Origin of the sequence: Polaromonas sp. (genome assembly GCF_012927485.1) — a bacterium.
Classification (GTDB): Bacteria; Pseudomonadota; Gammaproteobacteria; order Burkholderiales; family Burkholderiaceae_C; genus Polaromonas.
Genome location: NZ_JABBPC010000020.1, coordinates 1 through 57,259, shown reverse-complemented (window position 1 = coordinate 57,259; position 57,259 = coordinate 1). Strand labels below are relative to the sequence as shown.

The following is a 57,259-nucleotide window of genomic DNA, read 5'->3' as shown; positions in this document are numbered from 1 at the left end:
GCCAGGAGCACCAGATTGCCATGATTTGGCAGGCGATTGAAAAGTTGTCGGGTTGCCAAGCCACCGGCACGCCCGACTGCGTCCCCAAAGACGCTGCGTTGCTGGAAACCTTCGAGGCGGACAAGTTGAATCAGTGGGTGGGCAAGTAGCGAGCCGACTACCAAGACTGCGCGACTGGTTAAAGCGCAAAAAAGCAGTGAACGCCGCACAAGCGCGGCTTTATTCCGATCGGGTGTTCCGAATCGCATTTTTGGGTCGGAACGCCTTGCACACCGCTGGATCGGCCTCCAGGTAGGGACCGCCGATCAGGTCAATGCAGTAAGGCACGGCGGCAAAGATGCCGGGCATCAGTGATTCGCCGACGTCATTTTTCAAGCCTTCCAGTGTTTCCTGGATAGATTTTGGCTGACCGGGCAGGTTGAGGATCAGACTCTTGTCGCGAATCACCGCGCACTGTCGCGACAGGATGGCGGTCGGTACGAATTTAAGGCTGATCTGCCGCATCTGCTCACCAAAGCCGGGCATTTCCTTGTGGGCGACGGCCAGTGTGGCTTCTGGCGTGACGTCGCGCGGCGCGGGGCCGGTGCCGCCGGTGGTCAACACCAACGAGCAGCCGGCTTCCACAAGTTCAATCAGCGTGGCGCTTATGCGCGCCTGATCGTCAGGAATCAGGCGCTCTTCGAACGTGATGGGATTGCGCAACGCGCGTGTGAGCCAGTCCTTGAGGGTCGGTAGCCCCTTGTCGACGTAAACGCCGGTGGCAGCACGGTCGCTGACCGAGACAATGCCCACCCTGACCGCGTCGTAGGGTGCGGTCATTCTTCGGGCTCCTGGGTCAGGGCCTGCCTGACCAGCTGAAAAATCTCGCGATAGGGCTTGCCGTGGCGCGGTGCTTCGCCGGGTTTTTCGGGCACGGCGTCCTTGCGCGCCTGGCGAATCAACGCCCGCAACTGCTGCGAATCGGTATCCGGATGGGCCGTGAGCCAACTGCCCAGGGTATCGTCCGACGCGACCAGCTTGTCGCGCCATTGCTCTGCCAAGTGCAGGGTCAGCGTGAGCTGTGCCGAGCCATTGAGCTGCTCGTTGATCGCTTCACGAATGGGTTCGGAATCAAGCGGCCGCATCAGTTTTCCGATGAACTGCATTTGCCGCCGCTTGCCCTCGAAGTTGGTAATCCGTTTGGCCTGGGCCAGAGCATCCAGCAGCTTATCCGGGAGTTCCAGGCGTGCCATCAGGTCGGCACGCAGGGTCAGTAGTGCCTCCCCCAATGCCTGCTTTTCATCGGCCTCGGCTTTTAATTGGGTTTTACTCGGCGGCCCCACCTCTTCGGCGGCGATCTCTTCTGGTTTGACGAATCGGCCGTTGGACCAATAGCCCTTCGGGGCTTTGTTAGCCTTAATTGTCTTGTTGTTCATAGCAGTTAGTATCATAGCTACCCATATGACTCAAAAACCTTCTACCCGTTCACTCCCAAAAGCGTCCAGCCTCAAGACCAGCCAGCCTGAGGCCGGTTTCAGCTACCACCGCGACTTTTTCGAGGAACTGGTCGACACGGCGCTGGCCCATGCAAAAAAACTGGGGGCCAGCGATGCGGCCGCCGAAGCGTCGGAGGGCTGCGGCCTTTCGGTCAGCGTGCGCAAGGGGGAACTCGAAACCGTTGAGCGCAACCGCGACAAGTCGCTGGGGGTCACGGTCTACGTCGGCAAAAAACGCGGCAACGCGGCCACCAGCGATTTTTCAAAAGCCGCCATTGCGCAAACGGTGAAAGCGGCTTACGACATTGCACGCTTCACTGCAGAAGACGAGACTTCGGGTCTTCCCGAGGATCGCGACATTGCCCGAGACCCTCCGGCATTGGACCTGTTTCATCCTTGGGCGCTCACGTCGGAAGAGGCCGCTCAACTCGCCCTGCAATGCGAAGCTGCCGCCATGGGGACGAGCCGTCTGATCACCAATAGCGAAGGGGCGGGCGTGTCGGCCCAGCAAAGCCATTTTTTCAGTGCCCACAGCAAAGGCTTTCGCGGCGGTTATGCCAGCTCGCGTCACAGTATTTCGGTGGCACCCATTGCGGGCAAAGGCAACCAGATGCAGCGCGATGCCTGGTACAGCTCGATGCGAGATGCGAGCGACTTGGCCCCCCCCGAAGCGGTGGGCCGTTACGCCGCCGAACGCGCATTGGCGCGCTTAAAAAGTCGAAAAATTCCTACGACGCAGTGCCCGGTGCTATTCGAGTCGCCTCTTGCGGCTGGCCTGCTAGGCGGCTTTGTACAAGCCGTTAGTGGCGGCGCGCTGTACCGAAAAAGTACTTTTTTGCTCGACAGCCTGGGCAAACCCGCGTTCCCAAAGCACATTGATATCGCCGAGGATCCGCACCTTCTGAAAGGAAAGGGTAGCGCCCCGTTTGATGAGGAGGGTGTAAAAACCAGCGCCCGCAAAGTGGTCGATGCGGGGCGGGTGGAAGGCTACTTCCTGAGCACCTATTCAGCCCGCAAATTGGGTATGCGCACCACCGGTAACGCGGGCGGCTCGCACAACCTCACGCTCACCAGTCGCCGAACGCGCGCCGGGGACGATCTGGACGGGATGCTGCGCAAGCTAGGTCGGGGATTGTTTGTGACGGAGCTCATGGGACAAGGCGTTAACTACGTGACGGGCGACTACTCTCGTGGTGCGTCGGGCTTCTGGGTCGAAAACGGTCAGATCGCGTTTCCGGTTGAAGAGATCACCATCGCAGGCAACCTGAAGGACATGCTCATGGGTATTCAAGCCGTGGGGTCAGATGCCTATAACTACGGTGCCAAAACCGTTGGATCGATATTGATCAACCGGATGAAAGTGGCGGGATCTTGATTTCCCCCGGCTTTGCTAAAGACGCCCAATTCGTTTTTGACTTAACCGGCCAAGGCCGCTTTGACGGCCGCCGAAACCTGACCCATGTCGGCCTTGCCTGTGAGCTGGGCTTTGACGGCGCCCATGACCTTGCCCATGTCGGCGGGGCCGACCGGGCGACCAAGTTCGACACTTAGCCCAGAGACGATGGCTTTTACTGCCGTTGTAACCTCGTCGGCACTCAGTCGTGCAGGCAGATAAGCCTGAAGCACGATGAGTTCCGCGGCTTCTTTGTCCGCAAGATCGATACGGGCTGCCTTTTGAAATGCCTCAATCGAGTCCTTGCGCTGCTTCATCAGTTTGTCGACGATAGCCACCACGGCCACATCATCCACCACCACACGTTCATCGACCTCTTTTTGCTTGATGGCTGCCAGCAACAAACGGATGGTGCCCAAGCGCGCGCTGTCTTTTGCGCGCATTGCAGTTTTCATGTCTTCGGTGATTCGGTCTTTGAGTGACATTGCAGGCTCCTGAGGGAATGAGTTTATAAGCTGAAAAGTCAAAAAGCCCGCAGAGCGTCCTCTTGCGGGCTTTTGATTCGCCGAAAGACTGTACTGCTTAGTACAGTTTCTTGGGCAACTGCATGGACCGGATACGCTTGTAGTTGCGCTTGACGGCGGCTGCCTTCTTGCGCTTGCGCTCGGCCGTTGGTTTTTCATAGAACTCGCGCGCACGCAGGTCGGTCAACAGGCCGAGTTTTTCGATCGTGCGCTTGAAGCGACGAAGCGCAACGTCGAAGGGTTCGTTATCTTTTACGCGAATGGTCGTCATTGATGAGTTGATCCAAATGGAGGCACCTTAATTGATCTGATCAGGATCAGGCCAGGTGCGGGTTTGCTAGCAAAGCCTGAGATTATAGCAGTCGAAGAATGCCGTTGTAGCTGGGGTTGACTTCCCGGTCCCCGACCAGGCCGAACGTTTATTGAGCGCGCCGACGCCGACAAATCAAACGGGTTGTTCCGCGTGGCGTGCAGCGAGCGCCTCGGCGCAGGCAAAGCCCGATGCCCACGCCCACTGAAAATTGTAACCCCCCAGCCAGCCGGTGACATCCACAACTTCTCCAATGAAATATAAGCCCGGTTGCTTGGATTCCATGGTTTGCGAGGACAGGTCCCGGGTGTCCACGCCGCCCACGGTGACTTCCGCCTTTTTGTAGCCTTCCGAACCGGTGGGGGTGAGGACCCAGTCGGCCAAACGCTCCGCCACGGTCAGCAAGGCCTTGTCGGTGGCCTCACTGATGGGACGCTGCAGATTCAAGTCTTGACTGACCCAGGCGTCCGCGAGTCGGCCGGGCACCCAATTGGCTAACTCATTGGCAATCAGCCTTTTTGAACTGGCCTTCGCGCGCAACAGCGTCGCGGGAAGATCCATGCCGGGTGCCAGGTTGATGCGCAGGGTCTGGCCTTGGCGCCAGAAGCTGGACATTTGAAGCACTGCGGGGCCGCTCAGTCCGCGGTGGGTAAATAGCAGGTCTTCCGAAAACACCACCGCCTTTTTGCGCTGCTTTGGGCTGGTGTCCGTCGGTGTCGTTTCAATGAGCACGGGCAGCGCCAAGCCCGCCAATTGGGCATAAGGAGCCCAAGCTTCACCGTCAAAGGTCAGGGGAACCAGCGCGGGTTTCGGTTCCACCAGGCGCAGCCCGAACTGTTTGGCGATGCGGTAGCCGAAATCGGTGGCACCGATCTTAGGAATGGACAGGCCGCCTGTGGCGACCACCACCTGCAGCGCTTCAATAAGGCCGTGGTCGCTATCCATTGTGTAGACGCCGGTGCCGGTCTGCTCGGGACTGAGCAGGCTTTTGATGCCGCATGGCTGCCAGCGCGTCACGTGACCTGCCGCGCACTCGGCGAGCAACATGGTGATCACATCTTCGGCCGAGCGATCACAAAAGAGCTGTCCCTTGTGCTTCTCATGGAAGGCAATGTCGTAGCGCTGCAGCAGCGCTATGAAGTCTTGCGGCGTATAGCGCGACAGGGCCGAGCGGCAAAAGTGAGGGTTCTGGCTCAAAAAATTGGCCGGTCCGACCTCGCGGTTGGTGAAGTTGCACCGTCCGCCTCCGGAGATGCGGATTTTTTCGGCGACTTTTTCGCTGTGGTCCAGCAACAGCACCTTGACGCCACGCTGCCCCGCCAAGCCGGCACAGAAAAGGCCCGCAGCGCCCGCGCCGATCACGACAACATCAAATCTATGAATCAATTAAGTCTTTGGTTTGCGTGCAATGTGCACGATAAGCTATAAAAAGCAGGGCACCAGCGCTGAAGCCGAAGTCCGCGCCTTGTAGACCCCGGAAGTTTAGCGGCGTTGTCGGGCCGGCGCGACCGATACGTCTGCGGCGCAGAGGCGCGCTCGCTCGCCCCCATTTGTTGAGTCGTACGCTTTATCGCCTCGATCCCCAACGCCCTTATTGCGTCACGATCACCGGTTGAACCGTAAAGACATTTGCAGTCTTCGGGTCCACCGTCACGCGAACCCAGTGAATCATCGGGCTGCCAAAGGTTTGCAGGCGCGTAAGGTTGGACAGCAGCTTGCTGGGACTGTACAAGGGCTTGTCCAGCTTGAAGAAATGGGTGTCGCCGTGGACCAGCAAGACCTGGCCCGGGAACTGCTCTGTTTCAGCGATCACGTGGTTGATGAAATTACGGTAGCCGCTGAAACGCGGCCCTTGGCTTTCGTCGATGTCTTCGGTTTCTGGCAGGTCAAAACCGGGATCCGCCTGAAACACCAGCACCAGGCCCCGTGCCTTGCGGTCTTTGGCGGCTGCAAAGGCTTGCTGCATCCAATTCACATTGGCCGCATCGCGGGCCAAGTATTCCTCGTTGCTGGCATCGCACTGTGCGGCGGTCCGTGCACTTTTATAGGCGCAGTCTTTTTCGTCCAGAATTTTATTGTTGTTGCTGCCCGGCAAATTCAAGCTGACGAAGACAATGCCGCGGTGGCTGAAGCGCGTGTTTTCAAAATACTTTTCGCCGAACTTGCCCTGGTGCATTAGCGGCATCTGGCGTTGGCCCAGGCTGTCCGCAGTGGGGAACATCGTTTTACGCAGGTAGCCCAGACGTTCCAGCCCGTCGTAGCCGCCATTGTTCAGGCGATGGCAATCCGTCCATTCGTTGTCACCGGGCACATACACCACTGGTTTGACCAGTTGGCCAAACATAGCCAATGCCGATGCGTAAATGTCATCCGTGCAGCGGGAGCTGCCATCCTTGATGTCGCCGTCGTAAATTGAAAAAGCAATGTCAGACCGATTGATGCTTTTGAGCAGCGCCGGAATTTTCGGCGCGTCGCCCGCCTTCTGGTAAGGCATATCGCCCCAGAGTCCGAACGAAAAAGTTTGAGCCTGGGCGAAGGTGATGCTGAGTGCAAGCAGCACCCCAGTCAGAAGTCGTGTTGACATTTGATGACCTGATCAAAATGTGAAAGCTTAGCCGGCTTGCATGACAACTCTGTGATGCAGGACTGGGCGGTGTGCTGCTAGCGGGTCGCGGCGGCGCAAGCCGCGTTGAGAAAGGCTGAACTTTTCAGGCGGCGCGAATCACGCGGGGTTGCGCTGCTGCCAGCGCGACACCGCTGATGACGTCGCCGACAACGATGATGGACGGGCTGGCGATCCCGCCCTCATTGATCGCCGCTGCCAATGCGCCCAAGGTCGTAATAATGTGGCGCTGCGACGGCAAGGAAGCGTTCTGGATTACGGCAACCGGGGTTGCGGAAGGCAAGCCGGTCAGTAGCTCGCTCTGGATGCCTTCGGCACCGCTAACGCCCATGTAAATCACCAACGTAAGCCGGGCGCTGTGCGCGGTGGCCGCCAGTGCCCGCCAGTCGGCGCCAGAGTCTCCGGGCTGGGGGTGGCCGGTCACAAACACCACGCCGTGCGCGTGTTGGCGGTGCGTCAGCGGCACGCCCAACGACGTCACGGCGGCCAAGCCGGAGGTGATGCCATTGACGACTTCGACTTCAATGCCCGCTGCGCGCAGGTGCTCGGCTTCTTCCCCGCCACGGCCAAATATGAAGGGATCACCGCCTTTGAGCCGCACGACGTTTTCCCCTTCTTTCGCGGCGGTAATCATGAGCTTTTCAATAAAAGCCTGCGGTGTGGACTTGCAGCCGCCGCGCTTGCCGACATGCACGATACGGGCCTCCGGCTGCGCAAAAGCCGCAATTTCATCACTCACCAGGTCGTCGATGAAGAGTACCGAGGCGCGCTGAATAGCCTTGAGCGCTTTGAGAGTGAGCAGCTCCGGATCGCCAGGACCGGCGCCTACCAGGGTGCATTTTCCGTTTGCGACGTGTGGGATGCTGCGGCTGTTGTGCATAGTGTTGAGACCAATTGCAAAATAAGTTCTACCTGGCGGGCAATCGAGGCAGGCACTGGTTGATGGCCCGCCATAACCGATTGAATGTAAGTTGCCGTACTGGCCGCGTCAACCTCTTTGGGTAAGGCGGGCAATGCGGCAAGGGTTCCGGTCTGGGTTTCCTGCAGCAGAGAGCGCTCACCTTCGACAAAAGCCTCCATTTGCGGCATACGGCGCGCGTCGGCCACCACCTCTCCTTCTGTGCCGCGCAGCAGCAACGCATTCGCGCGAACCAGCTCAAAGGTGCGCGCCATAGAGACCGCGTATTCGGGATGGGTGTAACTGCTGACCACGAGGCTTTTGCCCCGGCAGGGGTTCATGATCTTGACCAGGCTGTGAGCTGGATTGCGCAGGCCCACCGCGCGCCGCACATCCAGCAGGCGCTTGAGAGCCGGGCAGAGCAACTCCGTGGGGATAAAGCCTACTTCACCCGGCCGTATTGGTTTGATCGCTGTCTGCGCGCGGATGCCGAGTGCGTCGAACACTTCTGACGCAAGAACACGACTGGATTCGGTGGGGGTGCCGTGTACCAGAACCGGCAGCCCTTCACGCGCCAGGAGCAGAGCCAGCAGCGGCGTCAAAAGCGGCAACTTACGGGCGCCGTTGTAGCTTGGCAGGACCACGGTAGGGCGGTCGCTGGGCGGCAGATAGTTGAGTCGCTGATGAACCGCATCCAGAAAACCCGCCATCTCTTCGGGCGCTTCACCTTTAATACGCATCGCCAGACAAAAAGCGCCGATTTCCAGGTCCGTCACCGCGCCATCAAGCACTTGGCCTAACAAGTCTGCAGCTTGCTGGCGTGACAACGCGCGTGCGCCGTCCTTTCCGCGCCCGATAACTTTGATGTACTGGCTAATACCCATGCGGCAATTGTATGCAGCTGCACATAAGGACCGGTATTCGATTAGGCGATCTGTTTGATCGGGATAAACGTTTGCGGTGACGAAGTGGTTTCAGACCCGCCTGCGTTGCGCGCGGAGCGCACTCTGCGTTTCAGCTCGGGCAAGCAAGAGCCGCAGTTGGTGCCGCATTTCAAGGCGTCTTGCAGTGATGCCAGGCGCTGTTCATCCGTTCCCAAATAGCCAGCGTCGCCGCTTTCGCTGACGATCGATAGATGATCGTCGATAGCCAAGTCCGTGACGTTGAGGCAGCTACACACCACCGTCCCTCGTGACAGGACAGCAACCGGCGGCTTAGCACCTGGCAGCAGCAACAGGCGGCCATACGCCTGTGCGGGGAGCTCGTCGCGCAACAGCGTGGTGATCCAGGCCTGGGCGCTGGTGTCACCGGCGAGAACAAAACCTGTCAGTTCTGTTTTTTCCTCATGGGTGCCCCGTCGTAGCAGCCGTATGGTGCGATGCTGGCCCTTTTTTTTGTCGGCGTAGCGCAGGGTGTCAAGCCCATTGAGGCCCAGGATGCGCTCTAACGTGGTCAGCGTTTCGTCGGCAGGCGATTCATGGCTGGCCGCGCGAAATAGCACCCCCGATCGTTCCCCGCAGCGGTCTGTCAGCGGCGCATTGTTTGAAAACGGCACGCAACTGGCAAAAGGAAATGACCTCATTAGAGGCCTGAGCGCTTCGCGCGCCGCCAGCACTTCACTGTCGGGTAGCCACGCCATGGCGAGCAATGACCACGGTAATTCCGCCTTCAGGATCTTGACCGCAGCGTGCTTGAGTTCCGGTTGTTTGGAGTGGGGGCAATAGGCCGACGTCGTGATCGCGTTGATGCCGGCCAGTGTTTGGCCACTGCTGGATAGACCACTCAAATATTCGCCACCCCAGTGCATGGCGATGAACGCCTGGCTCAGGGCAACCTCGGATGACGCTTGCACGGGAACGACGATGGAGCCGCGCCTGGAGGTGACATGCACCAGATCGCCTTCTTTTAGCAAACGCCGCACCATGTCTTGGCGGTTCATTTGGAGGGCGGGCTCCGCCACGTGGCCAAACAGGCGTCCCAGCGTACCCGTGCGGCTCATGCCATGCCATTGGTCGCGCAGGCGGCCGGTCGTCAGCGAAAACGGATAGCGTGATTCGCGCGGCTCGGCGACTGGTTTGTACACCGTGTTGACGAAGCAGGCCCGACCATCAATGGTGGGAAAGATGCCGTCTTCGTACAAGCGCGCCTTTCCTGTCGTTTCACCCGATTTCAGCGGCCATTGCAGGGGCGAATCTTCAAGCAGGGCATAGCTCATGCCCGTGATGTCGAGGTCGCGGCCTCGGGTGGATTCGCGGTGCTCGTTCCAGATGGTTTCAACCCCGCTGGCCTGATCGGTCAGCGAGTAAGGGAATAACGCCTTTGCAGGTCCGGCGATACGAGGGGGGAGAAGTTTTTCGAGCCGCTGTGCAAATTCAACTGCAATTGACCAGTCGTGACGGGTCTCCTCGGGGGGCCGGATAGCTGCGCGCACCCGGCTGATGCGGCGTTCGCTGTTGGTCACTGTGCCCGCTTTTTCGCCCCAAGTGGTGGCAGGCAGCAACAGGTCGGCATAGTCGCAACTGGAAGTGGTGGAAAACGCCTCCTGAACAATCACCAATTCGGCGCGCTCAAGGGCCCTGCGCACGGTGGTCTGGTCGGGCATGGACTGGGTCGGATTGGTACAGGCAATCCAAAGCGCCTTGATTTCTCCGTCGGCGGCCGCCTGAAACATTTCGACTGCTGTTTTACCCGGCTTCTCGGGCACGCTAGGCACGCCCCAAAGCGAGGCAATTTCCGCGCGGTGGTCGGCGTTGGACAGGTCACGATGCCCGCTCAGTAAATTCGCCATACCGCCGACCTCACGGCCTCCCATGGCATTTGGCTGGCCGGTTAACGAAAACGGTCCGGCACCGGCCTTGCCTATCTGTGCGGTCGCCAGGTGCAGGTTAATCAAGGCTGCATTTTTGGCGGTGCCGCTGGTCGACTGGTTCAGTCCCTGGCAATACAGGCTCAAGGTGGCGCCGGAGGTGGCAAACAGTCTGGCGGCAGAAAGCAGGTCCTCTTTTTTGATGCCGCAAGTCTCCGCCACCAGGTCGGGGGTGTAGTCCCTCACCGTGCTTTTTAAATCCGCAAATCCATTGGTGTGCGCTGCAATGTATTGTGGGTTGGTCCAGCCTTCCCACAGCATGATGTGCAGCATGCCGTTGAACAGCGAAACGTCGGTTCCGGGCTGGATCGGTAAGTAAAGGTCGGCGATCTCTGCGGTGTCGGTCCGGCGCGGGTCGCAGCAGATGATTTTGAGCGCCGGGTTGGCCGCTTTGGCATCCTCGATGCGCCGGAACAATACCGGGTGCGCGTAAGCCGTGTTGCTGCCCACGATGAAGATGCACTGCGCATGATGCAAGTCGTCGTAGCAGACGGGCGGTGCGTCCGCGCCCAGAGTTTGTTTGTAGCCTGCGACCGCGCTACTCATGCACAGCCGGGAGTTGCTGTCGATATTGTTGGTACCAATCAATCCTTTGGCCAATTTGTTGAAGACGTAATAGTCTTCGGTGAGCAACTGGCCAGAAATATAAAAACCGACCGCATCCGGTCCGTGGTCGCGAACGATTTGAGCAAAGCGCTCGCTGGCGAAGGTGAGGGCGCTGTCCCATGACGTTCGCTGGGCTACTTCGTGGCGCTGCGCGCGCCGCATCGGATGTAAAAGCCGTGTTTGCAGCGTGACCGGCGCCGCCGCGCTGAGGGCCAGCGTGGCGCCCTTGGTGCAGAGTCGCCCAAAATTGGCCGGGTGGCTCGGATCGCCGCGCACGCCCGTGATTTGCTCTCCTTGGGATTCAATGATGACGCCGCAGCCTACGCCGCAATAAGGACAAGTAGAGCGGGTTTCCTTTGCTTTTGGCGTACTCGTTGCAGGAACCATCATCTGGGCATTCAAGCAGAGGTCAGTTTTTTGCCGGCAGGTCCGGCCACTTCGGCCCGCGCTTCAAGCGCCAGCGTAGCCAGTTCGGTTGCGTCCAGGTACACCGCTCCCTCGATGACGCGAACGCTGAACTTTTGCGTACAGCCTTCATCCGGCGATTTGGCGCAACCGTCGGTCAGGCCAATCGTCCAGTTGTGCAATGGGCATGCCACGCTGGTGCCAAATACGATGCCCTGGCTCAGTGGGCCGCCCCTGTGCGGACAGCGGTCAAGCAGCGCAAAAATGCCCTCCTCGTTGTTGCGGAACAAGGCAACATCCATACCCTGCGCACGCGAGACCCGGCGGGAGCCGAGTACGGGAATGTCGGTGACCTGGCAGATTTTTTTCCATGCAGACATTTTTTTCCTCAGTTAGCCGAGTATTCGGGCGTACATGCCGGTCACGCGGTCCATCAGCTGCTGTGGCCGGGCGGTTGGTGCTGCGAAAATCATGCGGCAAGCGCTTCAAATTGCCGTGTATCCACAGCGGCTTCCTTCAGGGCAAACCACGGATCGGGCTCACCATCGACGCTGAACTGCAGGCGCTCCCACAAGCCTTTGCGGCCTTCAGCGTCGTCGACAATTTTCTTTTTCACGTGATCGAGGCCGACACGGTGGATGTAATGCACGGTCCTTTCAAGATACCAACCTTCTTCGCGGTAGAGCTGGAGGAAGCCCCCTGCGTACTCCAGCACTTCCTGCGCGGTCTTGACCTTGACAAGAAATTGGGCCACTTCAGTCTTGATGCCGCCGTTGCCGCCCACATAGATTTCCCAGCCGGAATCGACGCCTATGACCCCAACGTCCTTGATGCCGGACTCGGCGCAGTTGCGCGGGCAACCGCTAACCGCCAGCTTGACCTTGTGGGGCGAGTACATCGCCCATAGCGCGTGCTCAAGGTCCTTGCCCATTTGCGTGCTGTCCTGGGTGCCGAATCGACACCATTCACTACCGACGCAGGTTTTTACCGTTCGCAAGGCTTTGGCATACGCCATACCGGTGGGCATACCGATATCCTTCCAGACCGCTTGCAGGTCTTCCTTTTTGACACCGAGCAAATCGATACGCTGACCCCCCGTAATTTTGACGGTCGGAATTTTGTATTTGTCGGCCGCATTCGCGATCCGGCGCAATTCGTCGGGCGTGGTGTGGCCGCCCCACATGCGCGGAATCACGCTGTAGGTGCCGTCCCTTTGAATGTTGGCGTGTGAACGCTCGTTGATATACCGGCTCTGCGGGTCGTCTTTGGCCTGCTTGGGCCAGGTGCTTATCAGGTAGTAATTGACGGCGGGCCGGCAACTGGCACAGCCGTTCGGAGTCCGCCACTCCAAAAATGAATAGACGCTCGTAATCGTCAGTAGCCTGTTGGCCTTGATGGCGTCGCGGACCACTTGATGGCCGTGGTCGGTGCAGGCGCACATGGCTTTCGTCTTCGGTGTGGCCGAGTAGTCGCCGCCAGCAGTGAACATCAAGATTTGTTCTACCAGCCCGGTGCACGAGCCGCATGATGCGCTGGCCTTGGTGTGCTTGCGCACTTCGTCGAGCGTAAACAGGCCTTTTTCCTTGATCGCTTTGCAGATTGTGCCTTTGGTCACGCCGTTGCAGCCGCAGACCTCCGCTTCGTCCGGCATGGAGGCTGCCTTGCTGTGGCCCTCGTGGCCGGCGTCGCCGATGTTGGATTCGCCAAACATCAGTTTGTCGCGAATATCGGCAACGTTGCGGCCATTGCGCAGTAATTTGAAATAGTAGCTGCCATCTACCGTATCGCCGTAGAGGCAGGCGCCGATCAGCTTGTCGTCTTTGATAACCAGCTTTTTGTAAACACCGCCGAACGGATCGCTCATGACGATTTCTTCCGTGCCTTCACCACCCATGAACTCACCCGCGGAAAAGAGGTCTATACCGGTGACTTTAAGTTTGGTGGAAGTGAGCGAGCCGGTGTAGCGGCCGATGCCGAACTGCGCCAGATGGTTGGCGGCAACTTTGGCCTGCTCAAACAGTGGTGCCACCAGGCCATAGGCAATGCCGCGGTGGGCCGCGCATTCCCCCACCGAATAGATGCGGGCATCCGTGGTGGTCTGCATGGTGTCGTTGACCACAATGCCTTTGCTGCAATACAGGCGCATGGATTCAGCCAGCTCGGTGTTGGGGCGTATGCCCACGGCCATCACCACAAGGTCGGTTTCCAGCTCAGTGCCATCCTTGAATTTGATGGCGGTCACGCGGTTGCCGTCTTCGTCTCCGCCGCCCACGAGTTGCTGGGTTTGCGCGCCCATGAGGAATTTGAGGCCACGATCCTGCAAGGATTTTTGCAACAACTTGCCGGCTACACCGTCGAGCTGACGCTCCATCAGCGTCGGCATGACATGCACCACGCTGACGTCCATGCCGCGCAGCATCAGGCCATTGGCAGCTTCCAGACCCAGCAGGCCACCGCCAATGACCACGGCCTTTTTGTATTTTTTGGCGGTCTCAATCATCTCGTTGGTATCGGCGATGTCCCGGTAGGCAATCACGCCCTTCAGATCCTTGCCTGGGACTGGCAAGATGAACGGGTTGGAGCCGGTGCACATCAGCAAGCGGTCATAGGCCTCTTCGGTGCCATCGGCGGCACGCACAATGCGTTTGATGCGGTCAACTTCGACGACTTTCTTGCCGGAATGAAGCGTGATGTGGTTGTCTTTGTACCAGTCCCAGGAGTTGAGAATAATTTCGTCAAGTGTTTGTTCCCCAGCCAGCACCGGCGATAACAAAATCCGGTTGTAGTTGGGATGCGGCTCGGCGCCAAAGACGCTGATGTTGTAAAGCTCGGGCGCGATTTTTAGTAATTCCTCCAGGGTGCGTACGCCCGCCATGCCATTGCCGATCATTACCAGTTTTGATTTTTTAACGCGCATGTCCATCGTGGGTTCCTCAGAGTTTCGGTGTTCTTACGCGCTATAAATCCCGCTTTCAGGCGGCCTTTTCCACATGGGCCTGGCGCGTATACAAAAAGTCGATCACGGCCTTTCTGTAATGCAGGTACTGCGTGCTCTCAGCCAGTTCTACCCGGTTGCGCGGACGCGGCAAATCTACGTGGAGCACTTCACCAATCGTGGCCGACGGTCCGTTGGTCATCATCACGATCTTGTCGCTCAACAGCACGGCCTCATCCACATCGTGAGTGACCATCACCACTGTGCTTTGGGTGTTGGCCACGATCTGCAGCAACTCGTCCTGCAGCTTGGCACGGGTTAGTGCATCGAGTGCACCAAAAGGCTCGTCAAGCAGCAGCACTTTGGGTTCCATCGACAGAGCGCGGGCGATACCCACACGTTGCTTCATACCGCCCGAAATTTCACCAGGGCGCTTTTGCGCCGCTGATGTCAAGCCCACCATGGCCAGCACCGCATCGGTGCGGGATTTGAGTTGCGCCTTTGTCTCAGTGGCCGAGAAAACGCGTTCAACCGCCAGATAGATGTTTTCAAAGCAGGTCAGCCAAGGTAGCAACGAGTGGTTTTGAAACACCACGGCGCGCTCCGGGCCAGGCCCTGCAATTTCGCGGTTGGCGCACAGCAGGCTCCCCTGGGTCGGCCGGGTCAGCCCCGCCAGCAGGTTCAGCAAGGTGGACTTGCCGCATCCGGAATGGCCGATCAGTGCGACAAATTCGCCCTTGGCCACGCTGAGGTTGATATTTTCAAGCGCGCAGAACGACCCCTTTTTCGTCTTGAAGGTCTGCTCGACGAACTGAACTTCGAGGTATTTCGTGGTGAGGGAAGTGTTCATGGTCGTCTTTCCAAGGGCTTCAGTTTTTGACTTCTTCAAACGTGAACGCGGTAGCCAACTTGATCAGCGCGTACTCCAGCAGCAGCCCGACAATGCCAATTACAAAAATGGCGATGATGATGTTTTTGACGTTCAGGTTGTTCCACTCGTCCCATACCCAAAAGCCGATGCCGACTCCACCGGTGAGCATTTCGGCGGCAACAATTACCAGCCAGGCGGTGCCGACCGCGAGGCGCACGCCGGTCAACATGTAAGGCAGCACCGAGGGGAAAAGAATTTTGGTGACGATCTTCCATTCGGACAGGTTGAGCACGCGCGCCACATTCATGTAGTCCTGCGGAACGCGCTGCACGCCCACAGCGGTGTTGATGATCATGGGCCAGATCGAGCAGATGAAGATGGTCCAGATGGCGGCCGGGTTGGCCCCCTTGAACACCAACAGGCCAATCGGCAACCAGGCCAGCGGGGACACCGGGCGCAGCAGGCTGATCAGCGGGTTAAACATGCGGCTTAAAAAAGTAAAGCGGCCAATCATGAAGCCGACTGGAATGCCGACCAGCGCTGCCAGGCCAAAACCCACCGCGACGCGCTTGAGTGACGCCAGGATGTTCCAGCCGACGCCCTGGTCGTTTGGCCCTTTGCTGTAAAACGGATCGCTGAAAATCTGCACTGCCTGGACCAAGGTGTCTTTGGGCGAGGGGATGTTGGCGCCCGTGCCCATGGAAACCAGTTCCCAGATCAGCACCAGCAAACCAAGGCCCAGCAGGGGCGGCAGGACGTGGTGCCAGATCCAGGCGACATTCCATCGTGGCCGGGTGGTTACTTTGGCGACTGAAGCTGACGCGCTTGTTTCAACAGTGTCGTCCGCCATTAAATGGGGGGCGTTTCGTTCGCTACCGTGAACCGCTGCTTCGGTGGTCCGACGCGGGCTGTGGAATACGGCACTGACCATGGCATGACCTCTTTGAATACTATTTAGGGGACGTTTAAGCGCGGACTTTGAAACTGTCGGCGTATTTTTTCGGATCCTTTCCGTCCCAGACCGTGCCATCCATCAACTTGCTGGTGCGCATGAAATCTTTCGGTACGCTCACCTTGGCCGCGGTTGCCGCCTGTTTGTAAATGTCGATCTGGTTGATCTGCTTGGCTACGGCCAGGTAGTCCGGGTGGTCCTTGATCAGTCCCCAGCGTTTGTGTTGGGTCAGGAACCACATGCCGTCGGACAGGTACGGGACGTTGACTGCGCCATCATTGAAGAACTTCATGTAGTTCGGGTCGTCCCAGGTTTTGCCCAGCCCGTTCTGGTAGCGGCCCATGATCCGTTGGTTGATGGCCTCCACGCTGGTGTTGACATAGCTTTTGTCGGCCACCGTTTCGGCCATCTTGTTTTTGTTGGCCAGGCTGGCGTCAATCCACTTGCCGGCTTCGATGATGGCGGCCGTCACCGCGCGCGCCGTGTTGGGATACTTTTTAACGAAATCCGCGGTAGTGCCGAGTACCTTCTCGGGGTGATCCTTCCAGATGTCCTGCGTCGTGACAGCGGTAATACCAACGCCGTCCATGATCGCGCGGTGACCCCACGGTTCGCCGACGCAAAAACCATCCATGCTGCCGACGCGCATGTTGGCCACCATTTGCGGCGGCGGCACCGTGATCACCTTGGCATCTTTCATTGGATTCACGCCATTGGCGGCCAACCAGTAGTAGAGCCACATCGCGTGCGTACCAGTGGGAAAGGTTTGGGCAAAGGTGTATTCGCGCTTTTCGGCGGTCATCAGTTTGGCCAGGCCCGCGCCATCGACGCCACCCTTGTCGGCTATTTTTCTGGACAGCGTGATCGCCTGTCCGTTGTTGTTCAGGTTCATCAGCACGGCCATGTCTTTCTTGGGGCCTGCCGTTCCCATATGCACGCCGTAAACCAGGCCGTAGAGTACGTGGGCAAAGTCGAGTTCGCCATTGACCAGTTTGTCACGCACGCCGGCCCAACTGGCTTCCTTGGTCGGGATGATCTTGACGCCGTATTTTTTGTCGATACCCAGCACCGAAGCCATCACCACCGAGGCGCAATCGGTCAGTGGAATGAAGCCAATCTTGACTTCCTTCTTTTCGGGGGCGTCTGAACCTTGGGCATAGACGGCGGCTCGTAGCGCCGGGTTAATACCCACTGCACCCACGGCGGCGGCTTGCAACACCGAGCGGCGGGTGAGTGAAGATTTCAACAGATCGGTCATGGCAGCGACTCCGGAAGTAAAAAAACAAAACAAAAAGGCGCTCGACCCAGGCAACCACGTTTTAGTCGTGGCTGGGGGTGCGAACGCCTTTGTTCTTTGGGACAATCCACTTCGCCGTTGAGGTGGGTTGCCATGCAATCACCAATTGCAAGACCTGTGCCAATTAAGTTTTACCGTTGGCCTGAAGGCGGAATAAACTTTTTGTACCTGCGGCACAGTCATATTGCGCTATCTAATTAATAGCAATTGCAATAGGGTTCTGACCAGGTCACGGGTTTTTCGCTGCGGCACCGTATTTGTGCGGCGCACCATTTTGGCGTTTGGCGGTGTCAGCCCAGCAGGTCGGCCGCGTCCAGCATGCGCTGCGCCACCTCGCCCAGGCGCAGGCCTTTGTCCATGGCGGCCTTGCGAAGTTTCTGGTAAGCCTCCTGTTCGCTGAGGCCCTGGCGCTGCATGAGCAGTCCCTTCGCCCGGTCGATCACTTTGCGTTCGTGCAGTTCCGTTTTTGCATCCGCTAACTCCCGGCGCAAGCCCTGCTCGTGCTGGAAGCGGGCCATCGCCACCTCCAGAATCGGTCGAATGCGGGCTGGTTCAAGTCCCGCCACGATATAGGCGCAGACGCCGGCTGCCACGGCTTCCCTGACGTGGCGGGTATCTTCGTCGTTAGTAAACAACACGATGGGGCGTTGCTCGCCGCGCGTTGCCATCACCACGTGTTCGAGTGAATCGCGCGCATCGCTCTCGGCATCGACGATGATCATGTCGGGCTGCAGTTGCGCCAGCCGTTCGCGCAAAAAAGTGTCGGCAGGCAGGGTGGCAATCAGGTTGAAGCCGCCTGCCAGCAGGCCGATGCGCAACTGTCGGGAGCGCTCAATCAACGCCAGGTCGGTCTCATCCGCGCCATCGGATGCGGATAAGTCGGGCGCAATCACAACCAAGCGCAGGGAGTGGGGCGACGTCATCTTTAACTTCGTGCAAGATTTGCGCCAGATTCTGTTTGACGATGTGCGAGGTGCGACCTTGAAGGCGAACGGCCCTTATCAAAATGTAGCAAGCTTGCGCTTGGCAAACGCTTGGAGCGGGACTCTAATCTGTTTGCGATCAAGTCCGGGGCAACTTACGATATCCCGGCCCAAGCGCCTCTGATGGCAGAAATAGTCTCCGACGTCATGTCTAATGACACCGGTGCATCACTTTAGCTATTTTTATTGAATTTCAAAGGGTTTCCAATCACTATGAATCGTCGATACCTGAAGTATTTATTCACCTCGATTCTCGGCGGGGCATTGGCTTCCTGCGGTGGTGGAGGTGGTGGCGGTCCCGCTCCCGCTCCGGCGGTTCCCATTGTTGGTTCGCTGTCGCCAGACTGCACGGGTGTCAACTGTGGCGCCATTAACGCCAATAGCTACAGCGGCACTGGCATCGGCTTTTGGCGCTACAACAACACATCAAGCTCGGTTGCAACCGTCGATGTCAACATCGCCGGTGTGGCTGCAGGCAACGTCGCGACGCTGATTTTTTCCAACGGTTCCGACGCGACCGCAAGCAGCCCTACAGCAGGGACTCTGGCGTCGCCCGTGATGCCTCCCGCCGACGTTGCAGGCTTGCGGTTTTCTCCGGAAGTCATCGCGGCGCAGCAGCATTCCTCGCAAGATGACGCGCATGCACAAATGCTGGAAAGAAACCGGTCGATCGCGGCGCGGCTAATTAGCAACCGCCCGGCGATTGGGCCAGCGGCGGATCTTTCAAATGCGATTCCTGCCGCAGCGACGCGTTTGTTGTTTACGCCTGCGCTGGGGGCGACCAAAACATGGTTCGACACCTTCCCCGCGACATCCGTGGCCTACGATACCTCGGTGCAGAACGTGTGCCCGGTACCGAGCGGCCGAAAGGTGGTGTGGTGGGTGGATCCCACCATCGTTTCGTCAGGCAAATTCACGGCGGGTGAATTGAAAACGGCACTGGATGCCATGCAGGTGTCGTATTGCGGAAGCGCCGGTAGCGCCGGTGGTTTGGCCCAACTCAACGGTTTGTTGGGCGACGTATGGGGTGCTGACCCTAATAAGCGCCCCGAGCTGATAAAAGACGCCACCGGGGCTTTGCAGGACATCAACGTGGTGGTGCTGAATGTGCCGGCTGGCACCGGATGGGCCGGCTATTTCTCCGGAGGCAACAACTTTATGAAAAGTGCGGTCAGCAGCTCTAACGAAGCGCTTGCGTTTTTCATCAACGCCAGCCAGATTAAAACCGACGTCAATTTTGCGACGTCGACGCTTCTGCATGAGTCCACCCACATGGTGAACTTTTATCAACGCACGGTGGTAAGGGGTGTGTTGCACGATACCTGGCTTGAAGAGACCTCCGCGATGATGACGGAGGATATCGTGTCACCGGCCGTCATACCCGCCGGTGCGGTGGGCTATAACAAGGTGTTGAGCATCCGGCTGCCGGACTACCAGAGAAAAGGAGGCAATGTCAGTTACATCAATTGGCCCACGCTGGCGGACGCCACTCCCAACTACGCGATAGGTGGCGGTTTTGGCGCGTTCCTCAATCGCCGCTACGGCCTGTCTATCTACCAGCAGCTTGTCACAGCTTGCACCGATGGCACTCAATCAGCACCTGCGTTGACCAGTTATGTCTGTCTGGACGGGCTGATTAAAACCAATGGGGGAAGCAGTTTCAGCGATGAGTTCGCCCGTTTTGGCGCAACCGTATTTGGACAACTCCCCGCAACCGGGATGCCCGCAGGTTACGGTTACCCCGCTACTGTGGCAGGCTCTTACGCGCTGCAAGCAAAAGATCTTTCCTCCCCGTTGTCCTTTGTCGCCGCCGCACCGCTTGGCGCGGGCTATACCGCAACGTCACACACTTATCAGCGCGACACCGTTGCTGCTGGAACAACCAGTTATGTGCGCAATGCGGTGGTGGTGCCCGCCAACACAACTTTGATTGTGATCATTAAATGAAAATGCAGAAGGTTTCCTTCGCCGCGATCAGCCTCACCCAATGGATTTTGGCGGTAACGCTGCTCGCCTTGGCCGCTTGTGGCAACAGTGTGAGCAACCCTAGTCAAGAGACCGGAGAGGTCAGTATCTCCGGTAATCTATCGCTAAAAGGCGCCGAACCAGGCGCCTGGTGGGCGGTGACAGACGATCAAGGTCAGGTCTGGAAAATCACCTCGCCGAGTCCGGATCAGATCGCTCTCTTTCAACAGGCCCAAAATCACCGGGTCAGCATGCAAGGTCATCGGCAAGCAAAGTATCTCAACTTCGAGCAAATAACACCGTCCCGCGTGGTCACCGCGCCTTGAGTTAACGCCGCCCAAAGGTGGGGATTGCAACAACTCGCCCGCAGCGAATGGCGGGCCAAGTGTCATCGGTAGCGTTTGCAGGCGGTCGGCCAAACCTTACACTTGACCGATGCTTGTACTAGGAATTGAATCGAGTTGTGATGAAACGGGTGTCGCCCTTGTGGAGACAGAGGGTACCGCCGTTCCGCGTTTGCTGTCGCATGCCTTGTTCAGCCAGATCGATATGCATCAAGCCTTTGGCGGCGTGGTGCCGGAGCTGGCCAGCAGGGACCATATCCGGCGGGTGTTGCCCCTGACGCAAGAAGTCATGCTGCAAGCGCAGCGTTCTTTGGCGCAGGTGGATGTGATTGCCTACACGCGCGGTCCCGGTTTGGCGGGGGCGCTGCTGGTGGGCGCTGGCGTGGCTTGCTCGCTGGCGGCTGCGCTGGCCAAGCCGGTGATGGGCGTGCATCACCTGGAAGGTCATTTGCTGTCTCCTTTTTTGAGCGCCGACCCGCCGGAGTTTCCGTTTGTGGCCTTGCTGGTGTCCGGTGGGCATACCCAGTTGATGCGGGTAGACCGGGTCGGCAGCTACCAGTTGCTGGGCGAAACCATTGATGACGCAGCGGGGGAGGCTTTCGACAAGTCGGCCAAGCTGATGGGTCTGCCTTATCCTGGCGGACCGCACCTTTCGGCGCTGGCGCAACGCGGAGACGGCAGCGCGTTCAAACTGCCCCGGCCATTGCTGCACAGCGGCACCCTCGATTTTTCCTTTGCCGGCCTGAAAACCGCTGTGCTGACACAAGCTAAAAAATTGGGGCCTGAACTGGAAAACCGAAAAGCCGACCTGGCGGCCTCCACGCAGGCGGCCATTGTGGAAGTGTTGGTCAAGAAATCACTCGGCGCGATGTTGCAAACCGGACTCAGGCGCCTGGTGGTGGCCGGCGGGGTGGGGGCCAACGCTTTGCTGCGCAGTCAGCTCAATGCGGCATGCGCGCAACGCGGTATTCGGGTGCATTATCCCGAGCTGGATTTTTGCACCGACAACGGCGCCATGATCGCTCTGGCCGCTGGCATGCGCCTGCAGGCGGGCCTGGAAACGCTACAGCACGGCTACAGCTTTGACGTGAAGCCGCGCTGGGCCCTGGCAACGCGGCCGCTCGAAGTGGCTGAGGGCCGTTGAGCCAACCCTCGTGGGTTCGCCAGGCTGTTTTACAAAACTTTTTTCTTTACAGAGCGCGGCGTTTATCGGGGTTATTTCGTGCGCCTCAGTCAGGTCTGCCGAGGCTCTGTTTACGTCGAAAACTGGAATTTATTTTTTTATGAACAAGCTCTTCAAACATTTCCTGCTGGTCGTATTGCTCGGCGCGTCGCTAGCGATCGGAGCGGTAGCGCCCGCTCAAGCCCCGATTCGAATTGCCCTCATTGAAAGTCTTTCCGGACCGTTTGCCAACACGGGGGAGGCGGTGTTTCGCAACCTGCTGTGGGCGACCGAGCGTGTCAATGCACGCGGCGGCGTCAAGCTCCCCGGCGGTCGTCGTAACTTGGTGATTGAGCGCTATGACAGCAAAGGCCAAAACGAGGAAGCGCTGGCGGCCTTGCGTTCTGCCATTGACGATGGCGTGACGGTTATTGCGCAAGGCAATTCATCGTCCATCGCCGCGGTGCTGATTGACGCCATCAACAAACACAACGAGCGGGAGCCGGGCAAGCGTGTGCTGTTTCTTAACTATTCGGCAGTCGATCCCCTCCTGACAAACGAAAAATGCAGTTACTGGCATTTTCGTTTTGATGCCCACGCCGACATGCGCATGGTGGCATTGATGGACGTGCTCAAGGACGACAAGAAGCTCAAGAGTATTTACCTGATTGGGCAGGATTACAGCTTTGGCCAGGCAGTGCTGCGCGAAGCCCGCAAACAGCTCGTCTTGCAGCGTCCAGACGTTCAGATCGTGGGCGACGAGCTGCACCCCCTCGGGCGCGTGAAGGACTTCATTCCCTACGCCATCAAGATCAAGACCAGCGGCGCGCAAGCGGTGCTGACGGGGAATTGGGGCAATGATTTGACCTTGCTCATCAAAGCGGCCAGGGAGGTTGGATACGACGGCAAGTTTTATACCTTCTATGGCAATGCGCTTGGCGTGCCGGCCGCCTTGGGCGATGCCGGTGTGGACAAAGTGCTCGCGGTGGCCGACTGGTTTCCCAACGATACCGGCGCATCGTCTGAAGCCTTTTACCAATCGTTCCGTAAGCGGTTTCCAAAACCCCAAGACGACTACGTGCACATGCGCATGCAACTCATGATCGAGGCGCTGGCCCAGAGTATTGAAAAGGCCGGTACGACCGACTCAACCGCCGTTGCCGCCCGACTGGAACGGGCTTCGGTTACTTTTTCAGGTCGCCACGGCACGATGCGCGCTTCCGATCATCAGTTTCAGCAGCCGCTGCAGGTGGCGATCATGGAAAAGCAGGGCGCGCCCGGCGTGAAATTTGATGTGGAAGGCTCTGGCTACGGATTTCGCGTCTTGAAGACCATCGTGGCGGGGCGTGCCGAGCAGCCCCACAGCTGCAAGATGGTGCGGCCATACACTAAATAAAACCACACAAATGGAAGGGTGCGTATGCGACAGGCTGTTTTGAATCTTGAAGAATCGATGATCCGCCAGGTAGCCAATGCGGGCATGGGGCGAGACGATGTGCTCAAGTTCTGGTTTGGAGAGAGCGATGAAGTGACGCCTGCTTTTATCCGCGACGCAGCCGCGGCTTCACTGCAGCAGGGCGAAACCTTTTATGCCCACAACCTTGGATTACCGGAGTTGCGCGAGGCCATCGCCCGCTACGCGACCGCCTTGCGCTGCGCCGGCGCAGCGCCCATCGGTTCTGAGCGAATTGCGGTCACGTCGGGCGGTGTGAGTGCCCTGATGCTGGCCGTGCAAGGACTGGTCGACGCGGGCGACGAAGTGGTGGCCGTGACGCCGGTCTGGCCCAACTTGACCGCGCAGCCCGCCATCATGGGGGCCAAGGTGACCTGCGTGAGTCTCAAACCCGTGGCCGGAGAATGGCGGCTTGACATGGCAGAGCTGTTGGCCGCCATCACCCCCAAGACCCGGCTTTTGATTGTCAACGCACCGAACAACCCGACCGGCTGGACCTTGACGCGCGCCGAGCAGACTGCGATTCTGGCGCACTGCCGGGACACGGGTACCTGGATTCTGGCGGACGAGGTGTACGAGCGCCTTTATTTTGAACCGACCACGAATGGATGTGCCCCCAGTTTTCTGGACATTGCCACTCCCGAAGACCGTCTGGTCGTTGCCCACAGCTTTTCAAAAAGCTTTCTCATGACCGGTTGGCGCTTGGGCTGGCTCGTCATGCCGCCCAGCATGACGCTGCACATCGGCAAGCTGATTGAGTTCAACACCTCCTGCGCGCCGGTATTTATTCAACGCGCCGGGCTGGTGGCCATGGAACGGACCTCCGAGATCACGCCGCGCATCGTGAGCCACCTCAAAACCTGCCGCGATACGCTCGTTCCCCTGTTACAGGCTGTGCCGGGTGTGCAGGTGATGCCCGCCAAAGGCGGCATGTACGCATTTTTCAGGCTGCAGGACCAAACACGCTTCGGCGACTCTTTTGAAACCGCCAAGCGGCTGGTGGTAGAGGCCGGGCTCGGGCTGGCGCCGGGCAATGCCTTCATGGTCAATCCCGCGTCGGAAGCCCAGGGCTGGCTGCGCTGGTGTTTTGCCAGTCAGGACATCGCCAGGCTCGGGCAAGGCGTAGAACGCCTCGAACGATGGCTTGCGCTATAATTTAGCGCTTTGCTGGGTACTAATATCCGGCAAATCACGACGAAAGCGGTCAACTCCCATCTTGGGAACACTGCCTCGATCGCAAGTGCAACTTCGTTGCAAGAGGAAAATCATGATTGCAAAATCAATCAAGGCCGAGATTGTCAGCGCCAATGCACGCGCTGCCAACGACACCGGTAGTCCTGAAGTTCAAGTGGCGCTGCTGACCGGCCGCATCAACGAGCTGATGCCCCACTTTAAAACCCACGCAAAAGATCATCACGGTCGCCGTGGCCTGCTGCGCATGGTGAGCCGTCGCCGCAAGCTGCTCGACTACCTGAAGTCCAGAAATGCTGACCGTTACGTCGCGCTGATTGCCAAACTTGGCCTGCGTAAATAATCGTTAAATCCAACAGGAAGCGCCTGAGTTAGTTCACTAGCTCAGGCGTTTTTTACTTCGGAGTAAGGCAAAAAGAGCACGCGCTGTGTCATTCCACAAGAGAATCCTGAAAGCAGGCGTTTTGTGGAATGGCATCGTGTTCAGCCAGCTGCTACTCCGGGCTCCCTGCGCTGCCTCAAGTGCCTGAAATTAATGGAGAAAAGAACATGAGTATTTTTAATAAAGTCACCAAGTCTTTCCAGTGGGGACAGCACAAGGTCACCATGGAAACCGGCGAAATTGCACGTCAGGCTGGCGGTGCTGTACTGGTTGATATGGATGGCACCGTCGTGCTGGCAACCGTGGTTGCCAAAACGGACGCCAAGCCCGGTCAGGATTTTTTTCCGCTGACGGTCGACTATCTGGAAAAGACCTACGCCGCTGGTCGCATTCCCGGCAGCTTCTTCAAGCGGGAAGGCCGCCCCAGCGAATTTGAGACTTTGACATCCCGCCTGATCGACCGCCCCATCCGTCCGTTGTTCCCGGAAGGCTTCTTCAACGAAGTCCAGGTCGTGATTCACGTGCTGTCGCTCAACCCTGAAGTCGAAGGCGATATTCCTGCGCTGATCGCGTCAAGCGCGGCACTGTCGATTTCCGGCATTCCTTTCAATGGCCCGATTGGCGCAGCGCGCGTGGCTTACATCGACGGTCAGTATGTATTGAACCCCGGCAAAACCCAGCTGAAGGATTCCAAAATGGATCTGGTGGTGGCGGGCACCGAAGTCGCTGTGCTGATGGTTGAGTCGGAAGCCAAGCAACTCTCTGAAGAAATCATGCTGGGTGCCGTGGTGTTCGGGCACGAGCAGGGCAACATTGCCATCAACGCGATACACGAACTCGTTCGTGATGCTGGCAAGCCCGTCTGGGACTGGCAGCCGCCGGCGAAAGATGAGCCGCTGATCGCCAAGGTTAATGAATTGGCAGCGGTTAAATTGCAGGCCGCTTACCAGATCCGGAGCAAGCAGGCGCGTACGCAAGCCTGCCGGGAAGCCTACAGCGCGACCAAATCCGCACTGGCCGCCGAAGGGGTGGCTTTTGACAGCGTCAAGGTCGATGGCCTGCTGTTTGACATTGAAGCCAAAATTGTCCGCAGCCAGATTTTGGCCGGTGAGCCGCGCATCGATGGGCGCGACACCCGCACCGTTCGCGCGATTGAAATCCGCAGCAGCGTGTTGCCCCGGACCCACGGTTCGGCTCTGTTCACCCGCGGTGAAACCCAGGCGCTGGTGGTGACCACCTTGGGCACTGAGCGCGACGCGCAACGCATTGACGCACTGTCTGGCGATTATGAAGACCGCTTCATGCTGCACTACAACATGCCTCCGTTTGCCACTGGCGAAACCGGCCGCGTGGGTAGCCCAAAACGCCGTGAAATCGGTCACGGTCGCTTGGCCAAGCGCGCGCTGATAGCCGTGCTGCCAAGCAAGGAAGAGTTTCCGTACACCATGCGCGTGGTCAGCGAGATTACCGAGTCGAACGGCTCGTCCTCAATGGCTTCCGTTTGCGGCGGCTGTCTAGCTTTGATGGACGCAGGCGTGCCCATGAAAGCGCACGTGGCCGGTATCGCCATGGGCCTGATCAAGGAAGAAAACCGCTTCGCGGTGCTGACCGACATCCTGGGTGACGAAGATCATCTGGGTGACATGGACTTCAAGGTCGCAGGCACCACCTTCGGTATCACTGCGCTGCAAATGGACATCAAGATTCAAGGCATTACCAAGGAAATCATGCAGGTGGCACTGGCGCAGGCCAAGGAAGCCCGCATGCACATTCTGGGGAAAATGCAGGAAGCCATGGGCGAAGCGAAGACGGAAGTGTCTGACTTCGCGCCGCGTCTGTATGTGATGAAGATAAACCCCGAGAAAATCCGTGACGTGATCGGCAAAGGCGGTGCCGTGATCCGTGCGCTGACCGAAGAAACCGGTACCCAAATCAACATCGAAGAAGACGGCACCATCACCATTGCCTCCAACGACAGCGTTAAGGCAGATGAAGCCAAGCGCCGGATTGCCGAGATTACCGCAGAAGTCGAAATTGGCAAGATCTATGAAGGCCCGATCACCAAGATTTTGGATTTCGGCGCGCTCGTCAATCTGCTGCCCGGCAAAGATGGTCTGCTGCACATCAGCCAGATCGCCCATGAGCGTGTTGAAAAGGTCACGGATTACCTGAGCGAAGGCCAGATTGTCAGGGTCAAGGTTCTGGAAACGGACGAAAAAGGCCGCGTCAAGCTGTCGATGAAGGCGCTGCTGGACCGTCCTGGTCAAAATCAAGACAACGGTTGAGCGTTATCTGCTGTTGACTTTGTAGCCGCTGACATTGGAGAAGATAGTGTCGGCGGCACCAACTACTTGGAAATCCATGAGAGCCGTTGAAATCACTTCGTATGGCGCGCCGGACGTGCTGCGTTTGGGTGTCCGCCCGGCGCCCTCCCCAAGCGCCGGTGAGGTACTCATTCGCGTGAATGCCAGTGGGGTGAACCGGCCTGACGTACTGCAGCGCACCGGCAACTACCCCGTGCCGCCTGGGTCCTCCGACATTCCCGGCTTGGAAGTTGCTGGCGTCATCGTCGGGGGCGACGCGCCAGCGATGGCAGCGGCAGGTTTCAAGATGGGTGACCACGTGTGCGCGCTGGTGGCCGGTGGCGGCTATGCCGAGTTGTGCGTGGCCCCGGTCGGGCAGTGTCTGCCCGTACCAATCGGCTTGAGTGATTTGCAAGCGGCTTCCCTGCCAGAAACTTTCTTTACGGTCTGGAGCAATGTCTTTGAGCGGGCGCGCTTGATCAAAGGCGAAACTCTTCTGATTCAGGGCGGTTCCAGCGGCATTGGCGTTACGGCCATCCAGCTGGCCAAGGCGTTGGGCGCCACGGTGCTGGTGACAGCTGGCACTGACGACAAGTGTGCCGCCTGCCTGGCATTGGGTGCTGACCATGCCATCAATTACAAGGCCAGCGACTTTGCGGAAGAGGTCAAAAAACTGACGAATGGCCAAGGCGTCAACGTCATTCTGGACATGGTGGCCGGCAGTTATGTGGCGCGGGAAATTGAGTGTCTGGCTGAAGACGGCCGTCTGGTCATTATTGCGGTGCAGGGCGGTGTCAAGGCCGAGTTCAATGCGGGCGTGGTGTTGCGCAAGCGGCTGACTGTTACCGGCTCGACCTTGCGGCCCCGTTCGCTCGAATTCAAGACGGCGATTGCAAAGGCGCTGAAGAAAACAGTATGGCCGCTGATTGCCAGCGGTGCCATCAAGCCGGTAATCCACAGCACCTTCGCTGCTGCTGATGCGGCCAAGGCGCACGCGCTGATGGAGTCCAACCAGCATGTCGGAAAAATCGTCTTGACCTGGTAACTTGCGAGCCAACATAAAAACACTATGAAAAAGCTAATTGCAGGAAACTGGAAGATGAACGGCAGCCTGGCCGCCAATGAAGCGTTGTTACATGCGCTTGCCAAGGGCTTGACAACCGGGCTGGCTGTCAATGCCTCTTGCGAAGTCGCCGTGTGCGTGCCGGCGCCTTATCTGACACAGGTCCAGACCCTTAAATCCGCCCAATCCGGTCTTTTTGGCATCGAGGTGGGTGCCCAGGATGTCTCGGCGCAAGCCGCTGGTGCGTATACCGGAGAGGTCAGTGCGGCCATGCTCAAGGACCTGGGTTGCCGTTACGTCATTGTTGGCCATTCCGAGCGCCGCCAGTACCACTACGAAACCGATGCGCTGGTGGCGGACAAGGCCAAGGCCGCGTTGGCGTCGGGCATCACGCCCATTGTCTGTATCGGCGAGACTCTAGCCGAACGCGAGGCCGGTCGTACGGAGGAAGTGGTCAGGCGCCAACTGGCTGCAGTGATTCATGCCAACGGCCATTGCATCAGCGAAATTGTGGTGGCGTACGAACCCGTATGGGCGATTGGTACCGGCAAGACAGCCTCGCCCGAAGAAGCTCAAGTCGTTCATGCGGTACTACGAGAGCAGCTTAAAGCCGCGACCGATCAGTACACACGTATAAAAATCTTGTACGGCGGCAGTATGAATGCGGCCAATGCCGCTTCGCTGCTGGCGCAGCCCGACATTGACGGGGGCCTGATTGGCGGGGCCTCGCTGAAGGCCCTTGATTTCTTGACTATTGTTGCTGCAGCTTGCGCTTAACGGGCGTAAGGTGCTATTAAATTAGGAGTAAATATGAATGTTTTATTGACCATTGTTCTTGCTGTGCAAATGTTGTCGGCACTGGCCATGATTGGCCTGATTTTGGTGCAGCACGGCAAAGGCGCCGACATGGGTGCGGCGTTTGGCAGTGGCAGCTCGGGCAGCTTGTTTGGCGCCAGCGGAAGCGCTAACTTCTTGTCCCGCAGCACCGGCGTTCTGGCGACCGTGTTTTTTGCCGCCACCCTGCTCTTGGCTTATTTTGGCCACGCGCAACCGCGCACCGGCTCAAGTGTTCTGGAAGGTGCTGCAGTGACGGCACCCGCACCCGCCGCAATCGCATCCGGCGCGGCTCAAATTCCCGGAACCACGGCACCGGGAAAGATCCCCTCCACAGTGCCCGTGGCGCCCGCAGTCGCTGCGTCCGGCGTTGGGCAAATCCCTACGAAATAACCTGAATAAGCGCTTGCTCCGAACTCGGAGTGACGGGATTTCAGGGTAAACTCTAAGACTGTCTGGAAAGCTAAAAACCGCAAGGTTTCCTCATGCTGTCCCGACAGTTAAAGCACCGCGGACGTGGTGAAATTGGTAGACACGCTATCTTGAGGGGGTAGTGGCGAAAGCTGTGCGAGTTCGAGTCTCGCCGTCCGCACCAGATTGATAAGTATCGGCAGTTGCGTTTCGGTGGCGCTGCCGGTTCCAGCGACAAACTGGATCAAACCGGCAATGCGAAGACCCCGGACGGTTTCCATAAGTTGAATCCACGATGAACCTCGACCAATACCTTCCTGTTTTTTTGTTTATTCTGATCGGGGTAGGCGTCGGCGTGGTACCGCAGCTGTTAGGTCGTTTGTTGGGCCCGGTGCGGCCTGACAGCGAAAAAAATTCTCCGTATGAGTGCGGTTTTGAAGCATTCGAAGATGCCAGGATGAAATTCGATGTGCGCTATTACCTGGTCGCTATTCTTTTTATTCTTTTCGACCTTGAGATTGCGTTTCTTTTTCCTTGGGCGGTCTCGCTCAAGGAAATTGGTCTGGTGGGTTTTTGGTCGGTGATGATTTTTCTGGGCATCCTGGTCGTGGGCTTTGTCTACGAATGGAAAAAGGGTGCGCTGGACTGGGAATAAGAAAGAGATCCCTGGGGGGTTTTCCAAAAAGGTACGGATATGTCGCTTGAAGGTGTTTTCAACGAAGGCTTCATGACCACGAGCTACGACTCGGTGGCGAATTGGGCCAAGACGGGCTCGCTCTGGCCCATGACCTTCGGTCTTGCCTGCTGTGCGGTGGAAATGATGCATTCGGCAGCGGCACGCTACGATATTGGTCGTTTCGGCGCCGAAGTGTTCCGCGCCAGCCCGCGCCAAAGCGACTTGATGATCGTGGCCGGCACGCTGTGCAACAAGATGGGTCCGGCCTTGCGCAAGGTCTACGACCAAATGGCTGAACCGCGCTGGGTGATTTCCATGGGTTCTTGTGCCAATGGGGGCGGCTATTATCACTACAGCTATTCGGTGGTCCGTGGTTGTGACCGCATCGTTCCTGTGGATGTGTATGTGCCGGGCTGTCCGCCCACGGCCGAAGCCCTGATCTACGGCCTTATCCAATTGCAGCAGAAAATTCGCCGCACCAACACGATTGCGAGGGCCTGATGGGGCCATTGCATCCCGCGTCTGCGGTCCAGCTCGCAGACATTGTTGCCGCGGCCCTGGGTGAAAAGGCCAAACGGGTTACGGTTGCGCTCGGTGAACTGATCGTTGTCGTGGCCGCGCCGGACTACCTGGCCACCGCGCTGATTCTGCGCGACACCCCAGGCTGCCAGTTCGAGCAGCTGATTGACCTCTGCGGCGTCGATTATTCCGAATACGCCGAAGGTCGCTACGAGGGCCGCCGTTTTTGTGTCGTCTCCCATCTCCTGTCCGTTAGCCTGAACCAGCGGGTGCGTCTGAAAGTCTTTTGCGACGACGACGACCTGCCGCTGGTGGCCTCCGTGAACGACGTGTGGAACTCGGCCAACTGGTTTGAGCGCGAGGCCTTCGATTTGTTCGGCATCGTTTTTGAAGGCCACAACGACTTGCGCCGCATCCTGACCGACTACGGTTTCATCGGTCATCCTTTCCGCAAGGACTTTCCGACGACGGGTTATGTCGAGATGCGTTACGACCCCGAGCAGAAACGCGTGATCTACCAGCCGGTGACGATCGAGCCGCGCGAGATCACGCCGCGCGTGATTCGTGAAGACAACTACGGGGGCCTCCACTAAGGGGGGCCGTAAAAGACCGACATGGCTGAAATAAAAAACTACACGCTCAATTTCGGACCGCAGCATCCCGCCGCCCACGGCGTCTTGCGCCTTGTGCTGGAACTGGATGGCGAAGTGGTGCAACGTGCCGATCCGCACATCGGCCTGCTGCACCGCGCCACCGAGAAGCTGGCCGAGAGCAAGACCTATATTCAGTCGCTGCCTTATATGGACCGGCTCGACTACGTATCGATGATGTGCAACGAGCACGCCTATTGCCTGGCCATCGAGAAGCTGCTGGGTGTCGACGTGCCACTGCGTGCACAGTACATCCGCGTAATGTTCTCCGAGATCACGCGCCTGCTCAATCACCTGATGTGGCTGGGTTCGCACGGCAACGACTGCGGCAGCTCGACCATCCTGATCTACACCTTCCGCGAACGCGAAGATCTGTTTGATATTTACGAAGCGGTGTCCGGCGCCCGGATGCACGCGGCTTACTTCCGTCCCGGCGGCGTTTATCGCGACCTGCCGGACACCATGCCGCAATACAAAGTCAGCAAGATCAGGAACGCCAAGGCGATCGCGCTGATGAACGAGAACCGCCAGGGTTCACTGCTCGATTTCATCGACGACTTCACGCGCCGCTTCCCCGGCCACGTAGACGAGTACGAAACCCTGCTGACGGACAACCGCATCTGGAAGCAGCGCACCGTGGGCGTCGGCGTGGTGTCGCCGGAGCGTGCGCTCAGCTTGGGCATGACCGGCCCGATGCTGCGCGGCTCGGGCGTTGCGTGGGACCTGCGCAAGCAGCAGCCCTACGAGGTGTTCGACCGCATGGATTTCGACATTCCCGTAGGCAAGACCGGCGACTGCTACGACCGCTATCTGGTACGTGTCGAAGAAATGCGGCAGTCCAACCGCATCATCAAGCAGTGCGTGGACTGGCTGCGAGTCAACCCAGGCCCGGTGATCACCAGCAACTACAAGGTCGCCGCACCCGCTCGTGAATCCATGAAGACCAACATGGAAGAGCTGATACACCATTTCAAACTCTTCACCGAAGGTTTTCATGTGCCGGAAGGCGAGGCTTACGCCGCTGTGGAGCATCCCAAGGGCGAGTTCGGTATTTATATCGTCAGCGATGGCGCCAACAAGCCCTATCGTCTGAAGATCCGTCCGCCCGGTTTTGCGCACCTCGCCGCGCTGGACGAAATGGCACGAGGTCACATGCTGGCCGATGCCGTGGCGATCATAGGCACCATGGACATTGTTTTTGGAGAGATTGATCGATGATCTCGGAAGTTACCAAAGCGCGCTTCGCAAAAGAAGTCGCGAAATACCCCGTGGACCAGAAGCCCTCGGCTATTGTGGCCTGCCTCACCATCGTGCAGCAGGAGCAAGGTTTTGTCAGTGCCGAAAGCGAAAAACTGGTGGCTGATTACCTGGGTATGGCGCCAATAGCTGTGCACGAAGTCACGACGTTCTACAACATGTACAACCAGCAGCCGGTAGGCAAGTACAAGTTAAACGTTTGCACCAACTTGCCTTGCCAGTTGCGTGACGGGGCCAAAGCGCTGCAGCATCTGGAGCACAAACTCGGCATCGTTATGGGTGAAACCACCGATGACGGTCTGTTTACACTGCAGCAGTCCGAGTGCCTAGGGGCCTGCGCAGACTCACCGGTGATGCTGGTGAATGATTTCACGATGTGCAGCTTCATGAGTAATGAAAAATTGGACCAGCTCATTGATGGTCTCAAATCCGCCGAGGCGAAATAATCATGACGCTTGCATCCAGTTCCAATCACAACGCAGCAGCGCAAGGCGTATTGTCGCAATTTGCAGCCACTGGCGTTCAGACCTGTTTTCATGGCCGGCACATCAATCCGCAAATCCTTGCAGACCTGGATGGCCGCAACTGGCGACTTGCGGATTACGAGGCGCGCGGTGGTTACCAGGCACTGCGCAAGATTCTTGGGCAGGATGGCAAGCCGCCTAGGGGCAGCACAGGGGCCCCGGGTATGACGCCTGACCAGGTGATTGCCGAGGTTAAGGCTGGCGGGTTGCGCGGGCGCGGCGGAGCCGGTTTCCCAACCGGGTTGAAGTGGAGCTTCATGCCGCGCCAGTTTCCGGGCCAGAAGTACCTCGTCTGCAACTCGGACGAAGGCGAGCCGGGCACCAGCAAAGACCGCGACATCATGCAGTACAACCCGCACAGCGTGATCGAGGGCATGGCGATTGCCGCCTACGCGATGGGGATCAGCGTTGGCTACAACTACATTCATGGTGAGATCTTTACGACCTACGAGCGTTTTCAGGAAGCGCTTGACGAGGCCCGGGCGGCAGGCCTGATCGGCAACAATATTTTGGGCAGTGACTTCAACTTCCAGTTGCATGCTGCGCACGGGTTTGGCGCCTACATTTGCGGTGAAGAAACTGCATTGCTGGAATCGCTGGAAGGCAAAAAAGGCCAGCCGCGCTTCAAACCTCCGTTCCCGGCCAGTTTTGGTTTGTACGGCAAACCGACCACGATCAACAACACAGAAACCTTCGCAGCCGTGCCGTGGCTCATCCGCAACGGCGGCCAGGCCTACCTTGAATGCGGCAAGCCGAACAACGGGGGTACAAAAATTTATTCGGTATCTGGCGACGTCGAACTGCCCGGCAACTATGAAGTGCCCATGGGGACTCCGTTTGCCAAGCTGCTGGAGCTGGCAGGCGGCGTGAAAAATGCCAAAGAGGGTCGAACGCTCAAAGCGGTGATCCCCGGCGGTTCTTCGTCCCCCGTGTTGCCTGCATCCATCATGATGGAGTGCACGATGGATTACGACTCGATTGCCAAGGCCGGGTCCATGCTGGGCTCCGGTGCCGTGATCGTGATGGACGACACCCGGTGCATGGTCGAGTCACTCAAGCGTCTGTCTTACTTTTACATGCATGAATCGTGCGGACAATGCACCCCCTGCCGCGAAGGCACGGGTTGGTTGTGGCGCATGGTGGACCGCATTCACAATGGGCACGGCCGCCAGAGCGATCTGGACTTGCTCAACTCTGTCGCCGACAACATTCAGGGGCGCACCATTTGCGCGCTGGGTGATGCCGCAGCAATGCCGGTGCGCGCGATGATCAAGCACTACCGGCATGAGTTTGAGGCTCTGATCCAGAAAAACACATCTCAAGCGGTCGCGCCGCAAGGCGCAACTCAGGCTACAGGTCGCGCCGCAGCGCAGGCTTGAACGGCGGAAATAAAGCATATGGTTGAAATTGAACTCGACGGCCAGAAGGTGGAAGTGCTCGAAGGCAGCACGGTGATGCATGCGTCTGAAAAAGCGGGTATTTACATCCCGCATTTTTGCTATCACAAGAAGCTGAGCATCGCCGCTAACTGCCGCATGTGTCTGGTGGACATAGAAAAATCGCCCAAGCCAATGCCAGCGTGCGCTACGCCGGTAACGCAAGGCATGATCGTACGCACCAAGAACGACAAAGCTGTCAATGCCCAAAAGGGCGTGATGGAGTTTCTTCTGATCAATCACCCGCTGGACTGTCCCATTTGTGATCAGGGCGGCGAGTGTCAGTTGCAGGATCTGGCCGTGGGTTATGGCGCGAGTGGGTCACGTTATCAAGAAGAAAAGCGCGTGGTGTTTCACAAGGATGTAGGGCCGCTGGTCTCCATGGAGGAGATGAGCCGTTGCATACACTGCACCCGCTGCGTGCGTTTTGGACAGGAAGTTGCCGGCGTGATGGAGCTGGGCATGTCTCACCGCGGTGAGTACGCCGAGATTGAGACTTTCGTCGGCATGTCGGTAGATTCCGAGCTGTCGGGCAATATGATTGACATTTGCCCGGTAGGCGCCTTGACCAGCAAGCCTTTCCGCTACAGCGCTCGCACTTGGGAGCTGTCGCGTCGCAAGTCGGTCAGCCCCCATGATTCAACCGGTGCCAACCTGATCGTCCAGGTCAAGGGCAACAAGGTGATGCGCGTCGTTCCGCTCGAGAACGAAGAGATCAACGAATGTTGGATTGCCGATCGGGACCGCTTTTCTTACGAGGCCCTGAACAGCGACGAACGCCTGACCAGCCCCATGCTCAAGCAGGGCGGCGAGTGGAAGACGGTCGACTGGCAGACCGCACTGGAATATGTGGCCAATGGTCTTAAACAAATCAAAGCAGACCATGGTACGGGCAGCATCGGTACGTTGGTCAGTCCTCACAGTACTTCGGAGGAGTTGTATCTGGCCGCTTCGCTGATGCGCGGACTGGGGAGCGAGAACATCGATTACCGCCTGCGTAACGCCGAATTTTCGCCGTCGGCCACCGTTGACTGGCTGGGCACCTCTATCGCATCGTTGTCGCAACTGCAGCGCGTGCTGGTCATCGGATCCAATCTACGCAAGGATCATCCGCTTTTTGCCCAGCGTATTCGCCAGGCTGTTCGCAAAGGGTGTGTGCTGAGTGCCATCAACTCTGATAAGGAGCTGACTTCCGCAGACGCCTGGGCCATGCCGGTCTCCAATTTTTTGACAGCCGCGCCAGGCGTCTGGGCACAGGCCCTGGCTGATGTGGCTACGGCAATTGCTGCAGACATGGGCGTGACCGCACCGGCCGCAGGCCAAGCCACGGACGTTGCCAAGGCGATTGCCAAGTCGTTGCAGGGGGGTGAGCAAAAAGCCATCTTGCTCGGTAACGCAGCGGCGCACCACGTTCATGCAAGCAATCTTCTTGCGTTGGCGAACTGGATAGGGGCTCAAACTGGCGCGACGGTCGGCTACCTGACTGAAGCCGCCAATACCGTGGGCGCCCAATTGGCGGGTGCCTTGCCCGGGAGCAATGGCCTTCATGCTGGGCAGATGCTGGATGGCAAGCTGAAAGCGGTCCTCTTGCTGAACAACGAGCCTGAGTTCGACTCCGCCGCTGGCTCCAAAGTTAAGGCTTCACTGAACTCCGCCCAGATGGTCGTCACACTGAGTCCCTTCAAGGCCAACATGAGCTTTAGTGATGTGTTGCTGCCAATTGCGCCTTTCACAGAGACCCCTGGAACTTTTGTGAACGCCGAGGGGCGGACGCAGAGCTTTCATGCCGTCGTCAAACCTTTGGGCGAGACGCGCCCAGCCTGGAAAGTCTTGCGCGTACTGGCCAACTTGCTCGGCTTGCCCGGCTTCGATTTTGAGTCTTCGCAGGATGTGCTCAAGCAAATTCCAGTGTTTGATTTCGCGCAAGCGGCTCAAACCGCTTCAGACCAGCGCCTCAACGCGAGCGAAGTCCACCTTACCGTGTTCAATGCGGTCGGCCCGGTGCCGGCTGTCGCCAGCATCTACCAGCTGGATGGGCTGGTCAGGCGGGCTACCGCGCTGCAATTGACGGCGGATGCGCGGCAAGCGGCTGGCCTCGAAGGAGTCCAGGCATGATTGACGCAATTTTCGGGTATGGCCAAGGTTTGATGGGGGGCATTTGGCCCACCACGGTCTGGCCTGTCTTGTGGGCGCTCATCAAGATTGTCTGTTTGCTGGTGCCATTGCTGGCTTGTGTGGCCTACCTTACGCTGTGGGAACGCAAGGCGATTGGTTTTATACAAGTCCGTCTGGGCCCTAACCGCGTTGGTCCTTTGGGTCTGTTGCAGCCCATCGCTGATGCGCTCAAGCTGCTGACCAAAGAGATCATCATTCCCACCGCCGCAAGCAAGGGCTTGTTCGTGCTGGGGCCCATCATGACGATCATGCCGGCCCTGGCTGCCTGGGCGGTCGTGCCTTTTGGGCCAGAGGTAGCGCTGGCCAATATCAATGCGGGCCTGTTATTCCTGATGGCCATCACCTCCCTAGAAGTGTATGGCGTCATCATTGCGGGTTGGGCATCGAACTCCAAGTATGCATTTCTGGGCGCCATGCGTGCTTCCGCCCAAATGGTGAGCTATGAAATCGCCATGGGCTTTTGCCTGGTGGTGGTGCTCATGGTGTCGGCCAGCCTGAATATGACCGACATCGTCATGAGCCAGGGAAAAGGGATGGCTGCGAGCGCGGGGTGGACGTTTCTGTCGTGGAACTGGCTGCCTCTGTTACCCATTTTTTTAGTCTATTTCATTTCCAGCATGGCCGAGACGAATCGCCATCCGTTCGACGTGGTGGAGGGGGAGTCGGAAATTGTCGCGGGGCACATGGTGGAGTACTCCGGCATGGCTTTTGCGATGTTTTTCCTGGCCGAATACGCCAACATGATTCTGGTCTCGGTGCTGTGCGTGATCCTCTTTCTGGGTGGCTGGCTGTCGCCGTTTGACAGCGCCCTCCTGAACTGGATTCCTGGCTGGATATGGCTCGGCATCAAATCGTTTGTGGTGGTCACGATGTTCCTGTGGGTGCGTGCGACTTTCCCAAGGTTCCGCTACGACCAGATCATGCGTCTGGGCTGGAAAATCTTTATCCCTGTGACCCTGGTATGGCTGGTAGTCGTCGGGGCCTGGATGCAGACCTCTTACAACATCTGGAAGTGAATATGACCCCCACGCTTTTCACTTTGTGTAATGCGCTGCCCCCCGAGGAGGCCGCTGCGCCTGCGGCCCGGCAAAGCCGGTTCCGCGGCCCCTGCTGTGACAGAACCCGGTATATGACTCAGTTGCGCGGAAAATCATCATGAGTGCAGTTGCCTCCATCAAGGATTTTGTTTCAAGCTTCATGTTGACCGAGTTGTTCAAGGGCATGGCCCTGACCGGCAAATACATGTTCAAGCGCAAGATCACTATTCAGTTCCCGGAAGAAAAAACCCCGCTAAGTCCCCGTTTTCGAGGCTTGCACGCGCTGCGCCGTTATGAAAACGGCGAAGAGCGGTGCATCGCCTGCAAGCTTTGTGAGGCGATATGCCCTGCGGTGGCCATCACGATTGAATCTGACGTGCGGGAAGACGGCAGCCGGCGCACCTCACGTTATGACATTGACCTGACCAAATGCATTTTCTGCGGCTTTTGTGAAGAGAGTTGCCCGGTCGATGCGATTGTGGAGACACATATTTTTGAATATCACGGTGAAAAGCGGGGTGACTTGTATTTCACCAAAGAGATGTTACTGGCAGTCGGTGACCGGTATGAATCCGAAATAGCGGCCAGCAGGGCGGCAGATGCCAAATACCGTTGAACGACACTGTCCACCACTGATTTAATCCGCTAATTAGCTGGCTCAAGAAAGAATCTACAAAAGTATGGACGCTAAAACAGGTCTTTTTTATGTCTTCGCCGCGGTGCTGCTATTCGCAGCCTTCAGGGTGATTACAGCGCGCAATCCCGTGCATGCTGCGTTGTATTTAGTGCTTGCATTTTTTCAGGCTGCTGCGATCTGGATTTTGCTCAAGGCCGAGTTTCTTGCCATTACCCTGGTGCTGGTTTATGTGGGGGCGGTGATGGTGCTCTTCCTCTTCGTGGTGATGATGCTCGACATCAATATGGACGGTGTGCGGAAAGGTTTCTGGACGCATTTTCCACTTGCGGGCACGGTCGGCGCCATCATCGCGCTGGAGATGTCTTATGTGTTGATGGGTGGGTTCCGCGAGCCCCCCAAAGGGGCTTCACTGCCGTTAGGCCCAAGCCAGATCGCTGCTCAGGTTTCCAATACCAAAGAGCTGGGGAAAATGCTGTATTCGGAATACCTCTACCCGCTGGAAATTGCAGCTGTGATTTTGCTGGTCGCCATTATTGCCGCCATCGCCCTGACCTTGCGTGAGCGCAAGGACTCCAAACATATTAATCCTTCGGATCAGGTTCGGGTCAAGCCGGGAGACCGGGTTCGCTTGGTCAAGATGAAGGCCGTGGTCGCGGACTATGCCGCATCCGTCGCCATCACAACCGGTACACCCGTCGAGGAAAAAAAATAATGACGCTAACGCTGGGACATTTTCTTTCTTTGGGTGCCATGCTTTTTGCGCTGTCGGTCATTGGTATTTTCCTTAATCGCAAGAACCTGATCGTGCTGCTTATGGCAATTGAGCTCATGTTGCTGGCTGTCAACATGAATTTCGTTGCATTTTCGTACTATCTGAACGATATGGCGGGACAAGTTTTTGTATTTTTTATTCTGACTGTCGCGGCTGCCGAATCCGCCATCGGACTGGCCATTCTGGTGCTGTTGTTCCGTAACAAATCCAGTATCAACATCGACGAACTCAACACGCTCCGGGGTTAATAAAAAGATGAGTCAAACCCTCTCTCTATCGACGTTGCTGGCGGTTCCGCTAGCACCATTGGCCGGCGCCCTGGTGGCCGGTATTTTAGGAACCTCTTTCGGAGGTAACTGGATTGGTCGACGTCTGTCGCACACCCTGACCATCCTGGGTGTACTGGTCGCTTTCATCATTTCTGTCATGACGTTGAAAAGCGTGGCGCTCGATGGCGCGCGTTTCAATGAGACGCTTTACACCTGGATGACGGTTGGTGATTTGAAAATGGAAATCGGCTTTCTGGTCGATGGCCTCACGGCCATGATGATGTGTGTGGTGACTTTTGTGTCGCTTATGGTGCACATCTACACGATTGGCTACATGAAGGAAGATGACGGCTACAACCGTTTCTTTGCCTATATTTCCCTGTTCACTTTCTCCATGCTGATGCTGGTGATGAGCAACAACCTGCTGCAGCTCTTCTTTGGCTGGGAGGCGGTGGGACTGATGTCTTATTTGCTGATTGGATTCTGGTTTAACAAGCCGACGGCTGTTTTCGCCAACATGAAGGCTTTTCTCGTCAACCGGGTCGGTGACTTCGGCTTTATTTTAGGCATTGGGCTCATCGCCGCCTATGCCGGTACCCTGAACTATGCCGAAGCTTTTTCCAAGGTGGACGAACTCTCCAAGTTGGTTTTTCCGGGGACCGGCTGGATGCTGGTGACGGTAATCTGCATCTGCCTTTTCATTGGTGCGATGGGCAAGTCGGCCCAATTTCCGCTGCACGTGTGGTTGCCGGACTCGATGGAAGGTCCCACCCCCATCTCTGCTTTAATCCACGCAGCGACGATGGTGACTGCCGGCATTTTCATGGTGGCGCGGATGTCACCGCTGTTTGAACTCAGCGATACCGCGCTCAGCTTCGTCATGGTGATCGGTGCGATCACGGCGCTATTCATGGGATTTCTAGGCGTCATCCAGAACGATATCAAGCGGGTGATCGCTTATTCAACCTTGTCGCAGCTGGGGTACATGACGGTAGCGCTCGGTGCTTCCGCTTACTCCGTGGCCGTGTTTCACCTGATGACGCATGCCTTCTTCAAGGCACTTTTGTTCCTGGCCGCGGGCTCAGTCATCATCGGCATGCACCACAATCAGGACATCCGCTGGATGGGGGGCGTGCGCAAGTACATGCCGATCACCTGGATCACTTCGTTGGTGGGGTCGCTTGCGTTGATCGGGATGCCCCTGTTTGCCGGGTTTTACTCCAAGGACAGCATCATCGAAGCCGTTCACGAAAGCCATTTGGCGGGCGCTGGCTTTGCTTATTTTTCTGTGCTGGCAGGTGTTTTCGTCACCGCTTTCTATTCATTCCGTTTGTATTTTCTTGTGTTTCACGGCAAGGAGCGTTTCGATGAGAATCCCGACGCGCAGCACCATGACGCGAGCGAAGAACCTGATCCGCATCCTATTGCGAGTGATCACCATACGCCACGCGAGTCCCCGTGGGTTGTGACGCTGCCGCTGATTTTGCTGGCCATACCCTCGGTGGTAATCGGTTTCATGACCATTCAGCCCATGCTGTTCGGTGATTTTTTCAGGGACGCGATTTTTGTCAATCTTGAACGGCATCCCGCGATGGAAGAACTCGCCAAGGTGTTCCAGGGCCCGCTGGAAATGGCCCTGCATGGCCTGACGACTGCGCCATTCTGGCTGGCGCTGTCAGGCGTTGTTCTGGCGTACTACATGTACATGGTTAATCAAGCGTTGCCAGCCGCCATCAAGCGCAAAGCGCAGCCCATTTACACGCTGCTTGAAAACAAATATTACCTTGACTGGTTCAACGAAAATGTTCTGGCGCGTGGGATGCGCGCACTCGGTACGGCCCTCTGGAAGGGGGGAGACCAGACGCTGATCGATGGCGCGCTGGTGAATGGATCCTGGAAGCTGGTCGGTTGGGTGTCAGGCATCGTGCGAAAGCTGCAGTCGGGCTATATCTACCATTACGCCTTCGGCATGATCGTCGGTGTATTTGTATTAATGACCTATTTCGTCTGGCTGAATCGATAAAGCAATCTATAAGAAGAAGGAAGAAAAGAAATGGGATTGTTGAGCCTTGCAATCTGGACGCCGATTATTTTCGGCATTGTTTTATTAATGTTGGGGCGTGACGAACAGGCGCGCAGTGTGCGTTGGATTGCCCTGATCGGTGCGCTCATCAGTTTTCTGGTGACCCTGCCTTTGTACGACGGCTTCCAGCTGGGTACTTCCGCTATGCAGTTCGTCGAGAACGGTAGCTGGATACAGCGCTTTAATGTCAACTACCACTTAGGCGTGGATGGCATTTCGTTGTGGTTCGTGTTGCTGACCGCCTTTATTAATGTGGTGGTAGTCATCGCCAGCTGGGAATCGATTACCACGCGGGTTAACCAATACATGGCCGCCTTATTGATTCTCAGCGGGCTCATGATTGGCGTGTTCGCGGCGCTGGACGGTGTGTTGTTTTACGTGTTCTTCGAGGCCACGCTGATTCCGATGTACCTGATCATCGGTATTTGGGGGGGGCCGAACAAGATCTATGCGGCTTTCAAATTTTTCCTGTACACGCTGCTCGGTTCCCTGCTGATGCTGGTCGCGCTGATTTTTCTTTACAACAAGTCGGGGGGCAGTTTTGATATTCTCACGTGGCAAAAGCTGCCGCTGAGTGCTACGGTGCAGACCCTGCTGTTTTTTGCTTTTTTCGCGGCTTTTGCCGTCAAGGTGCCGATGTGGCCTGTCCATACCTGGTTGCCCGATGTTCATGTGGAAGCACCCACCGGGGGTTCTGCCGTGCTGGCAGCCATCATGCTCAAGCTCGGGGCTTACGGTTTTCTGCGTTTCTCTTTGCCGATTGCCCCTGATGCCTCGCGTGAATGGGCCTGGCTGATGATTGCCCTGTCCCTGATTGCCGTCATCTATGTGGGGCTGGTAGCACTGGTACAGCAAGACATGAAAAAGCTGGTGGCCTATTCGTCCGTGGTCCACATGGGTTTTGTTACCTTGGGCTTCTTCCTGTTCAGTGACTTGGGCGTTTCGGGTGGAATTGTGCAAATGATTGCCCACGGCTTTGTGTCGGGTGCCATGTTCTTGTGTATTGGGGTGCTGTACGACCGCGTGCATTCGCGGGAGATTGCCAGTTACGGCGGCGTGGTGAACACCATGCCCAAGTTTGCAGCCTTTGCCTTGCTGTTTTCCATGGCTAATTGCGGCTTGCCCGGCACGGCCGGTTTCGTTGGCGAATGGATGGTGATCCTGGCGGGCGTCAAATTCAACTTTTGGATTGGTGGTGCTGCGGCAACGACGCTGATTTTTGGCGCGGCCTACACACTATGGATGTTCAAGCGCGTGTACCTCGGGCCGGTCGCCAATAAAGACGTCAAAGCGTTGAAAGACATCAACAGCCGTGAATTTCTGATGCTCGCGTTGCTGACCATTGCGGTTCTGTACATGGGCATTTATCCAAAGCCGTTTACCGATGTGATGAACACGTCGGTGGCTGACCTGCTCAAGCATGTAGCGGTGTCGAAACTGAACTGAACCAACCTAGATAAAAATTCAGATGATTGACAAACTCAGTTGGATTTCGGTATATCCCGAAGTCGTCCTCTTGATCATGGCCTGCGTGATTTTGCTGGTGGATCTCGCGGTTAAGAGCCCGCGCCGTAACGGCACCTACGTGCTGACATTGCTGACGCTGGCCGTGGTCGCTTCCATCGAAGCCTTCTATGCGCTCGGCGGCCAGACCTTTTACGGTTTCGGCAACATGGTGGTGGTCGACCCCATGGGCAGTTGGCTCAAATGTTTTTCCAGTATTACGCTGATGATCACGCTGGTCTACGGTCGGCCCTATGCCGCAGACCGCGGCATGCTGCGGGGCGGCGAGCTGTTCACGCTCAGCCTATTCGCCTTGCTGGGCATGTTTGTGATGATTTCAGGCCACAACTTTCTCGTCATCTACATGGGGTTGGAGCTGTTGACGCTGTCGAGCTACGCACTGGTCGCCTTGCGCCGAGACAATGCAACGGCCACTGAAGCGGCGATGAAGTACTTTGTGCTGGGTGCGCTGGCTTCGGGCTTTTTGCTTTATGGCATGTCGATGCTGTATGGCGCCACCGGCTCGCTGGATATCAACGAAGTGTTCAACGCGATTGCCAGCCGTCAGGTCAAGCATCAGGTGCTGGTGTTCGGCTTGGTGTTCATCGTGGCAGGCCTGGCTTTTAAATTGGGCGCAGTGCCGTTTCATATGTGGCTGCCGGACGTTTACCAAGGTGCGCCCACGGTCGTGACCCTGCTGGTCGGTGGGGCGCCGCAACTGGCGGCTTTTGCCATCTGCATCCGCTTGCTGGTGGAAGGTCTGTTGCCGCTGGCGATTGACTGGCAGCAAATGCTGGCACTGATGGCTATTGGCTCTTTGCTGATAGGTAACCTGGCTGCAGTCGCCCAGTCCAATCTCAAACGCATGCTGGCGTTTTCAACGATCTCCCAAATGGGTTTTTTGCTGCTGGGACTGCTGGCCGGTGTGGTCAATGGCAACCAGATCAACACGGAATCAGCCTACAGCGCTTCCATGTTCTACGCCTTGACGTATGTACTTACGACGCTGGGCGCGTTCGGCATTATCTTGCTGCTTGCCCGGGCGGGATTTGAGTCCGAAGAAATCACTGATCTGGCTGGGTTGAACCAGCGCAGCCCGCTGTACGCCGGCGTCATGGCCATCAGCATGTTTTCGTTGGCGGGCCTGCCGCCACTGGTGGGGTTTTATGCCAAGCTGGGTGTCCTGCAGGCACTCATCTCGTCGCAGCAAACGAGCTACCTGGTGCTGGCTATTTTTGCGGTACTCATGTCGCTGATTGGTTCTTTCTACTATCTGCGCGTGGTTAAAGTGATGTACTTTGATGCGCCCCGGGGCAACAACCTTCAGCCCATATCGGCACCCGCTGACGCTAGGGTAGTGCTGGCGATCAATGGCGCGCTCATCCTGATTCTGGGGATTGTGCCCGGCGGACTGATGACTCTTTGCGCGCAATCCATTAGCAGCATCGTTAAGTCTCTGGGAAGTTAGACCACCGCCATGACTCAAACCATGTCAGTCTGGCTCGTTGTGCTGCTGGCCTTGTTGATGGCTAACTTGCCATTTATCAGCAACCGCCTGTTCGCGGTTGTTTCGCTCAAGAGCCCCAAAATTCTGGCAGTGCGAGTGGCAGAAATGCTGCTGGGGTATTTGCTTGCAGGCGGAGTAGGGCTGTTCCTTGAGCAGCGCACCGGACAGATTGCCCCGCAAGGCTGGGAGTTCTATGCCATCACTGGCGCGCTCTTCATCACCTTTGCCTTTCCTGGTTTTACCTACCGTTATTTGTTTAAACACCGTTCATGAAGCCTAGTCCGGGGATTGCTGGCGAAGGCGGCATGGTCGATGCGCATCTGGTGGAGACCACAGTTGTTTCCGAGGAAATTCTCAAGGGTAATTTTCTTAACGTGCGCCGCGACACCGTTCGGCTACCGGATGGCAGCTACACCACACGCGAATATGTCATACACCCCGGCGCGGTGATGATCGTGGCGCAACTTGATGACGGCCGTCTGGTGCTGGAGCGCCAATACCGCTATCCGATGCAAGCGGTGATGATTGAATTTCCCGCAGGCAAGCTCGATCCCGGTGAGCCGTCGCTGACCTGTGCGCAGCGTGAATTGCTGGAAGAAACGGGCTACACCGCCCGTGAGTGGGCCAGAGCCGGCGTGCTGCATCCGGTTATTTCCTACTCCACCGAATTTATCGATGTCTGGTTCGCGCGCGCGCTGACTTTAGGCGACCGCAAGCTGGATGTGGGTGAATCGCTGGACGTGTTCACGGCCACGGCGGCGGAGCTCTCGGCCTGGTGCGGTAACGGCCGGGTCACCGATGCGAAGACCCTGGCAGGCGTGCTGTGGATGCAAAACGTGTTGTCGGGGATGTGGGCACTGGATTGGCAAACTGCAGCTGCGTAACGTATTGACCATAATTTAGCCATGAAAGTTCTGAATCTGCAGTGTTCCCATCAGCATTCTTTTGAAGGCTGGTTTGGGTCTGAGGATGATTTTCAGCTACAGCTGGGCAGCGGTCTGATTGAATGTCCCCTGTGTGCCGACAAAGGAATTCAAAAAATGCCGAGCGCTCCGCGTCTCAATCTCGGCGGACAACAGCTTCAAGAGGCACCCGTGAAAAGATTGCAGGAAACGCGCTCTGCTGCGTCAGCTGTCGCGCCCCGCGAAAACGACTTGGCCGGGAGTCTGGCCGCCGTGACGGACCTGTCGATCGGCCCAAGCCCCTCCGCGCAGGGCGCTTTCCTTAAAGCGTTGCGTCATGTGATGGCCCAGACGGAAGATGTCGGCAGACAATTTGCCGATGAAGCGCGCCGTATGCACTATGGCGAGGTTGAGGAGCGCAACATTCGCGGCCAAACCAGCGCTCGGGAAGCCTTGGAACTGCTGGAGGAAGGTATTGATGTGGTGCGGCTGCCGCTGCCTCCCGCGATCAAGGAGACCCTGCAATAGGCGTGCAGGGTGCCCGATTTAGCGCCCTTGATGTTTGCGTTGTCCGTCCATCAAGGATAAAGTCCGCGCAACTCGCGTGTATGCAGAATACGCTTGCAAGCGACGATAAACGTGGCGGTGCGCAGGCTCACTTTATTGTCCTGCGCCACTTGCCATATGCCGGAGAACGCCTCCTTCATGATTTTGACCAAGCGAGCGTTAATTTCTTCTTCGTCCCAGAAGAAGCTTGAGAAATCCTGCACCCATTCGAAATAGCTAACGGTCACCCCACCCGCGTTGGCAATCACGTCGGGCACCACCAGGACATTGCGCTCGTGCAGGATGTCGTCGGCTTCGGGCGTGGTGGGGCCGTTCGCACCTTCGATGATCATGCGTGCCTTGATGCGCCCCGCATTGGCCGCTGTGATTTGTTGCTCCAGCGCGGCGGGGATGAGGATTTCGCAGTCGACCTCCCAGAACAGCTCATTGGCAATCGATTCCGCCTGGGCGAAGCCAGCCACGCTGCCGGTCTCTGCCACATGCTTGAGCAAGGAGGGAACATCCAGCCCCGCTTCGCGGTAAATGGTGCCACCATGGTCCTGCACCGCGACCACGCGGGCACCCGCTTCAGCAAATAGCTTTCCGGCAACGCCGCCCACATTACCGAAGCCCTGGACTGCAACCCGCGCGGTGCTGATGTCCAATGCGAGGTGTCTGGCGGCTTCCGCGCCAACCGTGAAGACGCCTCGGCCGGTTGCTTCACGTCGACCCAATGAACCGCCCAAATCGACCGGCTTTCCGGTCACTACGCCGGTGGCCGTGGAGCCTGTGTTCATGGAGTAGGTGTCCATCATCCATGCCATGATCTGCTCGTTGGTGTTGACATCGGGTGCGGGAATATCTTTGTTCGGGCCGATGATGATGCCGATCTCGCTGGTGTAGCGGCGCGTCATGCGCTCAAGTTCACCGTTGGACAGCTTTTTCGGGTCTACGCGAATACCGCCTTTTGCACCGCCGTAAGGCACGTTAACGGCAGCGTTTTTGATCGACATCCAAGCCGACAGCGCCATCACTTCCGACAGCGTCACATCCTGGTGAAAACGCACACCGCCCTTGCCCGGCCCGCGCGACACATTGTGCTGCACTCGGTAGCCCTCAAAGTGGGCTACGGTACCGTCATCCATGTGAATTGGGACGTCCACAATCAGTATGCGCTTGGGTCGCTTCAGCGTTTCGGTCCAGCGTGCCAGGTTACCCAGATAGGGAACGACCCGGTCAACCTGTTGCAGGTAGTTCCCCCACGGCCCCAAGTCGTCTGCCTTCAAATAAGAAGGAATCAAAGAGTGCGAGACAGACGCGATTGACGGGGCTGTGACGGGCGGTTTGGATGTTTTTGACATGGGAAAAGGTCCTTATGGGAATCATCAAGTGATGAACTGTAAGAGCCCTCTGGAGCGATGTCCAATACCGGGTTTTGCTCAGGTTATGCAAAAAAGTAATAGCGAAGCAATGGCTGCAATGGACGCGCCGCCGGGCGGGTCAGGGCGACGACGAGGTGCATTATTGGGCGAATCCGCATGCACTTTACCTAACGGCTGGCCTGAATCGGCTAAGCCGACCGAGCACCAGACATGCGAGAAAAAGCAACCGGGAAGGGCGGTTCCCAATCTGTCATGGGTGCGGGCGTCGGATTAAAGCTTGGCAGGTCTTAGCGGCGCGACAAGACCTCACGCAGCGTGGAGGCCAACTCCCCGACGGCGAATTTGGCAATATAAGCATCTGCGCCCGAGCTTTTGACGTGGCCTTCGTTGGCCGCACCCGTCAGCGAAGAATGAATCACCACGGGGATGGATTTGAAGCGGGCATCGCTCTTGATATTGCGCGTCAGGGTAAAGCCATCCATCTCGGGCATTTCCAGATCTGTAAGGACCAACGCCACCTTGTCCTGTGCCGTCTTGCCTTCACCCTCGGCCTCGGTGGAGATGGCTTGAAGCCGTTCCCAGGCTTCCTTTCCGGTCTTGGTCATGATGTAGGGAACGCCCATGGCCGTGAGTCCCTCTCCGATCATCGATCTGGCCAAGGCGGAGTCGTCGGCGGCCAAAACAACGGTGCCGTGCGGCAAATCTACTTTGAACTGGGCGGAGAGTGCCGGTGCTTGCTTCTCCATCGGCATGACGTCGCGCAAGATCTGCTCAACATCAAGCACCTGCGCCAAACGCGTATCCTCGGCATCGCCATCGAGGCGGGCAAGGCTGGTCACTAGTCCGCCGCCTTGGCCTTCAGCCGACATCACTTGCTCCCACTCCAAACGCACGATTTCAGTGACTTCCTCAACGGCAAAGGCCTGCGTGCTGCGCGAGAACTCAGTGACCAGCAAAATCGCCAAGCCGTTTTTGGGTTTGCATCCCACGACGGCTGGCAGGTCGATGACGGGAATGATCTGCCCCCGTATATTGGCCACACCCATGACGTGGGGTGGGGCATTCACCATGTTCGTGATGGTGGGCATGACCAGGATTTCGCGTACCTTGAAGACGTTGATGCCAAACAACTCCCGGTGTTCCGTGTTGGCGGCTTCCCCGAGTCGGAACAGCAGTAACTCGAACTTGTTGCTGGACGTCAGGTTGGTACGTTCGTCAATTTCGTGAAGCTCTTCATTCATGGGTCATCCTGTGGTGCGTTTAATTCCTAAACACGAATAGGTAGAGCTTACACGGCCTGCAAGGGGTATTTACACCGCCCGGAAATTGGATTCCGTGAATTGCCGAGGCTGCGAGTCGCCAACGTTGGTCCCGCATCAAACGGCGCTTTTACGGTATGAATTGAAGCGCTGCCAGTCGTGCATAGACCCCATTGGCGGCCATCAAGCTCTCGTGGGTTCCCTGCTCCACCATGTGGCCATGGTCAATCACCAAAATGCGGTCGGCCTTTTGAACGGTAGCGAGGCGGTGCGCAATCACCAGCGTGGTTCGGTCGCGCATGGCGGATTCCAGTGCCGCCTGCACCATGCGCTCGCTTTCCGCATCCAGCGCGCTGGTGGCTTCATCCAGCAACAGCAGCGGTGAGTTTTTTAGCATGGCCCGTGCAATCGCGATGCGCTGGCGCTGCCCACCCGACAGGCGAACGCCACGCTCGCCCAAAAAGGTGTTGTATCCCTCAGGCAACGCACTGATGAATTCATGTGCAAAGGCACCCTTGGCAGCTGCTTTGACTTCTTCGTCCGTGGCGCTTGGCTTGCCGTAGCGTATGTTCTCCAGTGCGCTGGTCGAGAAAATAACCGCGTCCTGCGGCACGATGCCGATGCGCTGCCGCAAGTCAGCGAGCGCCATATCCGCCGTTCGTACACCATCCAGTTCAATCCGGCCCGAGGCAGGATCATAAAAGCGGAGCAGCAACTGAAACACGGTACTTTTCCCGGCACCGCTCGGACCCACGATGGCCACGGTTTCACCAGGCGCCACGCTCAAGTTGAAGTCGGTCAGTGCCGCTTGCGTGGGGCGCGACGGATAGTGAAACGTGACGCCTTCCAATTTGATAGCGCTTCCTGATTGCGTTACATGGGCTGGAACCGGCTGGGAGGGTGAAACCACTGGCGAACGGGTTTCCAGCAGCTCCATCAATCGCTCAGTGGCTCCGGCCGCGCGCAGCAGGTCGCCATAGACCTCGCCCAGCACCGCAGCAGCGCTGGCCAGAATGATCACATAGAGCACGGTTTGGCCGAGGTGACCGGCGGTAATGTCGCCGCGCATCACCGCCTGCGTGCCCTGGTACAGGCCCCACAGCAGCGCCGCTGACGTAGCAATGATGATGAAGGCCACCAGTACCGAGCGTGCCTTGGTGCGGCGCACGGCGGTATTGAAGGCGTCGGTGGTGGACTGGTCAAAGCGGGCCGCTTCGCGGGCCTCAGCGGTGTAGCTTTGTACGACCGGAATGGCGTTGAGCACCTCGGCCGCAATCGCACTGGAGTCAGCGATGCGGTCCTGACTGGCCCGCGAAAGCTTGCGCACGCGTCGTCCGAACCACACCGATGGGGCGACGATCAGCACCAGCCCCCCCAGCACTTGCACCATGAGGTAGGGGTTGGTGATCACCAGCATGCCCAGCGCGCCCACGCCCATCACGGCGTTGCGCAGCCCCATGCTGAGTGATGAGCCCACGACGGTTTGCACCAGCGTGGTGTCGCCGGTCAGGCGCGACAGCACCTCGCCGGTTTGCGTCGTCTCAAAGAATTCCGGGCTTTGGCGCAGCACGTGGACATAAACCGCGTTGCGCAGATCCGCGGTCACCCGTTCGCCGAGCCAGCTGACCATGTAGAAGCGGCCTGCCGAGAGCAGTCCCAGCGCCGCCGCAACACCAAACAGTTCAAAAAAGTGAGTGCGCAGCGCCATCAGTTGTTCGCCTTTGGAGGCCGCGCTAAGCCCACCATCGATCAGACTGCGCAGGGCCAGCGGAAACACCAGCGTGGCAACGGCAGCCATCACCAGGAAAAACATAGCCAGACCAATCCGACCGAGATAGGGACGCAGGAAAGGCGCCAGGCCGGAAAGAGAACGGGCGGAATGCTTGGGCACGGTTGGAGCGGCAGAACGGGATGAAATAGCCATAGGACGAGTTTATCCATAAAACTGCCGATACAAACACCGCCTTGACAATATTTGTCTAGACAAGTAATATTCGGAGATGGTTTCAAAAATTGAATTAGATCCGTTCGTCGATACGCTGTCGTGTCCGCTGGTCGAGTTTTATCGCGCGGAGGGCTACACGCCGGATGACAGCATCGGTTACCTCATGCGCCGCATCCTTTCCCTGATTGCACACGGTGTCGAGCGGGAACTGGAGCCAACAGGCCTGACCAATGCGCAGTGGGTGCCACTGCTCAAGCTGTACACGGGGTGCGCCTCGACAGTTGCGGAACTGGCCCGGCAATGCGAACTCGATGCGGGCTCCATGACCCGCTTGCTCGACCGTCTGGAGGCCAAGGAGTTGTGCCGCCGTGTTCGTACCTCGGACGACCGGCGCGTGGTCAACCTGGAACTGACGGAAGCAGGACGCGCCGCCGCTCAAGAGATTCCGGGCATTCTTAGCCGGATTCAAAATGCCCATCTGGCCGGCTTTTCGGTTGAAGAATGGCAGATTCTCAAAGGCTATTTGCGTCGCATTTTAAATACGGCGCACATCCTGCAAGCAGCAGCGGAAAAAAATGACAAATAACACTACATCCCTCGAAAGCCTTTCGATGGCTGCCCCGCAGAGTGAACGACCGTCCTTGCCGGTGTGGCACGCGTCGTTTCGCATGGCCCTTGTTTCAGCGGCAAGCGTGGTGGCTGCCGGACTGATTGCCACTGGCCTGACCGGTTGCGCCAACATGTCGGGCATTGAGCCGGTGGCCAGTCTGCGCGAGGCGTCTTCGCTGGGCTTGGATGCGCCATCGGTTCAAGGTGAAACCGAGGTACCGGTCGCGACGCAATGGTGGCGTGAGTTTGGCGACGAGCCGTTGAATCGTTTGGTGGCGCAGGCCTTGGAGAGCAGCCCCAACCTGAAGCTGGCGCAGACGCGTCTGGCGCGCGCGCAGGCCGTGATGGAAGTAGCTGATGCGGCCACCTTGCCCCAGATTGCGGGTCAAGTCGATCTGACGCGTCAGCGCTATACCGCCAATGGCGCTGTGCCGCCGCCGCTAGCCGGCACCATTCTGAATAGCGGAACAGCCCAGCTCAGTGGGAGCTGGGAGCTGGATTTCTTCGGTAAGAACCGCGCCGCTCTCGACTCGGCATTGGGCGGGGTAAATGCGGCCCAAGCCGATGCGCAGGCCGCACGTGTGCTGCTGGCGAGCCAGGTGGCGCGCACTTATTTCCAGCTGGTGCGTCTGAATGAGCAGGTTGCCGTGGCGGACCGCACCCTGGCACAGCGTGAAGAGACCCTCAAGCTGGTACGAGACCGCGTCAACGCAGGCCTGGATACCCGACTGGAGCTGCGCCAAAGCGAGGGGGGCCTGCCCGAAGCGCGCCTGCAGTTGGAAACCCTGCAGGAGCAGATGGCCTTGACGCGCCATGCACTGGGCGCACTCATTGGGCAGCCAAATGCTGCGCTTGCGTTGGCTCCGTCTGAACTTTCAGCTATTAAAAAAATAACGGTTGCGCAAAACATTCCGGCTGATTTGCTGGGGCGCAGAGCCGATATCGCGGCAGCGCGTTGGCGCGTCGAGGCCTCGTCTAAAGAGGTGGTCAACGCCAAGACGCAGTTTTACCCGAACCTCAATCTGGTTGCGTTTGCAGGTTTCTCCAGCATTGGGCTGGGCCGTTTGCTCAATTCGGGCAGTCAACAGTGGGGGGTCGGGCCGGCCTTGCGCCTGCCGATTTTCGACGCGGGTCGGCTGCGCGCCAACTTGCGCGGTAAAACCGCCGACCTGGATGCCGCCGTCGAGATCTACAACGTCGCCGTGGTCGATGCTGTGCGGGATGTGGCCGACCAAGTTACCTCGTCGCAGGCTATTGCTCGCCAACAAGCCCAGCAACAGGCCGCTCAGGAGGCGGCGGAAGCCGCTTACGAGATCGCGCTGCAGCGCTACAAAGCGGGTCTCGGCAACTACCTCAACGTTCTGTCGGCAGAAACCAGCGTACTGAGTCAACGTCGCCTCGCGGTGGATTTAGCTGGCCGGGCCTTGGACACGCAGGTAGCGCTGATTCGCGCCCTCGGCGGCGGCTACCAAGCCGAGTCAACTTCAGCGTCCCAATCTGTCACAAAAACAATAGCGGGTGGTGGCTGAAACTGCCCCGGCAGCGAGCCCATTTATTCAAGAAAACAGGCGGTGTGATCCCTTACGGGGAAACCCCAGCCTTGCCCAAACTACGTCACGTGCACCCAACGCATAAAGAACCTTATGAACGCTCCCCAATCTTCCGATTCCAATGCCTCTAGCAGCATTACCGATCCGGTTCACCCGCCAACGAAGCCGCCCGCTCGCAATCCCCAGCGTCGAAAAGCACTGACGGCGCTCGCCACCGTAGTCGTCCTGGGCGGGCTGGGCTGGGCGCTGTACGAGTACTTCTCGGCCAGCCATTACGAGTCCACCGACAATGCTTACGTACAAGGCAATGTGATCCAGATTACGCCGCAAATTGGCGGCACAGCCATGGCCATCATGGCGGACGACACCGACTTTGTGAAAGCGGGCCAGACGCTGGTGCAGCTCGATCCGGCTGACGCCAAAGTGGCGCTGGACCAATCTGAAGCGGCCTTGGCCGAAGCCGTGCGCCAGGTGCGCACGCTGTATGCCAACAATGGCACGCTGGCAGCACAGATTGCTTTGCGCGACGCGGACGTGGTGAAGGCTCAAAGCGAGATAAGCCGCGCGTCTGATGACCTTAACCGCCGCCAGTCGCTGATCGGCAATGGTGCAGTGTCCAAAGAAGAACTTAACCACTCCCAGACCCAGTTGGCGACCGCTAAGAGTGCATTGGCCGCAGCCAACGCCGGCGTGATCGCCGCACGCGAGCAACTTACCAGCAACCAGGCCCTGACTGAAGGCACCAGCATTGAACAGCACCCCAGCGTCCAGATGGCGGCTGCGAAGGTACGCGAGGCTTACCTCGCCACTCAACGCACGGCGCTGTTCGCCCCAGTGGATGGTTATGTAGCCAAACGCACGGTGCAACTTGGCCAGCGTGTAGCCGCCGGTATGCCGCTGATGTCCATCATCCCGCTAGGGCAGGTCTGGGTCGATGCCAACTTCAAGGAAGTGCAGTTGCGCACTATCCGGATTGGCCAACCCGCCACCTTGGTGGCTGACCTGTATGGCAAGAAGGTGGAATATAACGGCACCGTGGTGGGCCTGGGGGCTGGGACGGGAGCGGCTTTTTCGCTTCTTCCCGCGCAAAACGCCACCGGTAACTGGATCAAGGTAGTGCAGCGCGTTCCCGTGCGCATTGCGCTGGATGCCAAGCAATTGCAAGAGAACCCGCTGCTGGTAGGTTTGTCCATGGTTGCGGAAATTGATGTGAGTAAGCGAGACGGAAAAACTCTCGCCGACGCTCCGCGCGCTGCAGCATTGTTGCAACCTCAGGCGTATGCCGCGAAGGGCGATGCGGCGAACGACGATGTGCGACGCGTGATTGCGGCTAATTCGGGGAAAGCCAGCGCCGTGGCCAGCGGCCGCGTCGCGCAACGACAGGCCATACAAGCGCAGTAATTAACCGCCGCTTGGCGCAACGTCTCTTCTCTTTTTTAGCTCACCTTTTTTCAGGGTTTTCATGGCCTCCGAACCAGCACCCGCCGCGTCATCCGGCTATATTCATCCGCCGCCGCTGACCGGTTCAGCCCGCCTTTGGGGCACCCTGGCGCTGTCAGCCGCAACCTTCATGAACGTTCTCGATACCTCGATCGCGAACGTTTCCTTGCCCGCCATTGCGGGTGACTTGGGGGTCAGCCCCAACCAGGGCACCTGGGTCATCACCAGCTTTGGGGTCGCCAACGCCATTGCTGTCCCGCTCACCGGATGGTTGTCGCAGCGCTTCGGCCAAGTTCGTCTTTTCACTACCAGCATCATTCTGTTTGTAATTACCTCTTGGTTGTGCGGCCTCGCGCCCAATATGACCACGCTAATTTTCTTTCGTGTGCTTCAGGGACTCGTGGCGGGCCCGATGATTCCGTTGTCCCAGGCCTTGCTGCTGTCCAGCTATCCCCGAGCGCTGGCCGGGCTGGCCATGGCCCTCTGGTCCATGACCACACTGGTGGCACCCGTTATGGGGCCGCTGCTCGGTGGCTGGATCACCGACAACATCTCCTGGCCCTGGATTTTTTACATCAACATTCCCGTGGGTTTCGGCGCTGCATTCGTGACCTGGAGCATCTTTCACAAGCGCGAAAGTATGACCAAAAAGCTACCGATTGATTCGGTGGGTTTGGCGCTGCTGGTGATTTGGGTCGGCTCTTTGCAGATCATGCTCGACAAAGGCAAGGAACTGGACTGGTTTCATTCCGGAGAAGTGGTGGCGTTGGGTGTCGTCGCGCTGGTGGGGATGATTGCCTTCGTCATCTGGGAGCTCACTGAAGAACATCCCGTGGTGGACCTCACGCTGTTCAAACGACGCAACTTCTGGGCCGGTGCGCTTGCGCTGTCGATTGGTTACGGCCTCTTTTTCGGTAACGTGGTGTTGTTGCCGCTGTGGTTGCAGCAGTACATGGGCTACACGGCGACGCAAGCGGGCATGATCATGGCCCCGGTGGGGTTGCTGGCCTTGCTGCTGTCCCCGGTGGTGGGTAAAAACATTGGCAAGGTAGACCCGCGTAAATTTGCCGCTTTTGCTTTCGCGGTGTTTGCGTTGGTGTTGTGGATGCGCTCAAACTTCAACACGCAGGCCGACTTCACCACCATCCTGATTCCCACCCTCATTCAGGGCGTGGCAATGGCGTTCTTCTTTATTCCGTTGGTCACCATTACGCTGTCGGGCATCTCGCCTGACAGGATTCCGGCGGCTTCCGGTCTGTCCAACTTTGTGCGTATCGTGGCCGGCTCCTTCGGCACGTCGATTGCCACGACCATCTGGCAAGACCGCGCCGCCATGCATCATGCCCAACTCAGCGAATCGGTCAATCTCGGCAGCGTTGCCACCAACGGCGCTTTGTCAGGTCTGGCCAGTGCAGGGCTGACGCCAGATCAGGCGCTGGGAACCATTAACCGCTTGGTCGACCAGCAAGCCTACATGCTGGCCGCGTCCGATGTCTTCTATGCCTCGGCGCTAATTTTTCTGTTACTCATTCCGCTGGTTTTCTTGACTAGGCCTGCCCAGGCAGGACTAGGGAATGCTGATGCGGCGGCGGGGGCGCATTGAGCACCAGCCTTTCGATTGGTTGAGGAAAGCCAAGAGTGTCATCGGCACTCGAGGCGCGTTCTGCTCAATGCTGAAAAGTTCAGAACGGACCCCAAAAGGGATCCGTGGAAAGTCGCGCGCAGCTGGTCAAAACACAATTTGCAAGCCCAGCTCAACCACCCGGTTCGACGGTATTTTGAAGAAGGCGGTTGCACTGCTGGCATTTCGGAACATGGCGATAAAAACCAATTTGCGCCAATAAGCCAATTCCGATCCCAACTTCGGAATTAGCGTTTCTCTGCCGAAGAAGAATGACGTGTCCATCAGTTCAATATTAAGTCCAGCCTCGGTGCACAGCGCCAGGGCCGCTGGTATATCGGGCTCATCTTTAAATCCATACTGGACGATGACCTGGGAAAAATTTCCGGGAAGCCGGATGACTTCAACACGATCAATGTCCGGTACATACGGCACATCGAACACGCGCACGCTTAAAACAATCACCTGCTCATGCAACGCTTTGTAGTGTTTGAGACTGTGCAACATGGCGTGGGGCACTGAGTCGGGGTCTTGGGTCATAAATATCGCAGTGCCGGGGACGCGGCTGACCCCGGTTTCTCCGATGTCCTGGATAAACGCCTTGAGCCGCAGTGCATCGGCCGAAAGGCGATAGTGCAAGAGTTCTCGCCCGCGCTTCCAGGTGGTTAACAAGATGAAGACCCCGAGCCCAAATGCCAAGGGAAACCAGCCGCCATCCGGAATCTTCACGACATTTGCCAAAAAGAAACCCAGGTCGATGCAGATGAAGGGAAGCGCGCCCAGTACGGCGCGCAGAGGGCTCCAGTTCCACAGACGGACAGCCACTGCAATCGCGAGAATATTGGTGATCAACATCGTGCCGGTAACGGCAATGCCATACGCTGCGGCCAGTTTGGAGGAGGTGCCGAATCCGATGACCAATCCGATAATTGAGGCCAATAAAAGCCAATTGATGGCTGGCAAATAAATCTGTCCAATTTCCCGGTCCGACGTGTGTTGGGTCTCAAAGCGTGGTGTATAGCCCAGCTGCATGGCCTGTTGGGTGATCGAAAAAGCCCCGGAAATTACAGCCTGCGAGGCAATTACGGTCGCTGCCGTGGCGAGGATGACCAGGGGATAGCGTCCCCAGTCCGGCGCGAGCAGGAAGAATGGATTTTCGACGGCAGCCGGAACGGATAAAAGCAGCGCACCTTGACCAAAATAATTAATAACCAATGCGGGTAAAACATAACCGAGCCAGGCGTACTGGATCGGTTTGGCGCCGAAATGTCCCATGTCGGCGTAGAGCGCCTCTGCGCCAGTAATGCATAGAACCACTGCGCCTAAAGCGAAGAAGCCGAGTAACGAGTTGTGGGCCAGAAAATTAAAGCCATAGATCGGATTAACCGCGGCAAGTACCGCTGGGTGCTGCACAACGCTTAGCCCTCCTAAAACAGCGAGCACCGCAAACCAGAGAACCATGATCGGACCGAAGAGCGCGCCGATGCTGGCGGTTCCTTTGCGCTGAAAAACAAACAAGCCGATCAGGATAGTGAGCGTGATGGGCAAGATATACGGCTTGAACGCAGGCGTGATCAGTTCCAGGCCTTCGACCGCAGAGAGTACCGAAATCGCTGGCGTGATGACGCCGTCGCCGTAGAAGAGCGCGGCACCGAACAGTCCCAGCGTAATCAATACCTTTTGCTGCCAGGACGCTGGATTTCCTTTCTGCAAG

General features: G+C 57.8%; 52 protein-coding genes and 1 tRNA gene (1 of these 53 cut by a window edge). 34 read left to right on the top strand and 19 right to left on the bottom strand.

Annotation, left to right across the window (positions count from 1 at the left end):
* Positions 1-149 carry the 3' end of a serine O-acetyltransferase gene (gene cysE / locus HHJ16_RS08320; RefSeq protein WP_293642134.1) on the top strand. It extends 631 nt beyond the left edge of the window, so only the last 149 of its 780 coding nucleotides appear in the window; its start codon lies off the left edge, out of view; its stop codon occupies positions 147-149.
* 70 nt (positions 150-219) lie between these two features.
* Here the strand turns inward: cysE and mog are convergent, their stop codons facing one another.
* Together mog and yjgA are read right to left on the bottom strand one after the other, a co-directional pair.
* Positions 220-819, bottom strand: coding sequence for a molybdopterin adenylyltransferase (gene mog / locus HHJ16_RS08315; RefSeq protein WP_293642133.1), 600 nt, complete (start codon positions 817-819; stop codon positions 220-222).
* Positions 816-1,415: a ribosome biogenesis factor YjgA gene (yjgA, locus tag HHJ16_RS08310; protein ID WP_293642132.1), complete on the bottom strand. Its 600-nt coding sequence runs from the start codon at positions 1,413-1,415 to the stop codon at positions 816-818. The genes mog and yjgA overlap by 4 nt, the downstream gene beginning before the upstream one ends.
* Before the next feature lie 25 nt (positions 1,416-1,440).
* Here yjgA and pmbA point away from each other — a divergent pair, with 25 nt between their 5' ends.
* On the top strand, positions 1,441-2,850 hold the full coding sequence (pmbA, locus tag HHJ16_RS08305) for a metalloprotease PmbA (RefSeq protein ID WP_293642131.1): 1,410 nt from the start codon (positions 1,441-1,443) through the stop codon (positions 2,848-2,850).
* A gap of 41 nt (positions 2,851-2,891) precedes the next feature.
* Here the strand turns inward: pmbA and HHJ16_RS08300 are convergent, their stop codons facing one another.
* The 13 genes from HHJ16_RS08300 to HHJ16_RS08240 all read right to left on the bottom strand — a co-directional run bounded on the left by HHJ16_RS08300 (position 2,892) and on the right by HHJ16_RS08240 (position 18,078).
* The gene (locus tag HHJ16_RS08300; protein ID WP_293642130.1) at positions 2,892-3,353 is read right to left on the bottom strand and encodes a GatB/YqeY domain-containing protein; all 462 of its coding nucleotides are present in this window, start codon (positions 3,351-3,353) and stop codon (positions 2,892-2,894) included.
* 97 nt (positions 3,354-3,450) lie between these two features.
* Positions 3,451-3,663 carry a 30S ribosomal protein S21 gene (gene rpsU / locus HHJ16_RS08295; RefSeq protein ID WP_007872347.1) on the bottom strand — a complete coding sequence of 71 codons (213 nt, stop codon included), beginning with the start codon at positions 3,661-3,663 and terminating at the stop codon, positions 3,451-3,453.
* Positions 3,664-3,837: 174 nt separating this feature from the next.
* Positions 3,838-5,088, bottom strand: a complete 1,251-nt coding sequence (locus tag HHJ16_RS08290) for an NAD(P)/FAD-dependent oxidoreductase (protein ID WP_293642129.1) — start codon at positions 5,086-5,088, stop codon at positions 3,838-3,840.
* 205 nt (positions 5,089-5,293) lie between these two features.
* On the bottom strand, positions 5,294-6,286 hold the full coding sequence (locus HHJ16_RS08285; protein ID WP_293642128.1) for a hypothetical protein: 993 nt from the start codon (positions 6,284-6,286) through the stop codon (positions 5,294-5,296).
* 124 nt (positions 6,287-6,410) lie between these two features.
* Positions 6,411-7,205: a uroporphyrinogen-III C-methyltransferase gene (gene cobA / locus HHJ16_RS08280; RefSeq protein WP_293642127.1), complete on the bottom strand. Its 795-nt coding sequence runs from the start codon at positions 7,203-7,205 to the stop codon at positions 6,411-6,413.
* Positions 7,151-8,107: a DNA-binding protein YbiB gene (ybiB, locus tag HHJ16_RS08275; RefSeq protein ID WP_293642126.1), complete on the bottom strand. Its 957-nt coding sequence runs from the start codon at positions 8,105-8,107 to the stop codon at positions 7,151-7,153. The genes cobA and ybiB overlap by 55 nt, the downstream gene beginning before the upstream one ends.
* Positions 8,108-8,148: 41 nt before the next feature.
* Positions 8,149-11,085 carry a nitrate reductase gene (locus HHJ16_RS08270; protein WP_293642125.1) on the bottom strand — a complete coding sequence of 979 codons (2,937 nt, stop codon included), beginning with the start codon at positions 11,083-11,085 and terminating at the stop codon, positions 8,149-8,151.
* Positions 11,086-11,093: 8 nt separating this feature from the next.
* Complete coding sequence (gene nirD, locus HHJ16_RS08265) at positions 11,094-11,480, bottom strand: nitrite reductase small subunit NirD (protein ID WP_293642124.1); 387 nt, start codon at positions 11,478-11,480, stop codon at positions 11,094-11,096.
* Between the two features lie 89 nt (positions 11,481-11,569).
* Positions 11,570-14,023, bottom strand: a complete 2,454-nt coding sequence (nirB, locus tag HHJ16_RS08260; protein WP_293642123.1) for a nitrite reductase large subunit NirB — start codon at positions 14,021-14,023, stop codon at positions 11,570-11,572.
* 49 nt (positions 14,024-14,072) lie between these two features.
* Positions 14,073-14,885, bottom strand: a complete 813-nt coding sequence (locus HHJ16_RS08255) for an ABC transporter ATP-binding protein (RefSeq protein ID WP_293642122.1) — start codon at positions 14,883-14,885, stop codon at positions 14,073-14,075.
* A 19-nt stretch (positions 14,886-14,904) separates the two neighbouring features.
* Positions 14,905-15,837 carry a nitrate ABC transporter permease gene (ntrB, locus tag HHJ16_RS08250; RefSeq protein ID WP_293642121.1) on the bottom strand — a complete coding sequence of 311 codons (933 nt, stop codon included), beginning with the start codon at positions 15,835-15,837 and terminating at the stop codon, positions 14,905-14,907.
* A 34-nt stretch (positions 15,838-15,871) separates the two neighbouring features.
* Complete coding sequence (locus HHJ16_RS08245) at positions 15,872-17,116, bottom strand: CmpA/NrtA family ABC transporter substrate-binding protein (RefSeq protein WP_293642120.1); 1,245 nt, start codon at positions 17,114-17,116, stop codon at positions 15,872-15,874.
* Between the two features lie 329 nt (positions 17,117-17,445).
* The gene (locus HHJ16_RS08240) at positions 17,446-18,078 is read right to left on the bottom strand and encodes an ANTAR domain-containing protein (RefSeq protein WP_293642119.1); all 633 of its coding nucleotides are present in this window, start codon (positions 18,076-18,078) and stop codon (positions 17,446-17,448) included.
* A gap of 273 nt (positions 18,079-18,351) precedes the next feature.
* Here HHJ16_RS08240 and HHJ16_RS08235 point away from each other — a divergent pair, with 273 nt between their 5' ends.
* From HHJ16_RS08235 to HHJ16_RS08100, 28 genes are all read left to right on the top strand, one after another.
* Positions 18,352-20,085 (top strand): hypothetical protein, encoded by a 1,734-nt coding sequence (locus HHJ16_RS08235; RefSeq protein ID WP_293642118.1) that lies wholly within the window; start codon positions 18,352-18,354, stop codon positions 20,083-20,085.
* Positions 20,082-20,429: a hypothetical protein gene (locus HHJ16_RS08230; protein WP_293642117.1), complete on the top strand. Its 348-nt coding sequence runs from the start codon at positions 20,082-20,084 to the stop codon at positions 20,427-20,429. The genes HHJ16_RS08235 and HHJ16_RS08230 overlap by 4 nt, the downstream gene beginning before the upstream one ends.
* 109 nt (positions 20,430-20,538) lie before the next feature.
* Positions 20,539-21,591: a tRNA (adenosine(37)-N6)-threonylcarbamoyltransferase complex transferase subunit TsaD gene (tsaD, locus tag HHJ16_RS08225; protein ID WP_293642116.1), complete on the top strand. Its 1,053-nt coding sequence runs from the start codon at positions 20,539-20,541 to the stop codon at positions 21,589-21,591.
* Between the two features lie 139 nt (positions 21,592-21,730).
* Positions 21,731-23,005, top strand: a complete 1,275-nt coding sequence (locus tag HHJ16_RS08220; protein WP_293642115.1) for a branched-chain amino acid ABC transporter substrate-binding protein — start codon at positions 21,731-21,733, stop codon at positions 23,003-23,005.
* A 24-nt stretch (positions 23,006-23,029) separates the two neighbouring features.
* Positions 23,030-24,217: a pyridoxal phosphate-dependent aminotransferase gene (locus HHJ16_RS08215; protein ID WP_293642114.1), complete on the top strand. Its 1,188-nt coding sequence runs from the start codon at positions 23,030-23,032 to the stop codon at positions 24,215-24,217.
* Positions 24,218-24,329: 112 nt separating this feature from the next.
* Positions 24,330-24,596, top strand: coding sequence for a 30S ribosomal protein S15 (gene rpsO / locus HHJ16_RS08210; protein ID WP_293642113.1), 267 nt, complete (start codon positions 24,330-24,332; stop codon positions 24,594-24,596).
* 206 nt (positions 24,597-24,802) lie between these two features.
* Entirely contained in the window at positions 24,803-26,920 is a 2,118-nt protein-coding gene (gene pnp, locus HHJ16_RS08205) for a polyribonucleotide nucleotidyltransferase (protein ID WP_293642112.1), read from the top strand.
* Between the two features lie 76 nt (positions 26,921-26,996).
* Positions 26,997-27,983: an NAD(P)H-quinone oxidoreductase gene (locus tag HHJ16_RS08200; RefSeq protein WP_293642111.1), complete on the top strand. Its 987-nt coding sequence runs from the start codon at positions 26,997-26,999 to the stop codon at positions 27,981-27,983.
* Positions 27,984-28,007: 24 nt separating this feature from the next.
* Positions 28,008-28,778, top strand: a complete 771-nt coding sequence (gene tpiA / locus HHJ16_RS08195; RefSeq protein ID WP_293642110.1) for a triose-phosphate isomerase — start codon at positions 28,008-28,010, stop codon at positions 28,776-28,778.
* A gap of 33 nt (positions 28,779-28,811) precedes the next feature.
* The gene (gene secG, locus HHJ16_RS08190; RefSeq protein WP_293642109.1) at positions 28,812-29,228 is read left to right on the top strand and encodes a preprotein translocase subunit SecG; all 417 of its coding nucleotides are present in this window, start codon (positions 28,812-28,814) and stop codon (positions 29,226-29,228) included.
* A 117-nt stretch (positions 29,229-29,345) separates the two neighbouring features.
* Positions 29,346-29,430, top strand: a tRNA-Leu gene (locus tag HHJ16_RS08185).
* A gap of 111 nt (positions 29,431-29,541) precedes the next feature.
* On the top strand, positions 29,542-29,901 hold the full coding sequence (locus HHJ16_RS08180; RefSeq protein WP_293642108.1) for an NADH-quinone oxidoreductase subunit A: 360 nt from the start codon (positions 29,542-29,544) through the stop codon (positions 29,899-29,901).
* A gap of 39 nt (positions 29,902-29,940) precedes the next feature.
* Positions 29,941-30,423, top strand: coding sequence for an NADH-quinone oxidoreductase subunit B family protein (locus HHJ16_RS08175; RefSeq protein ID WP_293642107.1), 483 nt, complete (start codon positions 29,941-29,943; stop codon positions 30,421-30,423).
* Positions 30,423-31,034, top strand: coding sequence for an NADH-quinone oxidoreductase subunit C (locus tag HHJ16_RS08170; RefSeq protein ID WP_293642106.1), 612 nt, complete (start codon positions 30,423-30,425; stop codon positions 31,032-31,034). The genes HHJ16_RS08175 and HHJ16_RS08170 overlap by 1 nt, the downstream gene beginning before the upstream one ends.
* Before the next feature lie 21 nt (positions 31,035-31,055).
* Entirely contained in the window at positions 31,056-32,309 is a 1,254-nt protein-coding gene (locus tag HHJ16_RS08165; RefSeq protein ID WP_293642105.1) for an NADH-quinone oxidoreductase subunit D, read from the top strand.
* On the top strand, positions 32,306-32,794 hold the full coding sequence (gene nuoE, locus HHJ16_RS08160; RefSeq protein WP_293642104.1) for an NADH-quinone oxidoreductase subunit NuoE: 489 nt from the start codon (positions 32,306-32,308) through the stop codon (positions 32,792-32,794). Before HHJ16_RS08165 ends, nuoE begins: the two co-directional genes overlap by 4 nt.
* A 2-nt stretch (positions 32,795-32,796) precedes the next feature.
* A complete protein-coding gene (gene nuoF / locus HHJ16_RS08155; protein ID WP_293642103.1) occupies positions 32,797-34,251 on the top strand; it encodes an NADH-quinone oxidoreductase subunit NuoF in 1,455 nt (484 codons plus the stop codon).
* Between the two features lie 18 nt (positions 34,252-34,269).
* Positions 34,270-36,423 carry an NADH-quinone oxidoreductase subunit NuoG gene (gene nuoG / locus HHJ16_RS08150; RefSeq protein WP_293642102.1) on the top strand — a complete coding sequence of 718 codons (2,154 nt, stop codon included), beginning with the start codon at positions 34,270-34,272 and terminating at the stop codon, positions 36,421-36,423.
* Complete coding sequence (nuoH, locus tag HHJ16_RS08145; protein WP_293642101.1) at positions 36,420-37,499, top strand: NADH-quinone oxidoreductase subunit NuoH; 1,080 nt, start codon at positions 36,420-36,422, stop codon at positions 37,497-37,499. Before nuoG ends, nuoH begins: the two co-directional genes overlap by 4 nt.
* Before the next feature lie 139 nt (positions 37,500-37,638).
* A complete protein-coding gene (gene nuoI, locus HHJ16_RS08140) occupies positions 37,639-38,136 on the top strand; it encodes an NADH-quinone oxidoreductase subunit NuoI (protein ID WP_293642100.1) in 498 nt (165 codons plus the stop codon).
* A 64-nt stretch (positions 38,137-38,200) separates the two neighbouring features.
* The gene (locus HHJ16_RS08135; RefSeq protein WP_293642099.1) at positions 38,201-38,869 is read left to right on the top strand and encodes an NADH-quinone oxidoreductase subunit J; all 669 of its coding nucleotides are present in this window, start codon (positions 38,201-38,203) and stop codon (positions 38,867-38,869) included.
* Entirely contained in the window at positions 38,869-39,177 is a 309-nt protein-coding gene (gene nuoK / locus HHJ16_RS08130) for an NADH-quinone oxidoreductase subunit NuoK (RefSeq protein ID WP_293642098.1), read from the top strand. The genes HHJ16_RS08135 and nuoK overlap by 1 nt, the downstream gene beginning before the upstream one ends.
* Before the next feature lie 7 nt (positions 39,178-39,184).
* Positions 39,185-41,221: an NADH-quinone oxidoreductase subunit L gene (gene nuoL / locus HHJ16_RS08125; RefSeq protein ID WP_293642097.1), complete on the top strand. Its 2,037-nt coding sequence runs from the start codon at positions 39,185-39,187 to the stop codon at positions 41,219-41,221.
* A gap of 30 nt (positions 41,222-41,251) precedes the next feature.
* Positions 41,252-42,727 (top strand): NADH-quinone oxidoreductase subunit M, encoded by a 1,476-nt coding sequence (locus HHJ16_RS08120; protein ID WP_293642096.1) that lies wholly within the window; start codon positions 41,252-41,254, stop codon positions 42,725-42,727.
* Positions 42,728-42,749: 22 nt separating this feature from the next.
* Positions 42,750-44,252 (top strand): NADH-quinone oxidoreductase subunit NuoN, encoded by a 1,503-nt coding sequence (gene nuoN, locus HHJ16_RS08115; protein ID WP_293642095.1) that lies wholly within the window; start codon positions 42,750-42,752, stop codon positions 44,250-44,252.
* Between the two features lie 9 nt (positions 44,253-44,261).
* The gene (locus HHJ16_RS08110; RefSeq protein WP_293642094.1) at positions 44,262-44,564 is read left to right on the top strand and encodes a DUF2818 family protein; all 303 of its coding nucleotides are present in this window, start codon (positions 44,262-44,264) and stop codon (positions 44,562-44,564) included.
* Complete coding sequence (locus HHJ16_RS08105; RefSeq protein WP_293642093.1) at positions 44,561-45,175, top strand: NUDIX hydrolase; 615 nt, start codon at positions 44,561-44,563, stop codon at positions 45,173-45,175. Before HHJ16_RS08110 ends, HHJ16_RS08105 begins: the two co-directional genes overlap by 4 nt.
* Before the next feature lie 21 nt (positions 45,176-45,196).
* Complete coding sequence (locus HHJ16_RS08100) at positions 45,197-45,721, top strand: DUF1178 family protein (RefSeq protein ID WP_293642092.1); 525 nt, start codon at positions 45,197-45,199, stop codon at positions 45,719-45,721.
* A gap of 50 nt (positions 45,722-45,771) precedes the next feature.
* On the opposite strand, the gene HHJ16_RS08095 is transcribed toward HHJ16_RS08100, so the two are convergent.
* From HHJ16_RS08095 to HHJ16_RS08085, 3 genes are all read right to left on the bottom strand, one after another.
* Positions 45,772-47,100 (bottom strand): Glu/Leu/Phe/Val dehydrogenase, encoded by a 1,329-nt coding sequence (locus HHJ16_RS08095; RefSeq protein ID WP_293642091.1) that lies wholly within the window; start codon positions 47,098-47,100, stop codon positions 45,772-45,774.
* Positions 47,101-47,408: 308 nt separating this feature from the next.
* Complete coding sequence (locus HHJ16_RS08090; RefSeq protein WP_293642090.1) at positions 47,409-48,362, bottom strand: chemotaxis protein; 954 nt, start codon at positions 48,360-48,362, stop codon at positions 47,409-47,411.
* Between the two features lie 148 nt (positions 48,363-48,510).
* Positions 48,511-50,304 carry an ABC transporter transmembrane domain-containing protein gene (locus HHJ16_RS08085; protein ID WP_293642089.1) on the bottom strand — a complete coding sequence of 598 codons (1,794 nt, stop codon included), beginning with the start codon at positions 50,302-50,304 and terminating at the stop codon, positions 48,511-48,513.
* Between the two features lie 76 nt (positions 50,305-50,380).
* Here HHJ16_RS08085 and HHJ16_RS08080 point away from each other — a divergent pair, with 76 nt between their 5' ends.
* The 4 genes from HHJ16_RS08080 to HHJ16_RS08065 all read left to right on the top strand — a co-directional run bounded on the left by HHJ16_RS08080 (position 50,381) and on the right by HHJ16_RS08065 (position 55,527).
* Positions 50,381-50,911: a MarR family transcriptional regulator gene (locus HHJ16_RS08080; protein ID WP_293642088.1), complete on the top strand. Its 531-nt coding sequence runs from the start codon at positions 50,381-50,383 to the stop codon at positions 50,909-50,911.
* An 82-nt stretch (positions 50,912-50,993) separates the two neighbouring features.
* Positions 50,994-52,463: an efflux transporter outer membrane subunit gene (locus HHJ16_RS08075; RefSeq protein WP_293642212.1), complete on the top strand. Its 1,470-nt coding sequence runs from the start codon at positions 50,994-50,996 to the stop codon at positions 52,461-52,463.
* A 114-nt stretch (positions 52,464-52,577) separates the two neighbouring features.
* Positions 52,578-53,885, top strand: coding sequence for an HlyD family efflux transporter periplasmic adaptor subunit (locus tag HHJ16_RS08070; protein WP_293642087.1), 1,308 nt, complete (start codon positions 52,578-52,580; stop codon positions 53,883-53,885).
* Positions 53,886-53,946: 61 nt separating this feature from the next.
* Positions 53,947-55,527, top strand: coding sequence for a DHA2 family efflux MFS transporter permease subunit (locus HHJ16_RS08065; protein ID WP_293642086.1), 1,581 nt, complete (start codon positions 53,947-53,949; stop codon positions 55,525-55,527).
* Between the two features lie 126 nt (positions 55,528-55,653).
* Here the strand turns inward: HHJ16_RS08065 and HHJ16_RS08060 are convergent.
* Positions 55,654-57,259 (bottom strand): KUP/HAK/KT family potassium transporter (locus tag HHJ16_RS08060; protein ID WP_293642085.1); only part of this gene is annotated, 1,606 nt, incomplete at its 5' end.

Excerpts from the sequence above, each read along its gene's own strand:
- HHJ16_RS08285 (WP_293642128.1), bottom strand. The coding sequence starts at position 6,286 with ATGTCAACACGACTTCTGACTGGGGTGCTGCTTGCACTCAGCATCACC.
- HHJ16_RS08175 (WP_293642107.1), top strand. The coding sequence starts at position 29,941 with ATGTCGCTTGAAGGTGTTTTCAACGAAGGCTTCATGACCACGAGCTAC.
- HHJ16_RS08135 (WP_293642099.1), top strand. The coding sequence starts at position 38,201 with ATGGACGCTAAAACAGGTCTTTTTTATGTCTTCGCCGCGGTGCTGCTA.
- HHJ16_RS08240 (WP_293642119.1), bottom strand. The coding sequence starts at position 18,078 with ATGACGTCGCCCCACTCCCTGCGCTTGGTTGTGATTGCGCCCGACTTA.
- HHJ16_RS08165 (WP_293642105.1), top strand. The coding sequence starts at position 31,056 with ATGGCTGAAATAAAAAACTACACGCTCAATTTCGGACCGCAGCATCCC.
- nuoK (WP_293642098.1), top strand. The coding sequence starts at position 38,869 with ATGACGCTAACGCTGGGACATTTTCTTTCTTTGGGTGCCATGCTTTTT.
- ntrB (WP_293642121.1), bottom strand. The coding sequence starts at position 15,837 with ATGGTCAGTGCCGTATTCCACAGCCCGCGTCGGACCACCGAAGCAGCG.
- HHJ16_RS08220 (WP_293642115.1), top strand. The coding sequence starts at position 21,731 with ATGAACAAGCTCTTCAAACATTTCCTGCTGGTCGTATTGCTCGGCGCG.
- HHJ16_RS08170 (WP_293642106.1), top strand. The coding sequence starts at position 30,423 with ATGGGGCCATTGCATCCCGCGTCTGCGGTCCAGCTCGCAGACATTGTT.
- rpsO (WP_293642113.1), top strand. The coding sequence starts at position 24,330 with ATGATTGCAAAATCAATCAAGGCCGAGATTGTCAGCGCCAATGCACGC.
- HHJ16_RS08230 (WP_293642117.1), top strand. The coding sequence starts at position 20,082 with ATGAAAATGCAGAAGGTTTCCTTCGCCGCGATCAGCCTCACCCAATGG.
- nuoN (WP_293642095.1), top strand. The coding sequence starts at position 42,750 with ATGATTGACAAACTCAGTTGGATTTCGGTATATCCCGAAGTCGTCCTC.
- HHJ16_RS08235 (WP_293642118.1), top strand. The coding sequence starts at position 18,352 with ATGAATCGTCGATACCTGAAGTATTTATTCACCTCGATTCTCGGCGGG.
- tsaD (WP_293642116.1), top strand. The coding sequence starts at position 20,539 with ATGCTTGTACTAGGAATTGAATCGAGTTGTGATGAAACGGGTGTCGCC.
- pnp (WP_293642112.1), top strand. The coding sequence starts at position 24,803 with ATGAGTATTTTTAATAAAGTCACCAAGTCTTTCCAGTGGGGACAGCAC.
- HHJ16_RS08090 (WP_293642090.1), bottom strand. The coding sequence starts at position 48,362 with ATGAATGAAGAGCTTCACGAAATTGACGAACGTACCAACCTGACGTCC.
- HHJ16_RS08085 (WP_293642089.1), bottom strand. The coding sequence starts at position 50,304 with ATGGCTATTTCATCCCGTTCTGCCGCTCCAACCGTGCCCAAGCATTCC.
- HHJ16_RS08200 (WP_293642111.1), top strand. The coding sequence starts at position 26,997 with ATGAGAGCCGTTGAAATCACTTCGTATGGCGCGCCGGACGTGCTGCGT.
- nuoE (WP_293642104.1), top strand. The coding sequence starts at position 32,306 with ATGATCTCGGAAGTTACCAAAGCGCGCTTCGCAAAAGAAGTCGCGAAA.
- HHJ16_RS08105 (WP_293642093.1), top strand. The coding sequence starts at position 44,561 with ATGAAGCCTAGTCCGGGGATTGCTGGCGAAGGCGGCATGGTCGATGCG.
- nirD (WP_293642124.1), bottom strand. The coding sequence starts at position 11,480 with ATGTCTGCATGGAAAAAAATCTGCCAGGTCACCGACATTCCCGTACTC.
- tpiA (WP_293642110.1), top strand. The coding sequence starts at position 28,008 with ATGAAAAAGCTAATTGCAGGAAACTGGAAGATGAACGGCAGCCTGGCC.
- HHJ16_RS08100 (WP_293642092.1), top strand. The coding sequence starts at position 45,197 with ATGAAAGTTCTGAATCTGCAGTGTTCCCATCAGCATTCTTTTGAAGGC.
- HHJ16_RS08080 (WP_293642088.1), top strand. The coding sequence starts at position 50,381 with ATGGTTTCAAAAATTGAATTAGATCCGTTCGTCGATACGCTGTCGTGT.
- HHJ16_RS08070 (WP_293642087.1), top strand. The coding sequence starts at position 52,578 with ATGAACGCTCCCCAATCTTCCGATTCCAATGCCTCTAGCAGCATTACC.
- HHJ16_RS08270 (WP_293642125.1), bottom strand. The coding sequence starts at position 11,085 with ATGATGGTTCCTGCAACGAGTACGCCAAAAGCAAAGGAAACCCGCTCT.
- nuoL (WP_293642097.1), top strand. The coding sequence starts at position 39,185 with ATGAGTCAAACCCTCTCTCTATCGACGTTGCTGGCGGTTCCGCTAGCA.
- nuoF (WP_293642103.1), top strand. The coding sequence starts at position 32,797 with ATGACGCTTGCATCCAGTTCCAATCACAACGCAGCAGCGCAAGGCGTA.
- nuoI (WP_293642100.1), top strand. The coding sequence starts at position 37,639 with ATGAGTGCAGTTGCCTCCATCAAGGATTTTGTTTCAAGCTTCATGTTG.
- ybiB (WP_293642126.1), bottom strand. The coding sequence starts at position 8,107 with ATGGGTATTAGCCAGTACATCAAAGTTATCGGGCGCGGAAAGGACGGC.
- secG (WP_293642109.1), top strand. The coding sequence starts at position 28,812 with ATGAATGTTTTATTGACCATTGTTCTTGCTGTGCAAATGTTGTCGGCA.
- HHJ16_RS08255 (WP_293642122.1), bottom strand. The coding sequence starts at position 14,885 with ATGAACACTTCCCTCACCACGAAATACCTCGAAGTTCAGTTCGTCGAG.
- pmbA (WP_293642131.1), top strand. The coding sequence starts at position 1,441 with ATGACTCAAAAACCTTCTACCCGTTCACTCCCAAAAGCGTCCAGCCTC.
- HHJ16_RS08300 (WP_293642130.1), bottom strand. The coding sequence starts at position 3,353 with ATGTCACTCAAAGACCGAATCACCGAAGACATGAAAACTGCAATGCGC.
- HHJ16_RS08095 (WP_293642091.1), bottom strand. The coding sequence starts at position 47,100 with ATGTCAAAAACATCCAAACCGCCCGTCACAGCCCCGTCAATCGCGTCT.
- mog (WP_293642133.1), bottom strand. The coding sequence starts at position 819 with ATGACCGCACCCTACGACGCGGTCAGGGTGGGCATTGTCTCGGTCAGC.
- HHJ16_RS08180 (WP_293642108.1), top strand. The coding sequence starts at position 29,542 with ATGAACCTCGACCAATACCTTCCTGTTTTTTTGTTTATTCTGATCGGG.
- yjgA (WP_293642132.1), bottom strand. The coding sequence starts at position 1,415 with ATGAACAACAAGACAATTAAGGCTAACAAAGCCCCGAAGGGCTATTGG.
- HHJ16_RS08065 (WP_293642086.1), top strand. The coding sequence starts at position 53,947 with ATGGCCTCCGAACCAGCACCCGCCGCGTCATCCGGCTATATTCATCCG.
- cobA (WP_293642127.1), bottom strand. The coding sequence starts at position 7,205 with ATGCACAACAGCCGCAGCATCCCACACGTCGCAAACGGAAAATGCACC.
- HHJ16_RS08215 (WP_293642114.1), top strand. The coding sequence starts at position 23,030 with ATGCGACAGGCTGTTTTGAATCTTGAAGAATCGATGATCCGCCAGGTA.
- nuoH (WP_293642101.1), top strand. The coding sequence starts at position 36,420 with ATGATTGACGCAATTTTCGGGTATGGCCAAGGTTTGATGGGGGGCATT.
- rpsU (WP_007872347.1), bottom strand. The coding sequence starts at position 3,663 with ATGACGACCATTCGCGTAAAAGATAACGAACCCTTCGACGTTGCGCTT.
- nuoG (WP_293642102.1), top strand. The coding sequence starts at position 34,270 with ATGGTTGAAATTGAACTCGACGGCCAGAAGGTGGAAGTGCTCGAAGGC.
- HHJ16_RS08110 (WP_293642094.1), top strand. The coding sequence starts at position 44,262 with ATGACTCAAACCATGTCAGTCTGGCTCGTTGTGCTGCTGGCCTTGTTG.
- HHJ16_RS08245 (WP_293642120.1), bottom strand. The coding sequence starts at position 17,116 with ATGACCGATCTGTTGAAATCTTCACTCACCCGCCGCTCGGTGTTGCAA.
- HHJ16_RS08120 (WP_293642096.1), top strand. The coding sequence starts at position 41,252 with ATGGGATTGTTGAGCCTTGCAATCTGGACGCCGATTATTTTCGGCATT.
- HHJ16_RS08075 (WP_293642212.1), top strand. The coding sequence starts at position 50,994 with ATGGCCCTTGTTTCAGCGGCAAGCGTGGTGGCTGCCGGACTGATTGCC.
- nirB (WP_293642123.1), bottom strand. The coding sequence starts at position 14,023 with ATGGACATGCGCGTTAAAAAATCAAAACTGGTAATGATCGGCAATGGC.